The sequence below is a fragment of the Nocardia sp. CY15 genome (assembly GCF_009829295.1).
Taxonomy (GTDB): domain Bacteria; phylum Actinomycetota; class Actinomycetes; order Mycobacteriales; family Mycobacteriaceae; genus Nocardia; species Nocardia sputi.
The window spans coordinates 115,344-171,660 of record NZ_VUOT01000011.1; the positions used below are offsets into that span (position 1 = coordinate 115,344).

Consider the following 56,317-nt stretch of genomic DNA (forward strand, 5'->3'; position numbering starts at 1 on the left):
AACGACGTAGCGGTTGTTCGTCCCCGGCTCAGGTGACTCGGCGGGGACGGGCTCGGGCGTGCGGGACGGATCACGCATCGATCGATACCGCGTCAGCGCGTCCGGGCCTGCCTGCGCCGTGGACGAGTCGTCGCGCGCCAACGGCGGATCCAGCTCGGCGAGCAGGTCACCGTCCGTACGGTACCTGGCCAGCACTTCATCGAACCGCAGATGTCTCAGCTTCTTCCGGTTCTCGATCTCTTCCCACGTGCGCGGGGCGGCCACGTTCGGCTCTGTCCGCCCTCGCAACGAGTAGGGCGCGATGGTGGTCTTGGCGGAGTTGTTCTGACTCCAGTCGAGGAAGACCTTGCCGCCCCGAGCCGCCTTCGCCATCGTCGCCGTGACCAACTCCGGGTGCAGCCGTTGCAGATTCGTGGCCACCTGTTTGGCCACCGTCGACGCGCCGGCTGAACTCAACTCCCGATCCAACGGCACGTAGAGGTGTATTCCCTTGCTGCCGCTGGTGACCGGGAACGCGTGCAACCCGATGCCCTCGACCATCTCCCGCACCGCGAGCGCCACCTCGGCGCATTCGGCGAGACCGGCCCCCTTGCCCGGGTCCAGGTCGAACACCAGCCTGCTCGCCGGACCCATGTCGGCACCGGCGAAACGCCACTGCGGCACATGGATTTCCAGCGCGGCCTGCTGCGCGAGCCAGGCCAGCCCGGCTTCGGAATCGATCAGCGGGTACACGACCTTGCGATCGGAATGCCGCAGGGAGCGCCGCTCGATCCAGGACGGAGCATGCGACGGGAGATTCTTCTCGAAGAAGGACGGTTCCTCGACCCCGTTGGGCCAGCGCTTCCGGGTGACCGCCCGCCCGGCGAGATGCGGCAACATGGCAGGTGCGATGGCCGAATAGTAGGCGATGACCTCGCCTTTGGTGGTTCCGGTGGCCGGATACAGCACCTTGTCGAGGTTGCTCAGGTCAACCTCGATACCACCGAATTTTCGGCGGGCCGCCATATCGGAAGTGTAGCGGCGGAGACCGCAGCCCGGTCTCCGCCGCTGTCTCAGGCGTGCGGTCCGGACTGATCCGGCGGGACCACCTTCTTGGCGGCCTCTTTGCCTTTGGCGATCTTGTCCGAGTACTTGCCGTGCGTCTTCTGATCGATGAAGTCACCGGTCTTGTCGACCGCTTGGTTGATCTTGTCGGCGTTCTTGGCCGCCACATCCTTCCCCTTGCCGACCAGGCCTTTGACCGTATCCGCGAAACTCATCGCCGTGAATCCTTCCTGTCGTCAATTAGCCGGAGTCGTTCAACCAACATTCTCCCACCAGGAATCGCCAGGTGGGGCACTCGAGGGATCTACGCGTTGCCCGGGCATCGGCACCGCGACCGTCGTGCCCGCCGCGCGTGCCGCGGTCACCATCCGCTCGACCGGCTCCGACCAGCCGTGGAAGGCGAGATTGAACGTCGCCCAGTGAATGGGCACCAGCAGACCGTGGCCGGGATTCCCGCCGCAGAGATCGGCGTGTGCCCGGACCGCCTCCTCGGGATTCATGTGCACGTCCGGCCAGCGCTCGTCGTAGGCGCCGATCGGCAGCAGCGTCAGATCGAACGGGCCGAGCGCCGCGCCCGCCTCGGCGAACGCCTTGGTGTATCCGGTGTCGCCGCCGAAGTAGGCCCGCCGCGTCGGACCGACGATCGACCACGAGGCCCACAGGGTGGTGTTGCGCAGCAGGCCGCGTCCGGAGAAGTGCCGTGCCTCCGTACAGGTGATCACCAGATCCACGCCGTTGCGATCGAGGCCCAGATCGGCGAGTGATACCGAACCGCCCCAATCCAATTCGACGATCCGCTCCTCCGGGACGCCCCAGTGGCGCAGATGGGCGCCGATACCGATCGGAACGAGGAACGGCGCGCTCTGGCGAGCCACCAGCTCTCGGACGGTCTCCTTGTCCAGATGGTCGTAGTGGTCGTGGGAGATGATCACCGCGTCGATCGGAGGGAGGTCGGCCAGCGGCTGCGGCGCCGGGTGCATGCGCGCGGGCCCGACCAGCGGGGATGGCGAAACCCGCTCGCTCCACACCGGATCGGTGAGAATCCGGTACCCGTCGACTTCGAGCACCGTGGTGGCGTGGCCGTACCAGGTGACGGCGAGAGCGGCCGCCGCGGTGGGCTGCTTCGGGGTTTGCAGCGGGATGGGGGCTCTGGGCCTGCCCGCGTTGCGCCGGGTCAAGGCCGAGACCAGCAGCGAGGGCGCCGAACCCGCGACCACCTGGGTGCTGGGCTCGGTGTTGTGGAACTGGCGGTCGCGATAGGTCGCCGCACCCACCGCGTACGGCTGGATGGCCGAAATCGAAGCCCCCATTGCCGATGGGATGTCCCACACCGCCCGGACCAGCCAGGTGAGGCCGAGCGCGCCTGTTGCGGCGCCCGCCAAACGTCTGATGTCCATCATCGCCCCACGAACTTCGCGGGACGTTTTTCCTGCCTGGCCAATCGACCCTCCTTGGCATCCTCGCTCGTCCACGCGGCCTCCAGCGCCGCGCGCTGCTGGGCGGTTTCCGGATCACGCGTTCCGTCATCGTTGAGCACCAGCTTCATGTGCCGCAGGGACAACGGGGCCAACGCCGCGATCTGCTTGGCCCAGGCCTGCGCGTCGGCGAGACCGCCGATCCGGTTGGCGAACCCGAAGGCGTAGGCATCGTCGGCCGGTATCTGCTCGGCGCCCAGCAACATCGTCCGGGCGGGACCGCCGCCGATCAAGGCGACGAGCCTGCGCACAGTCCACCGGTCCACGGTGATACCCAATTTCGCGGCGGGCACCGCGATGTAGGCCTCCGGCGAGATCACCCGCAGATCCGAGGCGAGCGCCAGCTGCACGCCCGCCCCGATCGCGGCTCCGTTGATCGCCGAAATCACCGGGATCGGCGCGGATTCGATCGTGTGCAGCGTTTCCAGCAACCCGGACAGGAAATCGTCGGAGTACACCCCGGACAGGTCGGCGCCCGCACTGAACACCGGGCCGTGCCCGGTCAAAACGACGACCCGCGCCTGCTCGGCGACAGCGGCGAGCACGGCCTCGCGCAGCAGTGTCACGAGTTCGTAGTTGAGCGCGTTGCGGCGCTCTTCCCGCTGAAGTTCGATGGTGACCACGTCACCGTCCCGGCTCACCTCGAGCATGCGACCTCCCCGACTGAACAGTCCGTCTGGTCTCTTCACTCTGCCACAGCGACCGGCCCTTGCCGCGCCGGGCGATACGATCACCGACTGTGCCGACGGACTTCGACATCTTGGTGATCGGCGCTGGTCAGGCGGGGCTGTCGGCGGGTTACCACCTCCAGCGTCTCGGGCTGCGCCCGGAGCGGCATTTCCTGCTCGTCGACCGTTCTCCCGGCCCCGGCGGCGCATGGCAGTTCCGCTGGCCGTCGCTGACGCTGGAAACGGTCAACGGAGTGCACGATCTGCCCGGTATGTCGTTCGCCGAGACATTGCCGCCGGGTTCCTCGTCCGCGCCGGCGGCCTCCGCTGTGCCGCACTACTACGAGCTGTACGAGAAGCGGTTCGACCTGCGAGTTCATCGACAGGTGTCGGTCACCGTGGTCTGTGATCGCACCGAGGACGGCAACCCCGCCGACCGTGGTGCGGTGCTCAACGCGGAGACCGACGCGGCCGGTCCGATCCGGGTGCGCGGCCTGATCAACTGCACCGGCACCTGGGAGCATCCGTTCATCCCGCGCTACCCCGGAGCGGAGACCTTCGCAGGCCGCCAGCTGCACACCCGCGACTACCGGGCCGCCGACGAATTCGCGGGGCTGCACGTCGTCGTGGTCGGCGGCGGCATCTCGGCGGTACAGCTGCTCGACGAGATCTCTCAGGTCACCACGACGACCTGGGTGACGAGGACACCGCCGCGCTTCCGCGAAGGCGCCTTCACCGAGGAGGTCGGTCGCGCCGCGGTCGCGATGGTCGAAGACCGGGTGCGGCGCGGGTTGCCGCCGGGATCGGTGGTCTCGGTCACCGGGCTACGGCTCGACGACCGGTTACGAGCGGCGCGGGCCCGCGGCGCACTGACCCGCTTGCCGATGTTCGAGCGCATCGAACCCGGCGGGGTGCGCTGGGCAGACGGAACGTTTCAGCAGGCGGACGTGATCCTCTGGGCCACCGGGTTCCGCAGCGCTCTCGATCACCTCGCGCCACTTCGACTGCGCGAGCCCGGCGGCGGAATCACCATGTCGGGCCGCCTGGCCACTCGGGTAGCCGCCGACCCGCGCATCCACCTGATCGGCTACGGGCCCTCGGCCAGCACCGTCGGAGCCAACCGCGCGGGACGCGCGGCGGCCCTCGAACTCACCGAACATCTCCGACTGCGCTGACCGCGCGACGCCGATGGTCAGTCGATCAGACCGAGCGTGAACGTGTCCGGGTCCCCACCGATGCGCGAACCGGTGTCCAGCGCGGTGATCGCGTCCATCTGCTCCTGCGTGAGCTCGAAACCGAACACGTCGAAGTTCTCCGCGATACGCGACGGCGTGACCGACTTCGGGATGACGACGTTGCCCAGCTGCAGGTGCCAACGGATGATCACCTGCGCCGGAGTGCGACCGACCTCGGCGGCCACGGCGGCGATGACGCTGTCGTCGAGCAGCGTGCCCTGCCCGAGCGGGGCCCATGCCTCGGTGGCGATCGCGTTGGCGGCATGGAACTCGCGCAGCTCGCGCTGGGCCAACCTGGGGTGCAACTCGATCTGGTTAACCACCGGGATCTCCCCGGTCTCGGCGATGAGCTGTCGCAGGTGCGCGACCGTGAAGTTCGAGACGCCGATCGACCGCACCCGGCCCTGCGACTTCAGCGCCTGGAAGGCACGGAAGGTGTCCACGAAGCGGCCTGCCGCGGCCACCGGCCAGTGGATCAGGTAGAGGTCGAGGTAATCCAAACCGAGCCGCTGCATGCTGGCGTCGAACGCGCGCAGCGTGGAGTCGTAGCCCTGCTCGGAGTTCCACAGCTTGGTCGTGACGTAGATCTCGTCGCGGGGCAGGCCGAATTGCCGGATCGCGCGGCCGGTGCCCTCTTCGTTCTCGTAGATCGCGGCGGTATCGATGCTGCGGTAGCCCACCTCGAGCGCAGTGGTGACGGCCGAGAAAGCGTCCTCGGCAGGCACTTGGAACACGCCGAAGCCGAGCTGCGGGATCACGTTCCCGTCGTTCAGCACGATCGAGGGAACGGTGCTGGTCTCGCTTCTGAAGGTCACATTCCGACGGTAGAAGTGCGGCGGCGAGCCGTCAATCACGCCCTCGGGTGTGTTGGCCCGCAATTTGCTGGAAGACGGGTGCTTCGGATCGGCAGGGGTCGCGTTGCGCCGACTGGTCAGCTTGTCAGGCCGAGCCGCCGGTAACGCGCTCGGCGGGCCGCGAGCAGTTCCGATTCCGGCTGGGCGCGCAAGCTCGCCAGTTCGCGCGCGATCGCGGACACCATCCGGCGGGCGAAGTCCACCGGCTCGTCCGCGGCGTCGGGAAACTCGGGCACGATCCGGTCGACGACGCCGTCGGCAAGCAGATCGGCGGCGCTGATCCGTTGCGCCGCAGCGAGTTCCGGCGCATGGTCGATGTCACGGAAGACGATCGCGCTTGCGCCTTCTGGCGGCAGCGGGCCCAGCCACGCGTGCGTGGCGGCGAGCACCCGGTCGGCGGGCAGCAGCGCCAGCGCGCCACCGCCGGTGCCCTGGCCGAGCAGCACCGAGACGGTCGGGGTGTCCAGCGTCACCAGATCCGCGATGCAGCGGGCGATCTCGGGCGCCAGCCCGCGTTCCTCGGCCTCCTTCGAGAGCGCGGCGCCCACCGTATCGATGACCAGAACCAGCGGCAACCGCAACTCCCGGGCAAGCGCCATACTGCGCCGCGCCTCACGCAGGGCCGCAGGACCCATGGTGTTCTCACCTTGCTGGCCACGCCGGTCGTGCCCGAACACCACGCATGGCTGCCCACGGAAACGACCGAGCGCGAGCACGGCCGTGCGATCGGACTCCCCCTGCCCGGTGCCGCTGAGCGGAACACGTTGTGTGACATGGCGTAACAGCTCACGGAGGCCGGGCCGGTGGGGTCGGCGGGAGATGAGAACCGACTGCCACACCGAGTCACCCGCAGCGGGGCTCCGCTGGTCGTCGGACCGGATTCGTTCTTTTCCAGCCTCAGTCGTTTCCCCGACAGGGATCGGCGCTGTGGGCCTGGGCGTTCCAGGTGGCGAAGGCATCTCGGGATCCGAGTGGCTCCGGGTCGCAGCGGAATCGGGCAACGCGACTCCGCTGAACACACTCAACGCACGGTGGGCGATACGGCGGAACACCGGGATCGGCAGCACGCCGTCGATGACCCCGCGGCGATACAGGTTCTCCGCGGTCTGCACGCCTTCCGGAAACGCTTTGCCGTACAGGGCCTGATAGACCCGGGGGCCGAGGAACCCGATGAGCGCCCCGGGTTCGGCGAAAGTGATGTGGCCCAGCGAACCCCAGGAGGCGAAGACACCACCCATCGTAGGATTGCGCAGGTAGACGAGGTAGGGATGACCAGCCGACTTGTGCGCCGCGACCGCACCCGCGATCTTCACCATCTGCACGAAGGCGACAGTGCCCTCCTGCATCCTGGTGCCGCCGGAGGTCGGCGAAGCGACCAGCGGCAGCCCGAGTTCGGTGGCGCGCTCGACCGCCGAGACGATCCGTTCCGCCGCCGCGACTCCGATCGAACCCGCCAGAAATCCGAACTCACAGGCGATGACGGCCACGCGCCGACCTCGCAACAGCCCTTCCCCGGTGAGCACCGATTCGTCGACGCCCGCCGCGACCGCCGCCTTCCGCAAGGCATCGCGGTACTGCGGGGAAGCGGCCACCGTCACCGGCGGCCGGTCCCAGCTGACGAACGAGTTCGTGTCGAGCAATTGCTCGAGCAACTCTCGCGCCGAAGTACGCACCGGGCGAGCCTATCCGGCCCTACCCGGCGCGCAGGCAAGCCACGCGAACACTCAGTAGCCCTGCATCACCTTGCGTAGCGCGTACTCGGTGAGCGCGACCAGGGCCTGCTTGGCCGGCTCACGACGACGGGCATCGATGGACAGGATCGGCACATCGGCAGGCACCGCGAGCGCCTGCCGGATGTCCTCGATCGGGTATCGCGGCGCATCGTCGAATTCGTTGAGCGCCACCAGGAAAGGCAGGCCGCGCGCTTCGAAATAGTCGACGGCCGCGAAGCTGTCCTCCAGCCTGCGGGTGTCGACCAGCACCACGGCGCCGATGGCACCGCGGATCAGGTCGTCCCACATGAACCAGAATCGATACTGACCAGGCGTGCCGAACAGGTACAACACCAAATCGTCGGCGAGACTGATCCGGCCGAAGTCCATCGCCACGGTGGTGGTCGACTTCATCGGAATACCGGTCAGGTTGTCGATCCCGGCGCTCGCATTGGTCACCAATGCCTCGGTGCGCAGCGGAACAATCTCCGAGACAGCACCGACCAACGTGGTCTTACCGACACCGAAGCCACCCGCGACCACGATCTTCGCCGATGTTGGCTTGCTGGTACGAGTGTCGACCTGCGCCGTCGAATCAAATACGCCGGAGTCCACTGAGAACCCTTTCGATCAGCTCGCGACGCTCATCGTCGCTGGAATCGTCTTTCAAAGTCGCCGATACGCGCACGTGCCCGGCCTCGATCAAATCGGCCACGAGCACACGTGCCACCCCGATAGGGATACCCAATCGGGCTGCCACCTCGGCAACGGACGGCGATTCTCTGCACAACTCCACGATTGACGTCTCGATGTTGGTCAGTTCGAACTGCCGCTCCAGGGCGACCGGATGCGATGCGACGAGGGCCTCCAACGCCAACTCGACCGCGGGCCTGGTACGGCCTGCGGTCAGCGAGTATGGGCGGACGAGGCTCGGCTCGGCGCTCCCCACGCGGTGATCTTCTATGTCCATCCCACCATCAGGAACCCATCGTGACGCGTGGTGTGGCCTGAACAGGCTGGCCAACACGCTCGACCAACAGAGCCATCTCGTAACCGACCTGACCGATGTCACACGAAGTGTTGGTCAGCACCGCGAGATAGGAACCGTCGCCGACAGCCATGAGTAGCAGGTAACCGTGCTCCATCTCGACGACGGACTGCAGCACGGTGCCACCCTCGAACAGGTTCGACACTCCGACTGACAGGCTGGCCAGACCAGCCGTAACGGCCGACAGCTGCTCGGCGCGGTCGACGGGCAGCTGGGCACTCGCGGCCATGAGTAGGCCGTCAGCCGAGACCAGGACGGCATGGGCTACGCCAGGAACCTCGTTGGCAAAGTTCGAAACCAGCCAATCCAGCTGACGATTCGTACCACCTAGATCGGGGTTCATCGGTCTCCTTTATCTCCGGTTAGGTTCATTGCTCTCATTGCGCGGCCATCCCGGACGCCCTGCTGGTGACGACTCAAGCTGGACCTGATCGTTTCTGGGTCGCGGCGCGGCGCCCGGTCCGCCGCACCGGTCACGCCGCCGGGGACAAGCCTTCCGCCCGGATTGCGTTGCGGCAAGCCGGCCGCCGTTTTCGTCTCGGTCTGCGCCTCGCTGGCGCGGCGAGCCGCTTGCCACCCTTCGTCACCCGGCGATTCGAAGGAGGCGGCCACCTGCGACCGGTCCGCGTTGGGATCCGACAGCCACGCCGACATCATCTCGGCGAAGATCGGCGTTCCTCCCATAGACGCCCCCGGCTCGTCGGCGGGTTGCAGCCTGGTCTGGAAGAACGACGCCGTCTTGGCCGGGTTCGACCGGAAGCTGTGCTTGCCGGGATCACGGCCCGACGCGGTGGCGGGCTGATCTTCGCTCGCGGCGTGCTGGCCACCGCGGTCCCGTTGCGGCAGCGCGATACCCGGCGGCACCGGCTGGCGCTGCGGCGCCTGTGCGCCCGGCTGCCGCTGCGGCAGGCCGGTCAGTCCGCTCTCACGCTGCGGCGGGCCCGACGGCGCGGGCGGACGCTGCGGCAGGCCGTGCACCGCGCCCGGCTCACGCTGCGGCAGACCGCTCGGGGACGCGTCTCGTTGCGGGAGGCCGTTGACGGCGGGCAGTGCTCCTGAGCCCGGCTCCCGCTGCGGCAAGCCGTTGGCGGACTCGCGTTGCGGGAGACGGTGGGCACCGGAATCCCGCTGTGGCAGGCCGTTACTCGGTTCACGCTGCGGCAGACCGCCGGGCGCCGCGTCGCGCTGCGGTAGGTTCGGCGCCGGCTGACGCGGCGGCAGGCCGGTGACACCCGGCTCACGCTGCGGCAGACCACCAGAGGCGGACTCACGTCGCGGCAGATCACCCGCTGCCGACTCACGCTGCGGCACACCGTTCGAACCCGGCTGCCGCTGGGGTAGGCCGGTGGGACCGGGCTCACGCGGAGGTAGTCCCGTGGAACCGGGCTCACGCTGGGGCAGGCCCGTCATGCCCGGCTCCCGCTGGGGCAGGCCACCCGAGGCGGACTCACGCTGCGGCAGACCACTCGCGGAGTCCCGCTGCGGCAGACCGCTCAGACCGGTCTCCCGCTGCGGCAGACCACTCGCCGGATCACGCTGCGGCAGACCACCGGAAGCCGACTCACGCTGCGGCAGACCGCTCAGACCGGTGTCGCGCTGCGGCAGACCACTCGCCGGATCACGCTGCGGCAGACCACCGGAAGCCGACGAACGCTGCGGCAAACCACTCGCGGAGTCCCGCTGCGGCAAACCACTCGCCGGATCACGCTGCGGCAAACCACCGGAAGCCGACTCACGCTGAGGCAAACCGCTCGACGCGTCCCGCGACGGCGCGCCGTTCGCGCCCGGCTGGCGCTGCGGCAGGCCGGTGCTCGGCTGCGGCACCCCGTTGGCGCCCGGCTGACGCACCGGCAGTTCGCCGGATGTCGGCTCGCGCGGCGGCAGGCCCGCACCGGGCTGCTCCGCGGGGCCACCGGGCTGGCGCGGCGGCGGACCGCCGGGGTTCAGCGTGCGCTTGGGCAGGTTGGCCGCGGCGAGCTTGCCGCGCTGCGGACCGCTGGGCGCCTGCTGACCCGGCGCGGGCCGCAGACTCGCACTCTGCTGCTGGGCGTCCGAGCGCATGCCGGACGAAGGCATCGCCGAACCCGGCTGCCGTTGCGGCAGCCCGCCGGGACCGGTGGGGACCGGACCGCTGGGCGAGGCAGTGGGTGTGGCCGTGGGCGTGGAGCTCGCGGCCGGGATGGGGCCGCTCACCCCGGGATCGACGGTGACCATGACATTGCCCCCAGGAGTCCGCGTGACGGCCCGCATCTGCATGGAGGACGGCGCCGACGGACGCTGCGGTGCGGCGGCCTGCGGCGAAGGCTGCGGGGTGACGGGCTGCCCCGCGCTCGGCTTGCCCGCGACGATCAGTCCGACCGGCACGTGCACGGTCACCGTCACGCCGGGATCGCGCGCGGTGTCGAAGGTCGGGCGCAACCGCACGGTCAGACCGTGCCGCTCGGCGAGCCTGCCGACGACGAACAGACCCATGTGGCGGGCCGTGTCCGGACCCGGTTCGGCGGTCTGCTCCAACCGGCGGTTGATGTCGGCCATCTCGGCGGGCGGCATACCGATGCCGCGGTCGGCCACCTCGATGAGCAGGCCCTGGTCGTGCGCCTGCGCGAAAGTGAACTTGACGTCGGTCTCCGGCGGCGAGGCGCGCAGCGCGTTGTCCAGCAACTCGGCGAACAGATGCGCGAGGTCGGAGGCGGCGGGCTCCTTCAGCGAACCGCGCGGCGTGGCGCCGAGCTTCACGCGCTCGTAGTCCTCGACCTCGGAGATCGCGGCGCGCAGCACGTCGGCGATCTCGACCGGGGCGGACTTGGCGCGGCGCTGCCTGGTGCCCGCGAGAATCAGCAGGTTGTCGCCGTTACGGCGCATACGTGCGGCGAGATGGTCCAGCCGGAACAGGTTCTCCAGCAGGCGCGGGTCCTTCTCGTCGTACTCCATCGCCTCGATGAGGGTGAGCTGATGGTCGACGAGCGACTTGGACCGCCGCGCCAAGGTCTCGAACATGTCGTTGACCTGCGAACGCATCTTCGCCTGGTCGCTCGCCAGGCGCAGCGCCTGGCCGTGGATGTCGTCGACCGCGCGGGCCAGCTGGCCGATCTCCTCGGTGCTGCGCACCGGCATCGGCTCCAGCGGCACTTCCTCCGGCGAGGCGCCGTTGCGGAGCTGGGCGACCTCGTGCGGCAGATCGCTCTCGGCCACGCGCAGCGCGGCCAGACGCAGCCGGTGCAGCGGGACGATCATCGAGCGGGCGACGAAGACGGCGAGCAGGAGGGCGGCGAGGATGGTCGCGATGACGACCGCGGTGTAGGTCCACGCGTCGCGCTGGGCCGTGGACACCAGCGATTGCATCGCGGCGTCGATGTCCTTGGTCGACTTGCCGACGACGTGCTCGTAGACCGCAAGGCTGTCGGTCAGCGACTTTTTCAGGTCACCGATCGGGAGCTGGCCGGCCTGAACTTGCGGGCTGTTCAGTAGCGCGACCCTGGTATCGATGCCCGCCCGCAGATCGGCGATCGAGGTGTCGCCGTCGGGAAAGCGGTGCGCGACCACGTTGAGCAGCGCACGCTCTGTGCTGGACGCGATGAGGAAGCTCTGCACGCCGGCCTGCTGGGAGCGCAGCACCTCCGGGAAGGAGGCGACCACGTTGACCAGCGCGGCACGGGTGTTGAGCGAGTCGACCAGCCGCAGTTTGGCCGCGTCGACCCCGCTGTCGCTGACCTGGCCGACCGTGGTTTCGACGATATTCACGCTGTCGTTGCGGACGCGGTCGATCAACGCGAGGGTATCCGAGGCTGGACCGACGGAGGCGCCTTTCCCTTGGGCGCGGACGGCTTTGGCCTGATTGAGCATGCTCTCCAACGAGGCGCGCGCACCCGGCACGCTGCTCAACCTGTCGATCGACTTCTCCGCGTTGGCGATCGCCTTGTCCAGATCCGCCAGGTTCTGATCGGTCACGATGGACGTGTTCGGCGCGAGCGTGACCATCTGCGAACTCGCAGTGGTCGCGGTCTGCGCGCTGAGCCCGGTGACCACCGGGATGGCGGAGATGTTCTCGGCGATGTCGGCGAGCCGGTTCGATTCCGCGAACTCCGAGGAGATCCTGGACACGCCGAGCCCGACCGCGACCGCCAGAGGCACGGCGAGCACCGCCGTCACCTTCCAGCGCAGGTCCCAGTTGCCGAGCGCCCAGCGGCTACTGCCAGACCTAGCGGCGTCACGCATCTCCCACTCACTTTCCAAACTGGCCTCTACCACGCGCCATCAACCGAACCTCCACATCGCGTGCTTGGCTCGACAGGTGGAGCTGGCCGAGAGCTGCGGCTGGCCGAGAAATTGCGTCTACGACGGCCCAAATAAGTGACATCAGATTCTAACGGATCAATAACTTCTTGGGTGACGGGGCGTGATGTCGCGATCATTGACCTGCCGATTCCAGGCAAAACCAGAGGTCGCGGCACCCACCCGGGCGTCGCGTGAAGTCTGCCACAATCAACCAGATCTATCGAGGCGGGCATCGAGGCGAGGTTAGGGAGTCACGGGGTTGAACGTGCGGCAGGATTACCGACCGGCCTATCAGACCAGCTTGGTGGATCCCGCCGAGTTCTGGGCCGGCGCGGCCGAAGCGATCGACTGGGACGTGGCACCGACTCAGATCCTCGACACCGGCGCCCGCCCGGTGGCCAGGTGGTTTCCCGACGCCCGCCTCAACACCTCCTTCAACGCACTCGACCGGCACGTGCACCCGACCACCCCCGATGCCCCCAGCCGCGCCGATCAGCCCGCACTAATATACGACTCCGCTATGACCGGCGCCACTGTGGTCTACACCTACGCCGAGCTGCTCGAGGAGGTGTCCCGGTTCGCGGGGGCGATGGTCCGGCTGGGCGTCTCGGCGGGCGATCGCGTGGTGATCTACCTGCCGATGATCCCCGAAGCGGTGATCGCGATGCTGGCCTGCGCCCGCATCGGCGCGGTCCACTCGGTGGTGTTCGGCGGCTTCGCCGCGCCGGAGCTGGCCGCCCGCATCGATGACGCGGAGCCGGTGTTGATCATCACAGCCTCCGGCGGCCTGGAACCGGGCAAGACGATCGAATACCCGCCGATCGTGTTGCGGGCTCTGGACCTCGCCGAGACCACCGCGCCGCGCACGGTGATCGTCAAACAGCGACCCCAGTTCGACACCATCCATTTCCCGGCCCCGCAGCCGGCGACCGAATACCTGCCGAGTTCGGCCGCGACCGTGGCCGCGCAGTGGCTGGACTGGGAAGACGCGGTCCGGCACGCGCCACCGGCCGATCCGGTGTCGGTCGCCGCGACCGATCCGCTCTACATCCTCTATACCTCCGGCACCACCGGGAAGCCGAAGGGCGTGGTCCGGGACAACGGCGGCCACGCGGTCGCCCTCGCCTGGTCCATGCGCAACATCTACGACATCGACGCGGGCAACGTGATGTGGGCCGCTTCCGACGTGGGCTGGGTGGTCGGTCACTCCTACATCGTCTACGCGCCGCTGCTGGTGGGAGCCACCACGCTGCTGTACGAAGGCAAGCCGATCGGCACGCCGGACGCGAGCGCGTACTGGCGGGTCATCGACCGGCACAAGGTCGATGTGCTGTTCACCGCGCCGACCGCGCTGCGGGCCATCCGCAAGGCCGACCCGGACGCGGAGCTGGCCCACCGCCACGACCTGTCCTCGCTGCGCGCGTTGTTCTGCGCGGGCGAACGCCTGGACCCGGCCACCTACACCTGGGCCGAGGAGACCTTGCTCGCGGGCCGCTCGGACTGCCCGGTGGTCGATCACTGGTGGCAGACCGAGACCGGCTGGCCGATCTGCGCGAACCCGCTCGGCCTGCGGCAGTTGCCGATCAAGCCGGGCTCGGCCTCGGTGCCGGTGCCGGGCTATCGACTACGCGTGCTCGACTCCTCGGGCAACGCGGTCGCCCCGAACACCGAGGGCAATATCGTCATCGGCCTGCCGCTGCCGCCCGGCACGCTCACCGGGCTCTGGCGCGACGACGCCCGCTACGAGCGCTCCTACCTGTCCGCCTATCCCGGCCACTACCTCACCGGCGACTCCGGCTACTTCGACGAGGACGGCTACCTGTACGTCCTGGGCCGCAGCGACGACGTGATCAACATGGCCGGGCACCGGCTCTCGGCGGGCAGCATCGAGGCGGCCATCGCGGGGCACGAGGCGGTGGCCGAATGCGCGGTCATCGGGTTGCCCGACGAACTCAAGGGGCACCGCCCGCTGGCGTACGTGGTGCTCAAGTCCGGTGTCGACATCGATCCGGACCGGCTGCGCGACGAGCTGATCGAGCGCGTGCGCACCCAGGTCGGCGCGATCGCCACGCTCCACGACGCCATCATCGTGACGGCGCTGCCCAAGACCAGGTCCGGCAAGATCCTGCGCAAGACCATCCGGCAGATCACCTCCGGTGAGACGTTCGAGGTGCCTTCCACCATCGAGGATCCGGGGGTGCTCACGGCGCTGGAGCAGCAGATCCGCGCGGCGCGTCCGCAGGGGCGCGAACCGGGGCACGACAACAGCGAGAACACCGACCACGTCGTCGCACCCGACGTGGATCCGGTTGCGCCGTCCTGATTTCCGCACGGCCCGGTCACGGTCCTCAGAGTTTCCACAGAGGACGTTCATATCGCTGCCAGTTGTTCGAAATAGCCTCGAGACCGCCCCGAAACCCCTCGATGATCTGGAGGCAACACATCATGAATCGTTCCGCAGGCCGTCCCGCCGTAGCCGCTCTCGCAGCGGGTGGATTCGCCACGCTCGGCTTGTTCCTGAGCCCCGCGATCGCCACGGCGGGCCCGATGGAACTCGCCGAGCCGCTGCTGACCTCGAACTGCTCCTTCGCCCAGGTCGACGCGGCACTGCACGACAAGGCGCCGCAGTTGGCCGCGATGCTCGACGCCAACCCGAACCAGAAGGCCGAATTGCAGCGCAGGTTCGATCAGCCGGTCGAGCAGCGCCGAGCCGACTTGCAGCGGGCCATCGAGCAGAACCCCGAGGCCGCACGCCAGGCGGAGAACGACCCGCGGACCGCGCAGTTGCGCGACACCATCCGTATCGTGGCCGAGTCCTGCCACAACTACTAGGCAAAATGGATGACGTGACCGAGACACCGACCCCCACCGTCCTCGTCGTCGACGACGACGAGGACGTGCTCGCCTCGGTCGAGCGCGGGCTGCGGTTGTCCGGCTTTCACGTCCAGGTGGCCAGGGACGGCGCGCAGGCGCTGCGTAGCGTCACCGAGAGCGCGCCCGACGCCATCGTGCTGGACATGAACATGCCCGTGCTCGACGGCGCGGGCGTGGTCACCGCGTTGCGCGCGATGGGCAACGACGTGCCGATCTGTGTGCTCAGTGCCCGCGCGTCGGTGGACGACCGCATCTGGGGACTGGAGTCCGGCGCCGACGACTACCTGGTCAAACCGTTCGTGCTGAAGGAACTCGTGGCACGCATCCGGGCGCTGCTGCGCAGGCGGTCCGACGCGACGGCCCCCGCGACCCCGGGCGCGATCACCGTGGGCCCGCTCGAAGTGGACGTCGCGGGCTACCGCGCGCTGCTGCACGGTCGCGAGATCGACCTGACCAAGCGGGAATTCGAACTGCTGTCCATCCTGGCCCGCAACGTCGGCGTGGTGCTGAGCCGGGAGCGCCTGCTGGAACTGGTGTGGGGCTACGACTTCGCCGCCGACACCAACGTGGTGGACGTCTTCGTCGGCTACCTGCGCCGCAAACTGGAGGTGGACGACACGCCCAGGTTGCTGCACACGATCCGCGGCGTGGGGTTCGTGCTCCGAGCGCCGAAATGACCGTATTCGCACAGCCGCCGACAATTCGTCGGCGGCGGTCGTTTTCGCTGCGCACCCGGGTCGCGGGCGCGGCGGCCGCCGGCGCGATCGTCATCGTGACGTTGATCAGCCTGATCAGTATCCGTGCCATCGAGCGCAACAACTTGCAGCAGTCCGATCAGCAGCTCGCCGTCGCGGCGCGGATCGTCTTGATCGAGCCGCAGATCGCGGTCCAGTTCATCAACCTGACCGGACTCAACAACGACATGGCGGTCACGGTCCGGGACAACGGCGAGGTCGTCGCGAGCACGGCCACCGAACTCCCCGCGCTGGGGATCGGTTCGCGCACCGTCACGGTGGGCGGCACTCCGTATCGGATTCTGACCACTACCGAGAATCAACCCGCGGGCCGGGTGGTCTCCCTGGGCATTCCCGCCGCGGGCGCCGCCGAGGCAACCGCGGAGCAGCAACGGTGGGTGCTCGGCGGGGCTCTGCTGTCCATCGCCGCCGCCGCGGCGCTGGGCTGGCTGCTCGCGGGCGCGGCGGTGCGTCCGATCGTCCGCCTCACCCGGCAGGTCGGCGCACGCAGCGCGTTCCCCGATCCACGCAATCCGCAGGTGCCGGTGGAGGGGGCCGGTGTGCACGAGTCGGAGAGACTGGCCGAGGCGGTGAACACCATGTTGCAGCGGGTGGACCAGGCCCAAGCCCAGATCGCCGCCGCGCTGGAGACCGCACGCGACTTCGCCGCCGTGTCCGCCCACGAGCTGCGCACGCCGCTGACCGCGATGCGCACCGACCTCGAGGTGCTGCGCACCCTCGATCTCGACGAGGCGCAACGGGCGGAGATCCTCGATGACCTGCAGCGCAGCCAGGGCCGGGTGGAGAGCACGCTAGCGGCGCTGGAACGGCTCGCCACCGGCGACCTGACCAACGAGCGCGACCACGTCGCCACCGACGTCGGCGACCTGTGCGATCAGGCCGCGCACGACGCCATGCGGCATTTCCCGGGCCTCACCGTGCGCATCGACTCCGACGCCGAACTCGTCACCCGCGGCCTGCCCGCCGGGCTGCGGCTGGCGGTGGACAACGCGCTGGCCAACTCGGTCAAGCACGGCGGGGCCACCGAGGCTCTGGTCTGCGCGCACCGGCGGCCGGGTGGTCACATCGTGATCTCGATCGACGACAACGGCCGCGGCATTCCGCCCGAGGAGCGCGAGGCCGTCTTCGATCGCTTCTTCCGCGGCAGCCAGGCGAGCAAGGGCGGCTCCGGCCTCGGCCTCGCCTTGGTCGCCCAGCAGGCCCAACTACACGGTGGCCGCGCCTATTTCGACGCAGGCGAACTGGGCGGAATTCGCCTGGTCCTCGACCTGCCCGAGCGGTCGGCGAACTGAACGGCTCTCGCGCGATCCCGTATCGATCCGGCCGAAATCGTCCGCCGAGGGCCGATATACGGCGAGTGGCCCGTGTTCCGATCGGAACACGGGCCACTCGCCGCCGAAATCAGTTGGCGTTCAGCAGGTCGATCACGAAGACCAGCGTCTTGCCCGAGAGCTTGTGACCGGCGCCCGCGGGACCGTAGGCCAGCTCCGGCGGGATGGTCAGCTGACGGCGGCCGCCGACCTTCATGCCGGGGATGCCGTCCTGCCAGCCCTGGATCAGGCCGCGCAGCGGGAAGGTGATGGACTCGCCGCGGTTCCAGGAGGAATCGAACTCTTCGCCGGATTCGAATTCGACGCCCACGTAGTGCACCTCGACGGTGCCGCCGGGCACGGCTTCCTTGCCCGAACCTTCGATGATGTCCTTGATCACCAGCTCGGTGGGCGCGGGCCCTGCTTGGAACTCGATCTCCGGTTTGGTCATTCGGCTATTCCCTTCGGTAGGTGATGGATGGATTTCGTCAACGATTGTTGATCTCGCGGTAATCGCGGGCGCCGTAGCCGGTGTAGATCTGCCGGGGACGGCCGATCTTCAAGGGCTCGCTGTGCATTTCGCGCCAGTGCGCGATCCAGCCGGGGAGCCGGCCCATCGCGAACAGCACCGTGAACATGCGGGTCGGGAAGCCCATCGCCTTGTAGATGACGCCGGTGTAGAAGTCGACGTTCGGGTACAGGCGACGCTCGATGAAGTAGTCGTCGGTGAGGGCGGCCTCTTCCAGGGCCTGGGCGATGTCGAACAGCTCGTCGTGGCCGCCGAGCTTGCTCAGGATGGCGTCGGCGTGCTTCTTGGCGATCGAGGCGCGCGGATCGTAGTTGCGGTAGACGCGGTGACCGAAGCCCATGAGCTTCACCCCGTCTTCCTTGTTCTTGACCTTGCGGATGAATTCCTTGACGTCGCTGCCGCCTGCCTTGATGCCGTCGAGCATCTCCAGCACGGCCTGGTTCGCGCCGCCGTGCAGCGGGCCCCACAGCGCGTTGATGCCGCCGGAGACCGAGGTGAACAGGTTGGCGTCGGAGGAGCCGACCAGGCGCACGGTCGAGGTGGAGCAGTTCTGCTCGTGGTCGGCGTGCAGGATGAGCAGCATGTCCAGGGCCGCGGCGACCTCGGGGTCGACCTCGTAGGGCTCGGCCGGGAAGCCGAAGGTCATCCGCAGGAAGTTCTCCACCAGGCTCAGCGAGTTGTCCGGGTAGAGGAAGGGCTGGCCGACCGACTTCTTGTACGAGTAGGCCGCGATGGTGGGCAACTTGGCCAATAGTCGGATGGTGGACAGCTCGACCTGTTCGGGGTCGCGCGGGTCCAGCGAATCCTGGTAGTAGGCCGACAGCGCGTTCACGGCCGAGGACAGCACCGGCATCGGATGGGCGTTGCGCGGGAAGCCGTCGAAGAACCGCTTCAGGTCCTCGTGCAGCAGGGTGTGCCTGCGGATGCGGTCGGTGAAGTCCTCGAGTTGGGCCTGGGTGGGCAGCTCACCGTAGATCAGCAGGTAGCTGACCTCGATGAAGGTCGAGGCCGCCGCGAGCTGGTCGATCGGGTAACCGCGGTAGCGCAGGATGCCCGCCTCACCGTCGATGTAGGTGATCGCCGACTTGGTCGGGGCGGTGTTCATGAAGCCCGGGTCGTACGTCACGTACCCGGTGCTGGCCAGCAGCTTTCCCAGCTCGATCCCGTCGTTGCCCTCGGCGGCCCTGGTGACCGTCATCGGGAACTCGCCGCCGGGATAGGAAAGAACCGGCTTGGCGTCGTCGTCGACGTTGATGATGTTCTCAGCGGGCACGGAAGGATCCCTCTCAGGCTAGAACCACAGGCACCGGCGCGGTCGGCACACGATGCGCTTGCCTCAACGCTAGCCGTTCACCGACGCGGACAATACCGGAGGGTAGTCCTGCGGCGGCTCACAAACACATCGCGGCGCGGTGAGGTCCAGCGCCCCTGGTGGGACGCGGTCGCCGGGTGTTCGCGGTGCACGTCACACGGCAATTTCGGCGTGAGCGCGACCGACACGGTAGCGCGTGAAGGCCGGGAACGCGACCGCCGCGACGAGCACGCCCACCACCACGAGGGCGCCTCCTCCGGCGGCGGCCACAGCAGTACCCAGGCTTGCCGCCGCGAAACCGTGGGCAACATCACCGACCCGGGGGCCGCCAGCGACGACCACCGTGAAGACCCCTTGCAGCCGCCCGCGCAGATCGTCGGTGGCCACCGTCTGGAGCATCGTGACCCGCAGCGCCGCCGAGACCATGTCGACCGCGCCGCCGAAGGCCGAGCAGCCCAGCGCGATCCACAATCCCGCGCCGCGCCCGAGGCCGTGTCCGGTGAATCCGACCGCGAGGCCGAAACCGACCATCGCCAGACCCCACAGCGCGATGCAGACCAGCACGGCGAGGCCCTGCCTGCGGATGCGCGGGATCCAGCCGGAGAACACGCCACCGAGTACCGCGCCCGCCGACATCGAGGCGAACAGCAAGCCGAGCGCGACGCCGCCGGTGGCCGGGTCGCCGAAGGTCTCGTGCGCGATCTGCGGAAACAGCGCGCGCGTCATGCCGAACACCATGGCGATCACGTCCACCGCGAACGACGCCAGCAGCACCCGCTGCGTGGCGAGATAGCCGAAACCTTCCAGGACCGTGCGGAATCCGGCGCGGCGCACCGCTCCGGTGGGCGGCAGCGCGGGCAGCCGCCACACCGCCCACAGGGTGGCCAGTAGCGCGACGGCATCGATCAAGTAGAGCGTGGCGAGCCCGACGACAGGGATGAGCGCACCGGCCAGCACCGGTCCCGCGATCGCGCCGAACTGCATGACCGTCATGTTCAGCGAATTCGCGGCGGGCAGTTGGCCTTCCGGCAGCAGACGCGGGATGGCGGCGTTGCGGGTGGGCTGGTTCACCGCGAAGAACGCCTGCTGCACGGCGAACAGACCGAGCACGATCCACACGTTGTCCAGCCCGGCGGCCGCTTGCAGCCAGAAAACCAGCGCCGTGAGCCCGGTGCCGGAATTGGTGACCAGCAGGAGCTTGCGCCGATCCAGCACGTCGGCCAGCGCGCCGCCCCACAAACCGAACACGATCAGCGGCACCAACCCGAACAGCCCGGCCAGGCCGACGTAGCCGGAGCTGCCGGTGATCTGGAAGATCTGCTGCGGAACCGCGACGACGGACAGCTGCGCGCCGATCATGGTGACGATGCCCGAACTCCACAAGCGTCTGAAGTCCGGGTCGCGCAGCGGAGTGATGTCGGCGAGCAGTGTCACCGGCCGCAGCGTATCCAGTGGACTCGCCCGGTTCGACGCGAGAATTCTCACGCACGAACTGGGAATACCTCAGGGCTGTAAGCGCTCGACCGTGGACGTGTCGTCCGCGATCCGCACCCGGATCCGGTTGTGCAGCCTGCCGCGGCGCCCTTGCCAGAACTCGACCTCGTCGGGGCGGACCAGGAAACCGCCCCAGTGCGGCGGCACCGGAATCTCGTCGACGTCGGCGAACCGCGCGGTCGCCTCGGCCAGTGTGCGATCCAGTTCCGCCCGCGAACCGATCGGCTCGGACTGACGCGACGCCCAGGCGCCCAGTTGCGAATCCCGCGGCCGGGAACGCCAGTAGGCCGCCGTCGTCTCGGCGGGTACCCGCTCGACCGCGCCGCGCAGGTGCACCTGCCTGCCCAGCGCGGGCCAGACGAAGGTGACCGCCGCGTAGGGGACCGCGGTCAGCTGCGCGCCCTTGGCGGAGTCGTAGTTCGTGTAGAAGATCACACCGTCCGGCGAGAGCCCTTTACACAGCACGGTCCGCGCGACCGGCCGCGGCGTGCCGTCGGCCAGCGACACCGTGGCCAGCACCATGGCGTTGGGCTCGGCGATGCCTACCGCGGTGGCCTGCTCGATCCAATGCCGCAGCAGCGGCTCCCAGCCACCGGCCAGCCAGGTCTCGTCCAAGTCGATGTCGTCGTTGCCGCCGTGCGGCAGGCCGCCGTAGTCCACCCGCATGGCGGCGAGATCCGGTGAATTGTCCAGGTCACGCATGGGCCAGACGTTACTCCGCGGTAGCAGGGAGCTAAGGTTTTGATGATCGGCATGTACTCGTCAAATCCGACAACTTCCCATCGACGAGAACATGCGACCCAAGTCCAAGGAGAGTCGCAACATGACTACCAGCCCCGCGGTTTCCGGTCGGCAGGCCGCCGTACCCAGTGATTTCGTCAGCGGCCTGGAGGGCGTGGTGGCATTCACCACCGACATCGCCGAACCGGACAAGGACGGCGGCGCGCTGCGCTACCGCGGAGTCGACATCGAGGATCTGGTCGAGAGCCGGGTGACCTTCGGTGACGTGTGGGCGCTACTGGTCGACGGATCGTTCGGACGCGGCCTCCCGCCCGCCGAACCGTTCCCGCTGCCCGTCCACACCGGCGACGTGCGCGTCGACGTGCAGGCCGGGCTGGCCATGCTCGCGCCGATCTGGGGTTACCAGCCGCTGCTGGACATCGACGACGAGACCGCGCGGGAGAACCTCGCCCGCGCCTCGGTCATGGCGCTGTCCTACGTGGCGCAATCGGCGCGCGGCATCTACCAGCCCGCGGTCCCGCAGAAGAAGATCGATGAGTGCACCACCGTCACCCAGCGCTTCATGACCCGATGGAAGGGTGACCCGGACCCCCGCCACACCGAGGCCATCGACGCTTACTGGGTCTCCGCCGCCGAGCACGGCATGAACGCCTCCACCTTCACCGCCCGGGTGATCGCCTCGACCGGAGCCGACGTGGCAGCCTCGCTGTCCGGCGCGATCGGGGCCATGTCGGGTCCGTTGCACGGCGGCGCGCCCGCGCGCGTGCTGCCGATGATCGAAGAGGTCGAGAAGACCGGCGACGCGCGCGCTCTGGTCAAGGGAATCCTGGACCGCAAAGAGAAGCTGATGGGCTTCGGTCACCGCGTCTACCGGGCCGAGGACCCGCGCGCCCGCGTCTTGCGCGCCACCGCGAAGCGCCTGGCCGCTCCGCGCTACGAAGTCGCCGCCGCACTGGAGCAGGCCGCGTTGGCGGAACTGCGCGAGCGTCGCCCGGACCGCGCCATCGAGACCAACGTGGAGTTCTGGGCCGCGGTGATCCTGGACTTCGCCGAGGTGCCCGCGCACATGATGCCCGCCATGTTCACCTGCGGCCGCACCGCGGGCTGGTGCGCGCACATCCTGGAACAGAAGCAACTGGGCAAGCTGGTCCGCCCGGCCGCCATCTACACCGGCCCCAGCCCCCGCAAGCCCGAAGAGGTCGCGGGCTGGGCGACCATCGCGCACACGTAATCGGCCACGGCCCAAGGATCACGAGCCGGGGCGTGACGGCGGAGATCTCCTCGTGCCGTCACCTCCTGCTCACGTGGCATTCCCGGGAACCCGGAAAGACGTGATGGGGTTCCTGATCAAGCCGCGAGAGGTCTGGCTGTAACCCGCTGTCCGTCGAGGGTGGTCACGGTGATACGCGGCTGTTCGCTGCTGGTGGCGCGGATGACCGCGAACGCCAAACCGTCCGCTCCTATGGGTGCACTGTGCTCCTCCAGCGTGGAAGCCACCGATAGGGAAACCGCGTCCAGTGCGGCGCGGCCGATCACGGCAAACCAGCCTTCGCCGGTCCGGTCGGCGGTCTGAGACCGAAACCGGGTTCCGAGTCGCTGTAACGGCTCCCAAGCCATGGTGCGGTCGCGCCGAGGCCCGGCAGGCCGGGGTGCGCCGAAAATCGTTCCGCGCGTCCTCCACTGGTCGCCGTCGGGGTGGACGAACACGATGTACCGGCCCTGGGCGCCGTCGATGACGACAGCGGCGATCTCGGCCCGGACAACGGCGCTGACCGGGATGAGGCCCTGGTCAGCGGCCGTCAGGGCGTCGATGGCTACGGAGACAGCTGGATGGTCCAGACTGTCCATTGGCTGCGCCCTTCCTGTCGAGTCAGCAGATCGCCGAAATGGTGGCGCTGTTGTCACCGCCGTCGTCCCAGTAGCCGTTAATCGCGGTCACGGCAACCTCGGTGTGAGATCTGTAGAGGATTCCCGCTGACGAGCACGACGCGGAGTACAGCGCTTCCACATCGGGGTCAGGGCTGGTGTCGATGCGTTCGGCGTGCTTATACCACTTTCCGTGGGCAGTATCGTAACGCCAGAGCTTTGTGGTGATGCTGCGCAGCGCGGGCCGTCCGGTGCAGTGCACCTTGAATCCGTAGTTGATCGGGGCCATCGAACCGTGGTCGGTCTTCCACGGTTCGATGGCGTGGACGAAGCAGACAATCTCATCCTCGGCGACGCGTTCGGCGTGCGCGATTGTGGCTGTGCCGAGCACCAGTGTGCTGGTGAGCAGGGCAGCACGGATCGCAGTGGCGATGGTCATTGGTCTCCCGTTCCGGCGGTGTATCACCACTCATTTCTGGACTGTTCGTACTGGTAGCGGACCTGCACCCACAGTTCGCGCGGTATCAGGTCGATGCACTCGGCCAGCGTCGGTGGAACCCTGAAAGTGGTGCTCGCACCGTCGGCTCGTCGCACCCCCAGCACGCGGACCACACCCACCTCCACCCGCCAAACCACCACAACGCCATCGAGTTCCGTGACGCGATGCGCACCCATCGACTACCGCCCCGGCCCCGGCCGCAGCCGCACACACACCCGGATGGCTTCCACAACCTTCAGCCCCGACGGCCGGTAGGAGTCACGCGGCGCCTGCGCCCACACCCGAAACCGGCGACACCCAACGTCATCCGCAGGAGAGGGAAGGGCAATCTGGGCGCCATAGGGCGCCAGGGTGGCATTGAGCCGGAACAGTTCGGAGAACAGCGACATATCGTTCGGGATGTCCGGGGCGATAAGGAAGGTCCACCGCTTGGAACGCGGGTGCGAGATGATCGGCCCGGCCGGTGCGCCGCTGTTCCGCATCCGGTTCTTCACTTGCGCACCGAGTTGAGCGGGCACAGTGATCGCGCCGACACTGCCGGATGGCAGCGAGATTCGGCCCATCGACGGCTCGATGCAGGCGGGCAGCCCGCACACCTGGCGGTAGAACCGGCACCGCGCCGTCGGAGTCTCCAGGACCATCGTGACGTCATCAGCGCGGTTCGTCTCACTCATCCCGGCCACCGCATCCGGTCGATACCGGTCACGGCGCCGAGCGTGATCAAGTATTTCGACGGGATGTCGTGGCGGTCATCGATGACCTCGGCCCCCACCCACCCGCACCAGCCCGGGATATTGCGGACGTGCGGCCCAATCCGCCCATGCTCATATGGGGCTAGCCGTAGGCAGTGCTGGGCTTGCGGGCAGCGGACCCGCGACAGCGGCCCATAGGGTGTGCTGTCTGTGGTTTCCCACTGCCCCACTCGCGACAGCCGGAACTTGCGTATCTCTCCCATCCTGCGCGCCTTCCATCCTCGATGATTGGAAGGCCGCCCGGCCAAAGGTATTTCATCAGTCAGTTGGTTGACAGATGCCGATGGTGTGCCCGGATAAGTAACGGGCTCACCCCGTGCCGGGGGCCGTTATCACCTTCGCGGCGAGGCGGGTGGCGCTTCGGTGGCGTTTTGGTGGACCAGTGGGGGCGGTGTCGTGCACTCTGGGCCTCACCACTTCGCCCCAGGAGACCGCATGGTTAACGTCAGAGAGTGGACGGGCAAGGAGAGCCGTGCCCTGCGCGAAGCATTCCGATTGAGCCAGGCAGATTGGGCAGCCAAGCTTGGTGCGCATGAGCGCACGGTCAAGCACTGGGAAGCCGGGCGATCTATCCGTCCGGCATATCAGGCGGTGCTCGATACCACGCTGTCCCTTGCACCGGCGGAGGTCGTCGCGGCGTTCCGCGCGCGGCTGCGCCCGAATAAGGAGGACGACGTGGATCGGCGGCAGTTGTTCAAGGTAGGTGCGCTCGGCGCCGGTGGGCTGGCGGTGCTCGGCATCACCGATGCCGACCAAGGCCGCTGGTTGATGTCCGGCGCCGGCCAACCAGACGCTGCGGCAGTCGAAGTGGTGCGGAACACTCTCTACTCGGCGATGCAGCTCGACGACACACTCGGATCACCTGCGGCGCAGGGGCTCGTGATCGCTCAACAGCAACTCACTGAGGCGATGTTGCGCGAGTGCCCCACTCCGCTGCGGCCCGCCGTCCTCTCGTTGTACGCCGAATGGTCCGGGTTCGCCGGGTGCCTGGCATGGGACTCCGGCGAGTACGACACCGCCGCGCGGCTGTACCAGCTGGCGCGCGAGACAGCGCACGAGGCTGAGGATGCGGACCTCGGCGCATACATGCTGTGCCACCTGTCTCAGCTCGCCATCTGGCAGCGCCGCCCACGTGTCGCCGTCGACTATGCCGTCGCCGCGCGCAGTTGGGTCGCCCAGAGCGAGGATGCTCCCTTGCGCGCATATGTCGCGATGCGCGCGGCCGAGGCCGCGGCGGTTGCCGGGCAGCGGCAGGCGTGCCTCATCGCTCTGGACGAAGCCGACCGAGCTATTGCCGGATTGGAACCGTGCCACCCTGCACAGTCGCGCGCCTACTTCGTGTCGGAGGCGATGATGCATTCCTATCGCGGCAACTGCCTCTCACTGCTCGGCGAGGCCAGCGCCGCCGCTGCAGCGACGCAACAGGCGCTGACCCTTATGCAGCCGCAGTACGTGCGCGATCGCGCGATCTCCCTCCTCGAACTGGAGCGGTCCCTTATCCGGCTCGGCGGGGTGGAAGAGGCCGCGAGCGCAGTCGGCGAAGCTGCCGATCTCACCGCGCAATGCCGGTCACCTCGCTTGGCTGCCGCGATACGGGACGGCCGCCGCGTCTTGTCGCCGTGGGCGGGGTCACGGCCGATCCGTGAGTTGGACGCGCGGCTCGCGGCTCGCGATATCGTGATGGTATGAGCGTGGAGCAGGAAGCAGAGGTGTTGGCGCGGATGCAACGCGCCAAGGCTGCGCTTCTCGATACCGGCGAGCTCTTCACGCGTGGCGAAGCAGGCCGAACTCCGTCCCGGTCTGATCGGTTCAAGCAGGCCCGTGAAGAGGTCCATAAGGCCGAGCAGGCACGTAACCGGCTGCTCGTGGAGATCGTCGGCGACGCCCACGTGGTGCCGGTGGAGCTGGCGCAGCGTCTGGGACTGACCGCCCGCGAGGCCGTGAACATCGTGGACACGGCTCGAATCGGCTCGCTGAAGATGAAGGAATACCTACTCGGTCAGTAGCGGAAACTTGTGCCGTCGGACGCGGCGCGCACTCCCGCCTGTCCCGGGCGCGGCAGGTCACACAGCGGGCCGCAGGTACATCCAGCGGCTACCAGCTGTGGGAGCGAGCCGCCGCCCACCGGCTTCCTACTCCAACGCGCTTGTAGAGCGCTCCACCCAGTCCGCGCTTCTCGGTACCGGCGAGGTATTCGCGCGCAGCGCGGGCGGCCGTTCCCCGTTGCGGTCGGACCGGTTCAAGCAGGCCCGCGACGAGGTACACGCGGCCGAGCAGACACGTAACCGGCTGCTCGTGGAGATAGTCGGCGATGCCGACGTGGTTCCGGTCGAGCTGGCGCAACGGCAAGGGCTGACCGGGCGCGAAGCGGCGAACATTGTGGACACGGCGCGGACCGGCTCACCGAGGCTGAAGGAATATCTGCTCGGTCATTAGTGGGATCTGCGTCCGCCAGCTGCGGCGTGTACTCTCACCATCCGCCACAGCTCCAGCCCACCCAGAATCCGCGACAGCGTAGGGAGCGAATAGGACCATGGTGCGGATCGGCGTGACCGGGCACATGAACATCACCGAGGACACTCAGTCTCTGGTGTACACCGCGATCCGGGATCTGCTCGCCGCGACTCCGGATGGCGGAGCGGTGGTCGGGGTGAGCTGCATCGCCCGCGGTGCAGATTCGGTGTTCGCTCGAGCTGTCCTCGACGCTGGTGGGCAGCTCGAGGTGGTGTTGCCGTCGCGGAACTACCGGGAAGCAAAGGTGAAGCCCGATCACGCCGAACTGTTCGATGACCTCGTACAGCGGGCGGTCTCGGTGCGAGTGATGGACTTCGATGAGGCGGGCCGTGAAGCGTATGAGGCGGCGAACGCGGCGGTCGTCGGTTCAGTAGACCGGCTGGTCGCGGTGTGGGATGCGGAGGACGGACAGCAGGGCGGGACCGGCTCCGTGGTAGCACTCGCCCGCGAGGCACGCGTGCCAGTGGATGTGGTGTGGCCCGCTGGCGCGGCCCGAGGCTGATGACCGGTAGTGCGAATCCATGTCCGCCGCCGGCGGGGCAGAGTCGCCCGCGATGCCACACCCATCGCCGCATGAGCCGCCGCGCAAGTTCCTATTCCAGCGCGCTTGTAGAGCGCTCCACCCAGTCCGCGTAATCGTCGGAGCACCATTCGATGGGCTGGCCGGTCAGCTCCGGGTTGTCCCACGGATGCAGTTCCTTGATTCTGGCGGCGAGCTTGTCCCGGGTCGCGGTCAAGGTGCGCAACTCGACGCGCCACTCCTGGCCTTCACCCAACTCGCCGAGATGTCGGAACACCGACCTGATCGGCCCGGTAATGAACGCACCCGCCGCCAACTTCTCCGATACCGCGGCGCGGGCGATGGATTGGGCAGCGTCTTCGGTGGGTGTGGTTGTCGTCACGGACCACACACTCGAGGTTGCCATCCCGACAGCCTAGGGAACCCGCCCGCCGCCGACGCGCGGGCGCGTCCGGCTCGCACACCATCCGGCGGGCGTGATCGCGGCGCTGCGCGAGCTGCGCGCCATGGGTTTCACCTTCGCGCACCGACAGGCGCTCGCGTTCGCTGACGGTTCACTCCTCGAGCGAGGCGGTCCAGTCGACGGCGACCGTCTCGCCGCGGTCGACCTCGAAGAAGGCGACCTCCAAGTGCCGGCCCAGGTCCACGAGGCTGAGGGCGTGCAGCGGCACCGGCTGGACCAGCCGGACCCGCCACGGCTTGGCTTCGTCCCAGGCGCGCAGTTCGAGGTCCAGGCGCAGCACCGGGTCGTCGCGACCGGAGTAGTCGGCCGCGACCGGTGCGGCGGCGAGCACGGTGGCGTCGGCGCGGCGGCCGTCGGCGAGGATCTTGGCGATGCTCGCCCGGCCGGATTCGTCGAGATCGGGCACGTACAGCACCAGGCGATCGCGGTCGTCGGGGTCCACCCGGCAGCACACGACGTCGCCCGGCCCCATCCATTCCAGGTCGGTGTCGGCCACCCGCTGCCGCACCCGGCTCTCGTAAGGGAACTCACCGGGCAGTTGCACCCGGACCCAGAACACGTGCCCGGGTTCGGTACGCCGCGGACGCACGCCGAGGATCGTCGCGGTCCCCGCTTCCCCGCGGATCAGCAGTTCCCGCCGCGTCACGTCGGAGACCGTCGCGCCGCGCAGCCGGAAATTCCGTGCCCGCTCGCGCAGACGCCACCCCGAGTTAGCTGACCGCATGCCCATGGGCGCTTACGTTAGCCGGAGTGTGGGCGCTGCCACAGTCACACCACCGACTACCCTGTTCGCCATGACCTCTGCGTTTCCGACCATTCCCGACGATCTCAAGCCCGCCGACGGACGGTTCGGTTGCGGCCCCTCGAAGGTGCGCCCGGAGCAGCTGCAGTCGCTGGTGAACGTCGGCGCCTCGGTGTTCGGAACCTCGCATCGGCAGAAGCCGGTCAAGGATGTGGTGGCGCGTGTGCGCTCCGGTCTGCGCGATCTGTTCGGCCTGCCGGACGGCTACGAGGTGGTGCTCGGCAACGGCGGCACCACCGCGTTCTGGGACGCCGCGGCGTTCGGCCTGGTGCGGAAACGTTCGCTGCACCTGACCAACGGTGAGTTCAGCTCGAAGTTCGCCGCCGTGACCAAGGGCAACCCGTTCATCGGCGACCCGATCGTGGTCTCGGCTGAACCGGGCAGCGCGCCGGAGCCGGTGTCGGACCCGTCGGCGGACCTGATCGGCTGGGCGCACAACGAGACCTCCACCGGCGTCGCCATCCCGGTGCAGCGTCCGGCGGGGTCGGAGCACGCGCTCGTCGCCATCGACGCCACCTCCGGCGCGGGCGGCCTCCCGGTGACCATCACCGACGCCGACGTCTACTACTTCGCGCCGCAGAAGTGCTTCGCCTCCGACGGTGGCCTGTGGGTAGCGCTGATGAGCCCGGCCGCGCTGGCCCGGGTCGAGGAGATCAAGGCCTCGGGTCGCTGGACGCCCGATTTCCTGTCGCTGCCGATCGCGATCGACAACAGCACCAAGGACCAGACCTACAACACCCCGGCGCTGGGCACCCTGCTGCTGTTCGCCGACCAGATCGAGTGGCTCAACGGCAACGGCGGTCTGGATTGGGCGGTCAAGCGGACGCTGGACTCCTCGTCGCGGCTGTACTCGTGGGCCGAGTCCAGCGAGTACGCCATCCCGTACGTCGCGGACCCGGCGCACCGCTCGCAGGTGGTCGGCACCATCGACTTCGCCGACTCGGTCGACGCGGCCGCGGTGGCGAAGATCCTGCGCGCCAACGGCATCGTTGACACCGAGCCGTACCGCAAACTGGGCCGTAATCAGCTGCGCATCGGCATGTTCCCGGCGATCGATCCCGACGACGTGAGTCAGCTGACCCGCTCCATCGACTGGGTCGTGCAGAATCTCGGCTGACCGCCGCGCATTTCGGCCCTCGACGGCGGCAACACGCCCGGGATCGACACGCCGCTGAATTAGGTTCAGCGGATCGAACAGAGCAGATTAGCGGGGCGCGGAGATCTCTTCGGAGATTTCCGTGCCGCGTGTCCTGCCCCATGAATCTCAGATGTGCACTACTGTTTCGTAAAGTGGGCGGTGTCGCGAGTCGACGCGATAAGGAGGTAACGGTGCGTGAACTTCGAGTGATCGGGGTGACGCCCGACTCCACGCACATCGTGTGTATCGACACCGAGTCCGGTCAGAAGTTCCGGCTGCCCGCCGACGACAAACTACGAGCCGCCGCGCGCGGAGACCTTGCCCGATTCGGCCAGATAGAGATCGAAATGGAAGCAACTATGCGTCCCCGAGATATCCAGGCCCGTATTCGCGCTGGAGCCTCCGTGGAACAGGTCACCGAGGAATCCGGAATGCCGGCCAGTCGTGTCGAGCGTTTCGCCTATCCGGTGTTGCTGGAGCGAGCCCGCGCCGCCGAACTCGCCCAGAAAGCCCACCCGGTCCGCCCCGACGGTCCGGCCGTCGACACCCTCATCGATGTGGTCACCGCCGCGTTCACCGCGCGCGGGCACAACATCGAGGGCGCCGAATGGGACGCCTGGAAAGACGAGAAGGGTTTCTGGGTCGCCCAGTTGCAGTGGCAGAACGGGCGATCCGAGATCGCCGCGCACTGGCGCTACCAGCCGGACGCGCACGGCGGCTCGGTCTCCCCGCTCGACGATCCGGCCTCCGATCTCATCGATCCGGATTTCGGGCGCGCACTGCGCGGTCTGGCGACGATCCAGCCTCCCGAACCAGAGCCGGTCGCGCCGCAGCCGGAGCCGGTGGCCGAGCCGCGTCCCGCCCCGGCCGCGCCGCCCGCACGCACCGCCGGCCGGCAGAGCCAGCCCACGCTGGACGAGTACTACGAGCAGCGCGCCGTCGCTGCCGGTGGCAGCGCCGCGGCGATCCCGGCGGCCAACGGCGCGACGCCCGCCAACGGCAACGCGGCTCCGACCGCGGCCAACGCGGTGCCCGCCAACGGCGCCGCGACAGCCACCACCCCCGTCGCCGAGACCAGTGCGCCCGTGCCCGCCGCACAGGCTCCCGCCACCACCGAGGAGCCCGCGAAGCCCGCGGCCAAAGCTCCGGCGAAGCCCAGTCGCAGCAAGCGCGGTAAGGCCCCGATGCCGTCCTGGGAGGACGTGTTGCTCGGGGTGCGCAGCTCGGGTCACTAGCGCGCTCGTCGCATCTGGGTGCTTCACCCTACGAAGTGAGGGCGCGGGATTCGCGTACAGGTCCTGCGTCAGGTGCCGCCTCAGGTTTGAGGGTTCCCGGTGAATTACTTATGTGCTCGGGAATCAGTTGTCGCGATCGATCGCCCATGCGCGATGGAACCATTCCCTACACCGGCGCGGAAACCGGTGGGCGCGTCGCGTATTCGCGGTGCGAAGCCGTACCGAGGCCGGTGCGGGGCGAGTAAGTTTTCGGTGTGGTCGACGACGTGCGTCGGCGCCGAGCAGGTCACCTCACCGGTGCGCCGGTCGGCGCCACCGTGCGTCGCTCGAAGTTCGCGGAGTCGATTCGTGCAACTGTCGGGAGGTGCCGGAATGCTGTCCAAGGCTTCGTCGCTCTGGTACGTCGACGCACCCGACCCCGTGGCGGTACTGCGCGCGAACCACGATCCGGATCCCGCGGCCGCACTGGCGCTGGCGAAACAACTGCACGAAGACCGTGACGTGCAGCCGCTCATGATCGGTACGCTGGCCGGATGCGCGGGCCCGGACACCGCCGCGGTGTCCATCGGCTGCTTTCCCGGTGTGACGGTGCTGTGCTCGGCTCAGGCCACCCGCATCCACCCGACCGAACTCCCGGAATTGCTGGTGCGCCCGCTGGCCTCCGAGCACACCTATCTGGTGTCGTTCGACACCGAGCACGGCTGGGGAGCGTTCGCCCACTGGGAGCGCGGCGAGTTCCGTAGATCGTTCAGCTCCACCCGGGTGAACATCCTGGAGGACGAGGGACTTCCGCTGGTGTGGGAGCGGCCGTACTGGGCGGGCGAGCATCCGGTGCGCTGGCGCGCGGGCGAACTGCCCGACCCCCAGTCGCTGCCCTTCGATCCGCCCGACTTCGCCGACGCCGCCAACGACGAATGGCTCGGCTTCCACTACCGCGCGGCGGCGACGCCGGGCGCGATCGGGCCGGGTGACATCCCGATCTGCGGATTCGCGCTGCACCCGAAGGGGAAGATGCCCGACTCGATGATTCGCGGCCCAGCCGAGGGCGGGCCGCATTCGGCCCGGCGCAGGCGCGGCTTGCTCGGCTGGCTGCGCGGGCACGACCCCGTCTCCTAGGCGCGTCGCAGTGAGCCTGGGCGGCCAGGCTAGGCGGCGAATCCGCCGAGCAACAGCACGACCCATCCCAGCAGCACGCCCGCCGCGCCGCCGCCGATGATCCACCGCGTCACCGGGGCGAAACGCCAGCGCCACGCGGTGGGCGCGGCGCCGCCGACCGCGATCAGATTCACCGCCACCGCGAGCAGTGGATGTACTTCGGCCAGCGCGGCCCCGAAGGAATACACCGCCATCGCGGCCAACAGCGCCACCATGGTCGCCACGGTGAGGCCCGCGCCCCACGGAGTCGGGTCCTGGTAGGACGGATACGGTCGAAACGGTCCGGTCACGCGGTCCTCACCCGCTCGTAGAACGCCATCGCCGCCGCGGTAGCGACATTGAGCGAATCGGTGCCGGGCGTCATGGGAATGCGAGCGCGGACGTCGGTGGCTCGCATCGCCTCCTCGGTCAGCCCTGGCCCTTCGGCCCCGAGCAACAATGCCACCCGCTCCCCCGTCATCGCCGCGGCCAGATTCGCCGCCGCCGGGTCGGGAGTGAGCGCGATGATCTGGAAACCCTTGCGCCGCAGTATATCCAGACCGCCCGGCCAATCCGGCACGGACGCGAACGGAACCCGCAGCACATGTCCCATCGATACCCGGACGGCGCGGCGGTACAACGGGTCGGCGCAGCGATCGCCGAACAGGATCGCGTCGGCCCCCAGTCCGGCCGCGTTGCGGAACATGGCACCGAGATTCTCGTGGTCGTTGACGCCTTCGAGCACCGCGACGGTGCGCGCCCGCTCGATCACCTCGTGCATGCCGAGTTCGGTGGGACGGGTAGCGATGGCCAGCACGCCGCGGTTGAGGTGGAAACCGACCACCTCGGCCATCACCTCGGCCGTCGCGCGGTAGTACGGCACGTCGACGCCCAGCAAGTCGTCGGCGAGCTCGACGCGCCTGCGCTCCACGCCGAGCAGCGCGGCAGGCGCGAAACGGGAATCGAGCATCCGCTGGACCACCACGACGCCCTCGGCGATCACCAGCCCCTTGCGCCCGGGGAGATCGGGCCTGCGGTCGGCCGACTTGAGATCGCGGAAGTCGTCGACCCTGGGGTCGGAGGGGTCATCGATATCGATCACTTCGGCCACCGCTCCATCCTGCCGGGCGGTCGCGACCGGGTCCGAATCGGTGGTTCGCCAGGCAGTCGCGGGCGCCGGAAAATCCGGTGCGGACAGGCGGGTGAACGTGGAATGGTCGAAGCATGACGCTGCCTGGAATCACGATCCGGTCGGCCACCGAGGACGACGGGCCCGCGATCATGACGCTGGTGGAGACCTCGTTCGGCACCCGCTACGATCCCGCCGAGCTGGAGCGGATACCGCTGCTGTTCCCTCCCGAGAACTCGATCGTGGCGGTCGAGGGCGGGCAGGTCGTCGGGCACTCGCAAGCCACCACCCTCACGGTGACGGTGCCCGGCGAGCGGACCGTGCAGGTGTGCGGCATCGCGGGCGTCGGTGTGGCGCCGACGCACCGGCGGCGCGGCATTCTGCGCGCCATGTACACCGAGCAGCACCGGCGCGTCGAGGCCGCCGGATTGCCCCTGACCATGTTCACCGCGAGCGAGGGCGGTATCTACGGCCGGTTCGGCTACGGGCCCGCGACGCGGGAGAACGCCGTCGGCATCGATCGTCGATTCGCCGCATTCCTTCCGTCGGCGCCGGATCCCGGCGGCGTCACGCTGCGTGCGCCGGGCGACCTGCGCGCGGCGGCGGAGACGATTTACGACCGCTGGCGCAGGCTGGTGCCCGGCGCGCAGGTACGTCCGGCGGCGGCCTGGGACATCGTGTTCGACGATCCGGAGCGTTTCCGGGAGGGTGGCAGCACCCTGTTCGGATTCCTGCACGCCGACGGCTACGCCCTCTACCGATTCCACGCGGACGGCAGAGCGCGAACGGTCGAGGTCGTCGAACTGCGGACGGTCACCGCCGAGGCGCACGCGGCGCTGTGGCGAGCCCTGCTCGGGCTCGATCTGGTCGAGCGGGTGGACGCCGTGCTCACCGACCACGACCCACTGCCCTATCTGCTGACCGATCCCCGGTTGGTGCGCACCACCGCCCGCTACGACGGACTGTGGCTTCGCCTGATGGACGTTCCCGCCGCCCTGACCGCCCGGGCTTACGCGAGCGACCTGGACGTGGTGCTCGAGGTGACCGACCCTTTCCGCGACGCGGGCGGCACGTTCGCCCTGCGTGTGCGCGACGGACAGGCGGAGTGCGCACCCACCGACCGTGCCGCTGATATCGAACTGGGCATCGACGTGCTCGGCAGCATGTATCTCGGCGCGTATCCCGCGCGGGTGTTCGCCGCGGCGAACCGGCTGCGGGGCAAGGATTCGGCGCACATGCGTGCGCTCGACGACGCCTTCCGCGCGGAGCGGGACCCGATGCTCGGCTGGTTCTTCTGACCCGCGCGCATCGCGTCCCGCCGCCGGGAAAGAAGGAATGCCCGAATCGGCGGGCGGCTGGCATGCTGGAGTCATGAAGCCGATTCAGTTGGTTCTCAACATCCTGTGGCTGGTCTTCGCCGGGTTCTGGCTGGCACTCGGCTACATCGCCGCCGGGATCATCTGCTTCATCCTCATCATCACGATCCCCTTCGGTATCGCGTCGTTCCGGATCGCCGCCTACGTGCTGTGGCCGTTCGGGCGGACCACGGTGGAGAAGCCGGGGGCGGGCGCGGGCTCGCTGATCGGCAACATCATCTGGTTCATCGTGGCGGGCTGGTGGCTGGCGCTGGGCCACCTGCTCACCAGCATCCCGCTGTTCGTCTCGATCATCGGCATCCCGTTCGGCTGGGCCAACTTGAAGTTCATTCCGATTTCCCTGTTCCCACTGGGGCGGGACATCGTGGACAGCGATCAACCGTTCGGTGCGCGGTAGGCGGACTTCGGCCCGGCCGGATGGGCCTGCGTGGCTTCGGGGCTCGTTTCGCGATTCTCATGTGATCTGCATCACAGACTGTTAACGAAATCACATCTCCGTGCGAAAGTTAGCTAGAAGGTAACTGATAGATCCAGTGCCCTGCGCGCCCCGATCGGGCGCCGAGCCGACCGCACAGGAGGGCTCCACCATGACCGACCGCACCGCCCGCCGGGCCGACTCGGACACCGCGCCGCTCGCGCCGATCGCGGTGGTTCTGGGACTGCTGGGGCTCGTCGCCGCAGGCACTCAGCTCACCAATCTGCCGAGGTGGGCCGAGGATTATGGCGTACTGGTCTATCCGGCTTTCGTCCTCTGCCTGATGATCGCGGGCCGCCTGCTGTGGTGGGGTGCCGGGATCATCGCCCGGCTCGACCGGCCACACCGCTGATCCGTGCGCCGTCGGCGGCGTGGACGCCGAATTCCACTGCGCTACTCGGACTCCGCGACGATCTGCTTCATGATCGCCACCGCGCGGGTGAGCACGACGAGCTGCTCCTCGGTGAGCGTGGACAGCTGCTCGGTCATCCACGCCTCACGGGCGCTGGCTTCGTCGGCGATGAGCGCTCGGCCCGCCGGGGACAGCGAGACGATGATCTGACGGCCGTCGGTCGGATGCGGATTGCGCTCCACCAGATCGAGGTCGGTGAGCGAAGCGATGACCCGCGTCATCGAGGGGGGCTGGACACGTTCCTTCGCCGCGAGCGCGCCCGGGGTCATCGCGCCCTCCCGCGCGAGGGTGGCGAGGGCCGAAAGCTGGGTCAGCGAGATCTGCGAGTCGGCACGACGGCCGCGCAGGTGCCGCGTCAGTCGAACGACCGCCAGCGAGAGCTCACCAGCAAGGGCTCTGACATCCGATGGCGTTGTCACAGTGGCAAACGATACGGGACCACGCGCCGCAGGTCGCGGGTTCGGGCCGCTGCGCGGCCACCTCGCGTCGGCTCCCACCGGCTTGCTCCGGCGGGGCCGATTAGGCTGAGCCCGTGACGCAGAATGTCCCGCAGCTTCCGCCGCGCCTGACCGATCCGCGCCCCGTGCTCGCGGTCGGCAGCGCGCTGTGGCTGATCGCCACCGTGGTGGTGTGGGCGGGTGGCGACCGGTGGGCGTCGGCTCGACCGATTTGCCTGATGGGGCTGGTGGTCGGACTGATCGCCCTCGTGATCTATCTGGTTCAGCGCCGCGGCGCACGACGCGGGGACAAGGGCGCGCAGACCGGTTTGTAGCCGACCGGGTTACGGGGGGCCTACTTCGAATTCGTCGGTCGTGCCGGTGAACGGGTGCAGCGAGCCGTCGGAATCCAGACGACTCGCGTAGTGCCGGAAGCGATAGTGTCCCGGCTCGGCGTCGAGCGGGATATCCCAGGTGAATCGGGCCACCGACTCGGCGAGCCCGCGCTTGCTCCAGTGGAACCGCACCGCCCACTCGCCCTCGTTGGCCACCCGCACCCATTCGCCGGAGGCATTCCCGCGCTGCACCTCGAGGAACGTCCCGTTGCGGCGGGTGTCGTGTTTCGGATGCGCCGAGACGAATTCGGCCACCACCCGCCCACCACGGTCGTATGACGGATGCGGCTGCACCAGCACGTCGCCGAAGCCGCGCGCCGGCGGCGCCGCGTCCGGACCGGCGCCCGACTGCAAGTTCGGCTGTAGATGGGACACATCGCGGGGTGCGGGGCCGCGCGGCACCTGTCTGCGGTGGGCGAACTCCGTGGCCAGACGGGTGAACTCCTGCTGATAGGCGCACAGCGTGTAGCGGCCGAACAGCGTCGACGCGCCCTCGTACTGCTGCGAGTCGTATTCCTCTGGAGTGGTGACGTACTCGTGATAAGCGTTCGCGTAGCCCTGCATGAGCACCTGCTCCAGCGGGACGTTCAGCGCCGCGGCGACCGCGCGGCGTACGCGTAACCCGGCCGTGATGGTGAATTCGCCTCCGGCGGCAGCCAAATAGAGCTCGCCGACGCGAACGAGCTGGATCGGCAGGACGTTCGGCACCCACGCCACCGGAGGCAGCAGACCGAGCGGCACCGCGATCGCTTTCGGCGCCTGCGCGTCCGCCAGCCAAGTCGGCGCGGGCTGGGCCGGGTCGCCGAGCGCCGCGAGAAGTGGATTGCGCACACCCTCCGGAATCGGGCCGCCGGGCAGGCCCGGACCGTCCTCGACGCTGCCCGCGATCAGCGAAACGCCTGCCGCGGCCGGCGCGGTGCGACGGGGCAGGCCATCCGGCGTGAAACGGCCGTCCACGGCGATATCGGCCAGGTCGATGTAACAGAGCATCCCGTCGACCGGTCCGGAGATCGATCGCGCGCCGGCCGCGGCGTCTTTCGACGCCGCGTACTGCCGCTCACCCAGGATGCGAGTGTTGTCGAACTCGTCCTCGGTGGGGCCGGAGCCCGGACGCAGGTTCAGGTTCGGGGACATGTCACCGGCGTTGGTCTGCGCGAAGGCCGCGACGAACGCTGGTTCACCGTCCAGGTAGCGCACGCCGTGCTCGATGTGCTCGGCGGAGAACGAGGCGTAACCCTTGTTGTCCGAGCTGATCAGCCGGTTCGTGTTGGTCATGGAGGTGTTGTGGGTGGCGAACCAGGTGATGGTGCCGACCATCCGCCCGCCCTTGCGCAGGACGAGCGTGGTCACGGCGGGATCTATGGCATCCGGGAAATGCTGTTTGTCCGCAGGGGGATTGAGTTCCCAGGCCACCCGCGAGCGGTTCACGCTCGCGTCGTGCAGCTCGGTGCGGCCGAGCGCGAGCGAGCCGGGGCCGAGATCGGCGTGCGCGGCGACGATCGCCTCGACGATCCCGTTCACCTCGGCGTCGTACACCTGCTGCTGAAAACCGAGGATGGACAGGTTGTAGGCGTAGTCGTGGCTGGAGCCGCCGCAGGTCGCGTGCGAATGCGTGGAGGTGAGCAGGACGTTCTGCTCGGTGTACAGATCGCCGAAGCGCCGCGCCAATTCGGCCAGCACGCCGCGGTGCACGGACTGGAAGATCATCCCGTTCTCGGCGACCGCGAAGACGATCCGCCGCCCCGCGAAGCCGATGACGAACGCCCTCGCCCGCGGGCGCAGATGGATGCCCGCGGTCTGCTGCTCCAGCTGGGAGTAGCCCATCATCCCGCATTCGGCGGCCGGGCCGGTGATGTCGGAGAGCCCGACGCCGATCTCATAACCGCCGGTACCCGGATCAGCGACCGCCGCGGGTACGCCGAGCGCGCCGCTCATTCCGGGCACCGTCGCGGCCGCGAGTGTTGCGGAACCGATCGCGGTCCGGGCCAGAACAGTTCTGCGCGACACCGGCATACCCGTCTCCCTTCGTCCCGTTGCAGGGAACCACACAGCTGGTCACTCGTCCAGTCCAAATTTTTCCGCCCTGCGAATTGACTGCGCGGGCCGTGAGCGCTTAACTCCCTTGGGTGTCCTCCCGATTGAGCGTCGAAGAACGACGGGCCCACCTTATCGAGGCCGCGATCGGCCTTGCCGAGAAAAAGGGCGTTGCGGGCGTGACCACGCGCGATGTCGCCCAGGCGGCCGGTGTCTCGCTCGGTGTGGTGCATTACTGTTTCGAAAACAAGGACGCGCTGATGACCGAGCTGGTCAAAGCGTTGTCGATGGAATTACGCGATTCCGTCGACGCGAACGAAACGGTATGGCAGGACGTCGGAAGTGGAAAAGAAGCCCTTCAAAAATTGATCCGCGCCGGGTTGGAACTCATGTGGCTGAACATTGAAGCCACTCCGGAACGGCAGCTGCTCACTTACGAAACGACTACTTACGCGCTGCGCGAAGGCGAACAAACTCCGGCGAAACTCGCGATCGCGCGCGAGCAGTACAACTTCAACGACTCCACCGTCGCCGACATCCTGGAGCACGCGCGCGACGCGACCGGCACCAGCTGGTCGGTCCCGGTGCAGGCACTGAGCCGGTTCACACTCAACGTCATCGACGGTGTGGTGCTGCGCTGGCTGGTGGACGACGACAGCGAGAGCGTGCGCGGGCAGCTGGATCTGCTCAGCGAAATGCTCACCGGATACGCGGCGCAGTAGCCCCGCTCAGCGGCGCGGGTGCGGGGCCTGCACGTGCAGAGCCGAGCCGGTCCGCCACCAGGGCACCGCCACCGTGGCCTCGATCGCGCCGCTCAGGCGCACCGTCAGGTCGTGGTGCACCACCAGCTCGCCCGCATACGGGGGCAAGTCGAACATCAGGCGCAACACGATACCCAGTGGTTCCGCCGCCCACGTGGTGCGGCGACCCGTTTCCATCACCTCGGCGGTGACGGACTCGGATACCAGCGGCAGGTCGAGCAAAGCCGCTAGGGCCGAAGCTGTTTCGGTGTCGCCCGCCACCAATCGGTCGGGCGGTATCGCCAAGCCGAACCACGGGTGGTCGAGAACGAACGCGTCACCAGGATCGACCACGGCGCCGGTGAGGGCTCGCGCGCGATCGGGTGGTTCCAGGTCGGCGAGATCGAGCAGACCCCCGGAGACGGCCGCCGCCAGGCGAGCGTGCGTGCGCGAAACGATTTTCGGCGAGGGTGTTCTCGACGGGTCCGCGAGCGCGTCCAGCAGCGCGGCGGCCAGCTCTTCGGTGATCGTCTCGGGGTCGGCGAGCAGTGCCCGACAAGCGTCGGGGTCGACGCCGGGCACCGTGAACGCCGGTAACAGCTCCTCGAACTCGATGTCGGCGGGATGGCGGAACAGTCCCAGCGCGGTGCTGTCGACCCTGGCGTATCTGCGCAGCCACCACGCGGTGTAGCCATCGGCGTCGGCGAGCAGGCGGCGGGTGCGTGGCGTCGCGGCCAACTGCCGCAACGCTTCCGGCCAGGCGGCGTCATCGATCAGGTCGAGGTCGCGGACGGCGACCAGCTCCGGCGGATCGTCCGGCAGCGTGGCCCACCAGTGTTCCTCGTCGTCCAGGTCGTGGTCCGGACCGGTCGGATCGGCCTCGGCGATCACACCGAAATCCCAACCGACGCCGACGGCGCGCAACGCGTCCACGCCGTAGCGCTCCACCAATTCCGGGTCGAGGGTGCCGAACGGCGCGTCGGGCACGAGCAGGTCGCGCAGCGGCGCCCCGGGCAGCAGCAGTTCGTCGGCGGACCGCGATCCGCCCTCGCTGTCGGGCAATTCGAGCAGCCCGAGCCAGGAAGGCAGCGCCTCCGGCGCGGCATGCGCGGCGAGACGCAGGATGGCATCGGCGGTGTCGGGGTCGCCCGGGTGGTCCTCCAGCTCGGCGTGCAAGCCGGGGTCGGTCAACAGGTCCTCGGCGGTGGCCGACCGCGCGCCCAGCCGAGCCAGCAGGGGATGCGCGGCTTCCGGATGCACCAGCCTGGCCCAGTGCACCGGGATGGCGACCTCGAGCTGATCGTCCAGCACCACGGTGCGCGGACCGGTGACGAGTCTGCCGTCTGCCAGCGGAACGGCCAGCGCGCCCAGCTCTTCGGCTGCGAGCGGATCCTCCACGAACGGCTCCAGCGCGGCGTAGAACGACCGCCACCAACTCGGCGGCCGCTCCAGCCCGCCGGACAATTCCGCGAGCCGGGCCAACCCGAGCCGGTGCACATCCAGCACGCCCATGGCCTCGGTGTGCGCCCGGCCGGAGAGATCCGGAAGAACCAATGGGCCGACTACATCCGCGAGCAGGGCGGCCAATTCCGCAGTCAAACCGGTGAAGGCGTACGCGCGGGTGGGGACGGCGACGCCCAGGGGCGCAGACGATGCGCCGGCGTGATCGAAATCGCTGAGCGGTTCGTCCGGCAATGCACCGGATTCGCTGCCCGACACCGAAACCGGTGTGCTGCTGTAGGCGTCGGCTTGCGCGGTGGCCCAGACCGCATTCGACTCGGTGCCGATACCGGCGGTCGGCGCCTCGTGTGGCTCGGCGTCTGCCGAACCCCGCTGGGAAGCGTGCCGGTGGTCTGCGATGACGGGAAGCCAAGGACGCGATCGCAGCTCGCGCACGAGCGCTTCACGCAGCAGACCGTCGGCCTCGCTTCTGGCGAACCCGGGCGTGGGAACGAGCACGAGCCGGTCGCGCGGCGGAAGGGCGCGAGCGAAATCCGCGTAGCCGTCCGCCAGCTCGGCGAGCCGGGCGCCGGGCAGCAACCTGCGGCGATCCGGCTGCATGGTGATATCGGCGATGAGCAGCGCGGGCAGGGACAGTTCCTCGTCCGACCTGGTCGGCGCCCGCAGCACGTCCGGAGCGGCCGCCACCGGCCTGCCGTCGCGGACCGGCAGCAGCCAGCGGGCACGCGGCGTGCGGTATTGCCACCAGGTGCGCTTTTGACTGCCTGGGCCGTCGACATAGACCTCGTGCATGCCGTCGCCCATGTCCTCCGCACTGCTGACGAATTCGTCCGAGCCGATGCGGATGCGGTGCAGGGCGGGCAGTTCCAACAGCAGGTCTACGGCTTCGGCGCGCATCGCGGTCAGCAGCGCGTCGGCGTCGATGTCCGGGTGTAGGCGCAGCACCACCTCGGTGTCGAGCCCGGCGGCCGGTCGTGTCTCGATCGGCCAGGCCAACCGCAGAACGGGAGGGACGAATTCACCCGTGTCGACGGCAGGAGGCCGGATCTCGATCCGGCTCAGCGCTTCCCTGGTTCTGGCGCGGGAGAAGCTCAGCGATCCGGTGACCGACCGCAGTTGGATGTCCTCGCTCACCGCGAGCACCGCGGTGAATCCGACGCCGAACCGGCCGACGGCGCCGTCGCCGGATTTCCCGGACGCGCGCAGGGCGGTGAGGGCGTGCACGCCGGAGACGTCCAGCGGCGCACCGGTATTGCCGATGTGCAGATCTCGACCGTCGAGCCGGACGACGAGGTCGCCCGCCACGCCCGCCTTGCGCGCGGCGTCGGCGGCGTTCTGCGCCAGCTCGGTCAGCAACCGATCGCGGTAGCCGGCGCGCACCAAGTCGTGCTCGGTGGCGGCATCCTCACGCAACCGCGTCGGCGAATCACGCCATGCCGCGAGCACCGCCGCACGCAGCGCCGAAGTGCCGAACGGATCGGCGGCCTCGGTCAATTCCGCGGCGATGACTGGAACTCCGGCCGCGCCTCGGGGTCCGGCTCGCCGTCACCGGGGCCCGGGAGAGTCGGGTCCTGTGCCTCGTTCGCGTTCGCCCCGGTCACGTCTGAGGCGGCTGCGGGCGACTCGGCGGGGTGTGACACCGACGAATCCGATACCGCCGCTGCGGGCTCAGCCGATTTCGACTGCGCGCCGGGCTCGGCCGCGCCAACCGCCGGAGTGCCCTGCGTCTGGCCTGCCGCGTGTATCGAATCCGCTTCGGCCTCCGACTGGGCGGAGTCGCTTGCTGCGGAGACCTCCGGAGCATCGGCAGTGTCACGCTCCGGGACGGTGTGGGCCTCGTCCTCAGCCACGCTCGGGGCGCTCTGGGCGGAACCTACGGACCCGGCCTCGGCTGCCATCTTCTCGACGCTCTTCGGTTCAGCGAGGGAGCCCGCGGGCGGCGTCTCGCGCACGGCAGCGGTATCACTCGATGCGGTGACGACGGCGGCGGAATCGAGTTCGCCTACCTCGGCGGTGGGTACGGCGTCGATTGCCCGCCCGGGTCCATCCACTTCAGCGGCCGAAGTGTCCGCGCCGCCGGCATGCTGGGCGGCATCGGTCGCGTTCGGAACCTCGCCGGTGTTCTCCGTCGCCACGTCACCTTCGACAGCCGCGGTCCCGATAAGGGCAGCGTCCTCGATGCTTCCCGAGTCCTCGGCAGCCGCGACTTCCGGGGCGACAGCAGCATCTTCGACACCAGCAACGTCCCCGGTGACCGCACCGCCTTCAGCGATCCCCCCGTTCTCGACAGCCGCGACGTCTCGGGCGATGGAAGCATCCTGTGCAACAGCAGCATTCTCGGTAACCGCACCGCCTTCAGCGATACCCCTGTCCTCGACAGCCGCGACGTTTCGGACGATGGCAGCGTCCTCGGCAACAGCAGCATTTTCGGCAACCGCAGAGTCCTCAGCGATACCCGCACCCGCGACATCCGAGGTGGCAGCAGCGCCCTCAACGCCGCCCTCCGCGATCCCCGTGCCTTCGGCAGCCGCGACATCCGGGGCGATCACGGCGTCCTCGGCACCGGCAACGCCTCCGCCCTCGGCAATCCCGGCGTTCTCGGCAGCGGCGACATCCGGGGCGGCAGCGCCCTCGGCGCCAACGACATCCTCAGCGGCCACGGCGTCCACGCGGACCTCTGCGGTTTCCGACTTCTCGACGGTCGCGGGCGTATCAACCGCTTCGATCGGACTCCGATCCGGGCCCGTGGACGTCGACGACCCGGCGGAATCCCGCGCGTCGGCGCGTTTCCCGCCGGTGCCGAGCGAGATCACCTCGATGGCCGCGTCGTCGTATGCCTCGTGCAACGGGGAGCCACCGCCGGTGGGGACCTCGGTGTCCGAATGCGCGCCACAGCCGTAGGCGACGTGGACGACGTGCCCGTCGGCGCCCATCGCGTTGCCGCAGACGCCGAACGCGGCCCGCAGCGATCCGGCCAGCGGCAGGTAGAACCCGCAGCTACCGCAGGTGGCCGGGGCGGCCTTGGCCATCTCCGAATCGGGGCCGTATTCGGCGTACCAGCGCTCGGCGGCCTCTTGGCGGCCTTCCCTGCTCATCACCTTGGTGCGGCCCAGGCCGACCTGGTAGGCGACTTCGTCCACCACCGGATCGCCGGTCGCGACATAGCCCGGCACCAGGCGCGGGTCGTCGGCGGGCGGGGCGAGCAGGTCGCCGGGGGCGAGGTCGCCGGGGCGAACTCGCTGCTCCCATGGCACGAACTCGGGGGCGACCAAGGCGTCGGGCCCGGGCAGCAACGCGGACTCGCTGACCGTCGCCCGGTCGGCGCCGGGCGGGGCGGCCACCACGACAGCCCACTGCCACCCGCGATAGCCGGGCAGCGTGGCCTCGAACCGGTGGGTCGCCGCGCTCTCGTCCTCGGGCGTCACGCCGAGGTGCGCGCCGACGCCCGATGGTTCCAACTCCACGAGCGCACGGCGGGCCAAATCGACGGCATCGGCCAGAATCGGCCGCACGCCGGACTCCGAAACAGAAACTGCGCTCACGGCCTACATTTTGCCGTATGGAGCGCAATCGGCGTTCGTTGGCCATCGGTGTGCTGGTCGGTCTGCTCCTCTCGAGCGGATGTGGCAGCCCCGAGGACACGACACCCAGGATGAACATCGAGGTGGTCAGCACCAGGCCGCACGATCCGACGGCGTTCACCCAGGGCTTGGAAATCGACGGCGACGTCCTCTACGAGGGCACCGGTCTGGCGGGCGCGTCACGCGTGCGCGCCTCCCGGCTGGCGACGGGTGAGGAACTGGCCGAGGCCGCGTTGCCCGCGCCGTACTTCGGCGAGGGCATCACCGTCGCCGGGGCGACGCTCTGGCAGCTGACCTGGCACGACGGCGTCGCCATCGCCCGAGATCCGGCTACCTTGGCCGAGCGCGGCCGGGTGAGCTACGACGGCGAAGGCTGGGGCCTGTGCGCCATGGGTGGACGACTGGTCATGAGCGACGGCACCGACCGGCTCACCTTCCGCGATCCGGTCACCTTCGCACCGACCGGCTCGGTCGAGCTGACCAGCCGCAACGGTGCGCGCCTCAACGAACTCGAATGCGCGTCGGACGGAACGGTCTACGCCAACGACTGGCCCACCGACACAATCCTGCGGATAGAACCGGACTCCGGCACGGTGCTCGCGGCCGCCGACGCCGCCGGTCTGCTCCCGGCGACCGCGCGGGCAGGCGCCGACGCCCTCAACGGCATCGCCCAACTGCCCGGCACCGACCGATTCCTCATCACGGGCAAGAACTGGCCGACCATATTCGAGGTCCGCTTCACACCCGCCTGAGCGCGATCCCCGAGCGCGACCACGGTCGCTTCCCGCCGCCCCGGAGCGCGAGTGAACGCCCAGCACGGGAGTACGCCAGAATTGGAGTCGTGACTACTCCCCGCGAACCTTCCGGTCCCGACCGTGATCGGTGGGCAGGCGAGGAGTCCCCGCCGTTCGATCGGCACCCCGGTTTCGACCGATACCCGCCACCCAACGCGCCCCGACGCCGCAGGCCGCTGCCACCGCTGGGTCCGGAACCCGGCCACACCTCCGAGCGCCGCGACCAGCCGGGATCGCCACCGCCGAGTCCGCGGCAGGAAGCACCACGGCCTCCAGAACCCCCGCAGACCGCACGGCTTCCACACGGACGCGCTTCCGAGCAACAGAAGCCCCCCGGCCGCACGGCTCGGCATATCTTCCCGCACCGTCCGCAGCCGCCACGTCACTCGGAACCACCGGGTCGCACCGAACCCGACTACCCCGACACCGCCGTCGAAGAACAGGTTCAACCACCGGAGAGCCCGGCTCCCTCCGACGCTCAGCGAATGCCTCGCAAGTTGACGGTCACGCGCGTGGCCGCCATGCGAGGCAGACAGCTCACCGAGAAAGGCATCGCGACCTTCCAGCGCGCGGCCAAGGCCGACGGCGCGGACGAGTCCGGTCTCACGGCGCTGACCTACGCGACCATGGCGAACTTCGCCCTCGACGCCGCCATCGCGGTGGCGCTGGCCAACACGCTGTTCTTCGCCAGCGCCACCGCGGAGAGCAAAACCAACGTCGCGCTGTACCTGCTGATCACGATCGCGCCGTTCGCGGTGATCGCTCCCCTGATCGGCCCGATGCTCGATCGTTTGCAGCGCGGCCGCCGCCTGGCGCTGGCGACGTCGTTCGCGGTGCGCGCGGTGGTCGCGCTGGTGCTGATCCTCCAGTTCGACACCTGGGCGCTGTATCCGCTCGCGCTGTGCATGATGGTCGGCAGCAAATCGTTCTCCGTGCTCAAGAGCGCGGTGACGCCTCGCGTGCTGCCCCCGGACATCGATCTGGTCCGCACCAACTCCCGTCTCACGGTGTTCGGGCTGGTCGGCGGCACCATCGGCGCGGGAGCGCTGGCCGCGCTGGCCGCGGCGATCGCGGGGTCCACCGGCGCGCTGGTGTTCGCGGCGCTGATCGCCTGCGCGGGCACGTACCTGAGCCTGCGCATCCCTTCCTGGGTCGAAGTGACCGAAGGCGAGGTGCCCGCGACGCTGAGCTATCACGGCCCCGACGCGCACACCGAGGTGCTGTCGTCGGACAGGGAGTCGTCGGTGCCGCCGCGCAAACGCAGGCAGCCGCTCGGCCGTGCCGTGGTGACCGGGCTCTGGGGCAACAGCGCCATCCGCGTACTGACCGGATTCCTCACCTTCTACGTCGCGTTCGTCGCCAAGGCCACCGAGCACCGGCCGGTGCAGCAGGCTCTCATGCTCGGCGTCGTCGGTGCGGCCGCGGCCATCGGCAACTTCGCGGGCAACGCGACGGGCGCCCGGCTCGAGCTCGGCAGGCCCGCGCTGATCGTGCTCGGCTGCACGGCGGCCTGCGCGCTGGTGGCGCTGTTCGCGACGTTCGCCGACAATCTGCTCGGCGCGGCGGCCGCCGCACTGGTCGCGGCCGCGATGAGCGCGCTGGCCAAGGTGTCGCTGGACGCCTCGATCCAGGACGACCTGCCGCCGGAGTCGATCGCCTCCGGCTTCGGGCGATCGGAGACCGTGCTGCAGCTGAGCTGGGTCGTCGGCGGCGCGGCGGGGGTGCTGCTGCCGACCGACTATTGGAAGGGTTTCGCGGTGGTCAGCGCGATACTCGTGCTCGGCTTGGTGCAGACTTTCCTCAGCTTCCGTGGCCACTCGCTGCTGCCCGGCCTCGGCGGCAACCGTCCACAGCACGCGGAGCAAGAGGTGCCGACCGCCCGGCCGCACGGGTACCCCGCCGACGCACCCCGAGCGCAGGAGCCGGGGCCGCGCGGCGGTGACACCAAACGGATGCAACGAGGGCAAGGAGACCCGATCTGGTGAGCAAGCTCAACACACGCACGATTGCCGCGCTGGTCGCGGCCGCCCTGCTCGTGCTCACCGTCGCCTTCGCGGGCGTGCTGGCGGTGCTGATCCGCGACGCCGACGAACCCGATGTCACCCTCACCGCCTACGCGCACGGCAAGACGATCACCGTACGACCGTTCAGCTACTGCGCGGTGACCATGCGAGACTGCAGCATCCTGCCCGCGGAGAACGTGGCGGGCACGGTGTTCGCCACACTGAGCTGCGCCCCCGACACCCCGGACTGCCACCGCGGCCGCACCGTCGAGCTGGAAGTCCCCGCCGGTTACCCCCTGCAGCTGTCGCTGCCGAAGCAGGTCGCGGACGCTCCTTGGCTCGCCCAGCTCGTCTACCTCTTGCCGAACGGCGAGAAAGTCGACCGGGTGATCAGTCGCAACGACTACCCGGACCGCGCCCTCGCCCTGACCATCGATTCGAAACCGGAACCCGATCTTCGCCTCATCGGCGTGGAGTTCCAGCTGCCGATCCTCGCCCGCGACGAGACGGGCCGGGAGTTCTACGTGCCACACGCGACCTGGTCGATCAGCACCGCGTAGTAGTCGACGCGACGCGCGCCTCGAGGATCGGCCGCCACTTCCCGCGTGGCGCCCCCGCGCCGGTCGTTCAGGTCGGTCGTTTCAGCGTGAGCGCGGCGCGCACCAAGCGTCCGACGGCGTCGACTCGCTCCGAGGACCCGCTGCCGCCCACTTGCACCACGGTGATGACCACCGCGGTGAAGATGGCCTCCAACGCTATCGCGGTATCCCGGGGATCGAGCTCTTCGGCGATGTCCCCGGCCTGCTGACCGGCCCGCAGCGCCGCTTCGAGCACTTGCCGGATGCGATGCGGCACAACGCCGTCGACCAGCCGAACGAGCAGTCCCGGTTCCTGTCCCGCGAGGACTCGATGCACCAGCGGATACGAGTCGAGTCTGGTCACGAACCGGCTGACCACCTGCTGCCAGTACGCGGCGTCCATCGACCCCGACAGCGCCAGCGCGTCATCGCACAGCCGGGCGGCGTCGCGATCGAACGCGGCGACGAAAAGAGCCTCTTTGTCCGCGAAGTGGAAGTACACCGCCGACGGCGCCAACCCCACCTCCCGGGCCACCGCCGCCACCGAGGTCGCGCGGAAACCTTGGTCGGCGAATCGGCGAGTGGCGACATCGAGGATCGAATGCCGCGTCTGTTCGCCGCGCGCCGTGGCGGAGGTCGTCTCGGGTCGTGACACCCGTGCACAGTATCGCGGCCGTCTCCACCAGCAGAAAAGTCTAATTGAATGATTTCATCAATTCATCAGTTACAGTGGGGGCGTCCGTCCAACCCGAATCAGGAAGGTGCGTCCGTGTCCGATTCCGCTCAGTCTTCGACCGGCCTCCAGGGTCCGAGCCGACGTCGAGTTCTCGCGATGATGGCCGCCTCGGCGCCCGTCCTGAGCGGCGCCCTCGCCGGTAGGACGGCCGCGGCTCCGGCGGCCCGGCCGAACATCCTGGTGATCATGACCGACCAGGAGCGCGCGGACGTGGTCCTGCCCGCGGGCTTCACGCTGCCCGCGCGCGCCGCGGTGGCGGCCGCGGGCGTCCGATTCGCCATGCACCACACACCGACGGCGCCGTGCTCGCCCGCGCGATCGGCGTTCTTCTCCGGATCGCACGCGCCGGTCACGGGCATGACCGACAACGTTCGCGGCAACGACCTCATGGGCGCGGTCCTCGGGCCGCTGCATGCCTGGAGCCCGAACCTGGACACTACGATCCCCACCATCGGAACCGTGCTGAAGAAGGCCGGCTACCGAACCGCCTACATCGGCAAATGGCACCTCTCCGAGCCGGTCGGCGCCGACAGCACGGCGCTGTCGGCGTACGGATTCGACGAGGCCTACGACATCCTGTCCGGCGGGGGGCCCAACGAGGGCGCCCGCGAAGACCCCGGCGTCGTGGAGAACGCCGTCGGCTGGCTGCGGCGGCACGGCAACGACCGCCAACCGTGGCTGTGCGTGGTCAGCATGGTCAACCCGCACGACATGATGTACTGCCCGCGCTTCTATCGGCTGGAGGACGTGCCCGATCACGGCGCCGACGTCCCGCCGAACTTCGAGTCCGACCTCTCGACCAAACCGCGCGTGCAAACGGTGTGGCGCACCATGAACGAAGCCGTCGGCGGCCTGATGCCGAACGAGGTCGACTCGCCACTGGGGCGCACGCAGTGGCGGCAGTGGGGCAACTGGTATCTGGAGTTGCTGCGCCGCACCGATCACCTGATGGCCCAGGTCCTCGACGCCTTGGCCAGCAGTGGCGGCGCGGGCGATACCGTCGTGGTCCAGGTCGCCGACCACGGTGAACTGGGCGGCGCGCACGGGCTGCGACAGAAGGGCGCGATGATCTACCGCGAGAACAACCGCGTGCCCTTGGTCATCGCCGACCCACGCCACCCCGCCACACACGGAACCAGCACGGCCGCACTCACTTCACACATCGATCTGGTGCCGACCCTGGCGGCGCTGGCGGGTGTCGACGCCGTCCCCCCGTGCCCGCTCGTCGGTAAGGACCTCACACCCGTGCTGACCGACCCGGCAGGCGCCGTCCGCGACGCGCTGCTGCTCACTTCCGACGCCAAGTCCAGTGGCGGTCAAGCACCCGGCCTCAAATATTGCCTGCGAGGCACGATCACACCCCGCTACAGTTTCGCCCGCTACTCGACGCCACAGCAGATCGCGGGCCCGCGCGGCGAATTCGAGTACGAACTCTACGACCGCCAGGAAGATCCGCTCGAGCTGCACAATCTCGCCCACGACGGCGGGGCGGCGGAATTGGTCGAACAGATGAACGATCTCGTCGACACCCTCATCGCTCGAGAACTACGCCGTATGTGATGTCCGGCGCCCGCGGACCAATTCGCAGGCGCGACATCGACCTATCGGTCCAGTTCGCGCGCGACCGCGCGGACGACCTCCGAGATGCGTTGCGCCGTCTTGCGATCCGGGTACTTGCCCTTGCGCAGATCGGGCTGCACCTTCGCCTCGAGCAAGGTGATCATGTCCTCGACCATGCCGTGCAACTCGTCCGGCGTGTGCCTGCGCGCGGGAGGTTCCTTGCGCGCGTTGCGTTCCTGGCCCTGCCGGACCGAGGGCGGCGCCTCCAGCAACTTGAGGCTCAGCGCCTGGGGGCCGCGGCGGCCCGCCGCCATGCCGAACTCGACGCGCTGGCCCGGCTTCAAGCCCTCGACACCGTCGGGCAGCGCGGACGAGCGGACGTAGACGTCCTCACCCTCGTCCTGGGAAAGGAAGCCGAAGCCCTTTTCGACGTCGTACCACTTCACCCTGCCGGTCGGCACTGCGCTCACCCGTTCGTCATCGAAAACTCGGACCCCTACGGCCCGAGCACATCTGTCCACCAGGCCGATCACGCGACCGGCCCTTTTCTTGTGCGAAAAGAACGCGCCCAGCAGGATTGCAGGACGCGATTGCCATCGAGTCTACCCCGGTGCGAATAACACAAGCACATCAGTTTTACCGTCGAGCCGTGACGAACCCTTCTGCTCCGACTCCGTCCGGCGGCGCCCCCCGCCGGCGCGGCGACTGGTTGCTACAACTCGCGCTCTGCCTGTTCGCGCTGGGATTGCTGGCAATCGTCGCCATCTTCGCGATCCCCGTGCTGACCGACGGCGAACCGGGTCTGTGGCTCTATCTCGGCGCGATGCTCGCGCCGCTGGGGTTCGTCCTCGCCCTCGTGTTCGCGCTGCGCTCGGGTCGCAGAGCCCGCTGAACGAGAGCGCCCGCGCCGACAGCGCCCGCCTCCGAACCGGCGCAAACCGGTTACCCGGCACGATCGTTACCCACTCCCACGTGTGATCCTCATCACATAACGAGAGAGTCACGGGCGGGTCACGGCGGACGGTGAGACCGGGCGCGGCCCATCTAGCTGCGCGAAGGCTTCTCCCCTCATCGAGATCGCGTTGAGACCCGTTGGTACACGCCGGTTACCAAATAGTGATTTTTCCCGCGGTTCGTCGTACGGTCTATCCCAGCCGGGACACCCGGCACCACCGGCCCGCCGCACCGAGCCTCGCCCCGCGGGTACCGGAACCCCGACGGAAACGTAGGGGCGAGGGCGGAACGGACGACCTCTCAGTCCGAACCAGAACCGTAGACGTCGCAGGTGCGTCGAGAGGAAGACGAACCCGATATGAGTGGACGCCATCGCAAGCCAAGCTCGACCGGCCGCACGGTAGCCAAGGTTGCCGTCACCGGCGCCATCATCGGCACCGCCGGTGTGGCCCTCGCAGGCAACGCCAGCGCGGCACCCGACTCCGACTGGGATCGACTCGCTCAGTGCGAGGCCGGCGGCAACTGGGGCATCAACACCGGCAACGGTTTCCAGGGCGGGCTGCAGTTCTCGCCCAGCACCTGGCGCGCCCACGGCGGCCAGGAGTACGCCGCCGCCGCCAACCAGGCCACCCGCGAACAGCAGATCGCGGTCGCCGAGAAGGTGCTCGCCTCGCAGGGCTGGGGCGCTTGGCCCTCCTGCTCGTCGAAGCTGGGCCTCAGCAGCAAGCCCACCCCGCGCTCCGCGCCGGCCGCCACCGAGACCCCGAGCTGGAACCCCGCGCCGCAGGCCGCCCCGGCCGCGCCGGCGGACAGCTCGAAGCAGATCTTCTCCGCCGTCGACCGCGCTCTCGAGGTCGTGCAGAGCCAGGGCGTGGTTGTGCCGAAGGAAGCTCTCGACTTCTTCAACGCCGCCAAGTCCAGCGGAGTCACCCTCGACCCCGCGGTGGTGAACTTCTACGAGGCGAACAAGGGCCTGCTGCCCTCCTGATCGCCACCTATCGTCAAAACGGGCCCCGCATCCTCGAGGATGCGGGGCCCGTCTTCGTTGCCGAGAACGTTCCGGTCGCGGGCTCAGCGGTTGATCACCGTGTTCGGGTGCATGTAGGGCAACTGCTCCGCGGGGACCGGAAACTCGGTGTCCTCGCCATAGGGCGAGAGGCCACCGGAACGGGCCGACGAGAGCTCGGTGACCGCGTGGTCACCGTCGGCAATCTTCGGCCAGCCGTTGTCGACGTAGGATTTCTTCGATTTGTTCACCACGGCCCCATGCTAACCCGCCCGCTTCCCCCACCTCTGGGGGCATCGAGGCCGTACCCCGACCATGGGCTGTCGCGTGACGGATCGGATCGCCGGGCGTTGTCATCGTAGGCTGGACAGGATGACCGTGACCGATTCCCTGGCCGGATGGCTCGGCGCCCGCAGTGATGCCCAGCTCGTGACGCTGCTGCAGCTTCGGCCGGACCTGGCCGTGCCGCTGCCCTCCTCGATGGCGGTGCTCGCCGCGCGTATCGAGCAGCGCGCGTCGGTGCTGCGCGCCACGGAGGACCTGAACACCCTCGAATTCGCCCTGGTGGAAACGCTTGCGGTGCACGGGGTGACGCGCACGGACACCGGCCCGCTCAGCCGCACCGAACTGCATGTGCAATTGAGCGAACGGGCGACGTCGGCCGCCATCGATGACGCGCTGGAACGGCTCACCGCTCGTGCGCTGGTCTGGCTCGACGCCGAGCAGGGGCTGCATCTGATCCCGGCGGCCGCCGAGGCGTTGCCGTGGCCGATCGGCACCGCGACCGAGATGCCCGACGCTCTCACCGAACCCGAGGTGATCGCGGCGCTGCCCGAGCTCGCGCCCGCCGAGCGGGCCCTGCTGGACAAGCTGGCCGCGACGGGCCCGCGCGGCCGCACCAAGGACGCCGCACCCGGCACTCCGGCCGATCGACCGATCCAGCGGCTGCTGGCGCGCAGGCTGCTGCACTGGATCGATGACGAGACCGTCGAACTTCCCGTCACCGTCGGCCAGGTGCTGCGCCGGGAACCGGTCACCCACCCGCATGCGCTGACACCGCCGCAACCGGAGGCCGCCAAACAGACCCCCGCCGACGTGAACGCGGTCGCGGCGGGCGAGGTCGGCGAGCTGCTGCGGCACTGCGCCGCCGTGCTCGAGGTGCTCGGCCAAGCGCCCGCTCCGGCCTTGCGCGCGGGTGGTCTGGGCGTGCGGGAGCTGCGCCGCATCGCCAAGCAGGCCGGTGTCGACGAGCCGCGTGCGGGTTTGCTGGTCGAACTGCTGGCGGCCGCGAAATTGCTCGAGAAAGGTTTGCCGGAACCTCCACCGGACTTCGATTCGGCCGATGACTTCTGGGCGCCGACTCCCCTCGTCGACTCCTGGCTGGAATCGCCGCCCGCGCGGCGCTGGGCCACGCTCGCGCTGACCTGGCTGGATCTGGATCGGATGCCGTGGATGATCGGCATGCGCGACGCCAACGACAAGCCGCTGGCGGCGTTGTCGCTGGAGCTGCGCACCCCGCACGCGCCACGCGACCGGCGCGCGATCCTCGGCGTGCTCGCGGAATATCCGTCCGGCACGGCGCTGGACCCGGCGGACATCGGCCGGGTGCTGGCCTGGCGGCAGCCGCGCAGGCGCAGGAGCTTCCGGCCGGAGGTGGTCGAGCAGACCCTGGCCGAGGCGGCGGCGCTCGGGTTCGTCGGCCGCGGCGCGCTCGGCTCGGCGGCGCGGGCGCTGCTGCACGCGGCGCCGACCAGCGTGGCCGACGCCGAAGCGGCGATGGAGGCGGCACTGCCCGCACCGGTGGATCACGTGCTGGTCCAAGCGGATCTGACGGTGATCGCCCCCGGTCCCCTGACAGCGGATCTCCAGCGCCGCATCGCCTTGGTCGCCGACGTCGAATCCGCGGGCGCGGCAACGGTGTACCGGATCGGCGAGTCCTCGGTGCGGCGCGCCTTGGACGCCGGTTCGACCGCCGCCGAACTACACGCGCTGTTCGCCGGGCATTCCCGGACGCCGATTCCGCAGGCGCTGACCTATCTGATCGATGATGTGGCTCGGCGGCACGGTCAGTTGCGCGCGGGCATGGCGCAGTCGTTCATCCGCAGCGACGACCCGGCACTGCTGGCACAGGTGCTGTCCGCACCGGTGGCGAGCACCTTGGCGCTGCGGTCGATCGCACCGACTGTCGCGATCGCCCAGGCGCCGCTGGCCGAACTGCTCGAGCAGTTGCGCGCGGCCGGTTTCGCGCCCGCGGGTGAGGACTCGGCCGGCGCGATCGTCGATCTGCGTCCGCGTGGCGCGCGAATCTCGGTACGGCCCGCGGCGCGGCAGCCGTATCGGCCGACACCGCCGAGCACCGAACAGCTCGAATCGCTCGTCACCGAGCTTCGCGCGGGCGAACGTGCCGCCAGCGCCCGCTCCGCGCACGCGGTGCGCCCGGACGGCACGCGGACCAATACCGCCGCCACACTCGCCCTGCTCCAGCTGGCGGCGCGAGTGCGGCGATCGGTGAACATCGGCTACGTCGACGCCCAAGGGGTCGCCACGCAGCGGGTAGTGGAGCCGTTGAAGGTGGGCAACGGGCAACTGGACGCGCTGGATCCGGTCACCGGCGCGGTCCGGCACTTCACGCTGCACCGGATCGCGTCGGTCGCCCTGCTGGAATGATCAGCTCTTCGGCTTGCCCGTGCAGAAGGTGACCTTGGGGTCGGTTTCGATGAGGCGGAAGCCGTCGGCGTCGGTGCCGCACAGCAATTCGTCGGCCTGGCCGTCGATCCGCTTCAGCACCTTGAACGTGGCGTCAGCGGAGCCACAGTCGACGTGCTTGTATCCGGTCGTGCTGCTCTCGTTGTAGCAGCTGCCTTCCTTGAAGTTCGGCGCCAGGCACAGGAACGCGGTGGTACCGCCGCCCAGAGTCTCCTCGTAGGAGGTGTAGTCGGCGGCGCAATCGGTCTTCGTGTCGTAGGACTGCGCGACCTTGTAGACGGCCTTGTCCGACGAGCAGTCGACCGGCTCGGTCTTGGAATCGACCGACGAGCCCTCGATGACGTTGATGCAGTCGCCGACCTTTGCCTTGGCGGTGTCCGACTTCCCCGCGTCTCCGATCAACGAACAGCCGGCCACCGTGACCACCACGGCGGCCACCGCGACGAGGGCGAGCACAATTCGTGCCAGCAGCCTCGCTCCTGGAACCTTCACCTGAAAACCTCTCTACCGAACACGTCCACGGGGTCGTGAACGCGGTGAGGATACCCGCCCGACCAGAGCGGCCGCATCAGACCGCCGAGTGACCCGAGCGGCCGCGTACTACATGTGCGTTCCGTAGAGCCCCATGAGCGTGAAACCGAGAATGCTGGGAAGCAGACGACCGAGCAACAGGAACGCAGAGTAATTCACTAGCAACGCCTTTCGCATCTTCTGTGCAACTGGACTCATGTCCGGTATGCGGAGTGTGTCGTCGTCCGAGACCGGGTCGTTACGCTTGATCGATATGACGGTCGAGGACGTCGCACACGACCTGTACGGGCTGACGCCCGCGCAGTTCGTCGCGGCGCGCACCGCCCGGGCGGCCGAGGCTCAGCAGGCGGGCGACAAGCAACTCGCCGCCGCGATCGGCAAGCTGCGCAAACCCACCCTGACCGCGTGGGCGGCGAACCTGCTGGCCCGCGTGGCGCCCGAGGACGTGGCGGCCTTGCTGCGGCTCGGCGCGGCCTTGGCCGCCGCTCAGCGGGAACTCTCGGCCGAACAGCTGCGCGACCTGACCGCGCAGCGGCAGCAGCTGGTCAACGCGCTGGCCAAGAAGGCGGGCGCGCTGGCCGCCGAACACGGGCATCCGGTCGGCGAGGGCGTCGTGCGGGAGGTCGGCCAGACGTTGACGGCGGCGCTCGCCGACCCCGAGGCGGCCGAGCGACTGCGCACGGGAACGCTCGCCACGGCGGCGAGCTACGAAGGCTTCGGACCGAGCGGGCCTGGTCTGCTCGCGGTCCCCGAACCGGCCGCGCCGCGCGGGCGAGCGGCGTCCCGGCGGAAGCCGGACGACAGCGCGCGCCGCGAGCTGGCGGACGCCCGGGACGCGCTCGAATCAGCCCGCGCGGCGAGAGACTCGGCACAGTCCGCGCTCGAGGAGGCGACCGAGGAGCTGTCCGGCGCCGAAGAGCGCGTCGCCGCGCTGCGCGACGAACTCGCGCACGCCGAACAACAGCGGCAGTTCCGCAAGTCGGCCGAGCGGTCGGCCAAGGACGAACTGCACGCCGCGCAACGCCAGCTGGAGCGAGCCGAACGCAGGGTGGCGAAGGCCGGAGAGCACGTAGAGGACGACTGACGATTCAGCTCCGCAGGACGCCCGGGAACAGGTACTCCTCCGGCGGCGGCGCGGTGGTGTTCAGCCACGCGTGGAA

General features: G+C 68.9%; 58 protein-coding genes (2 of these 58 only partly in view). 26 read left to right on the forward strand and 32 right to left on the reverse strand.

What is annotated here, in order from left to right:
• The 4 genes in view from GVY39_RS15650 to GVY39_RS15665 are tightly spaced (at most 47 nt apart) and all read right to left on the reverse strand, a layout consistent with a single transcriptional unit that may run on beyond the window.
• Positions 1–1,005, reverse strand: the beginning of a protein-coding gene (locus tag GVY39_RS15650) for an ATP-dependent DNA ligase (protein WP_159925000.1). The gene continues 1,317 nt to the left of window position 1, outside the view; only the first 1,005 of its 2,322 coding nucleotides appear in the window; the start codon lies at positions 1,003–1,005; the stop codon falls past the left edge of the window.
• 47 nt (positions 1,006–1,052) lie between these two features.
• Positions 1,053–1,259, reverse strand: a complete 207-nt coding sequence (locus GVY39_RS15655; protein WP_159925002.1) for an antitoxin — start codon at positions 1,257–1,259, stop codon at positions 1,053–1,055.
• A 39-nt stretch (positions 1,260–1,298) separates the two neighbouring features.
• Entirely contained in the window at positions 1,299–2,441 is a 1,143-nt protein-coding gene (locus GVY39_RS15660) for an MBL fold metallo-hydrolase (RefSeq protein WP_159925177.1), read from the reverse strand.
• On the reverse strand, positions 2,441–3,169 hold the full coding sequence (locus tag GVY39_RS15665) for an enoyl-CoA hydratase (protein ID WP_159925004.1): 729 nt from the start codon (positions 3,167–3,169) through the stop codon (positions 2,441–2,443). The genes GVY39_RS15660 and GVY39_RS15665 overlap by 1 nt, the downstream gene beginning before the upstream one ends.
• An 89-nt stretch (positions 3,170–3,258) precedes the next feature.
• Here GVY39_RS15665 and GVY39_RS15670 point away from each other — a divergent pair, with 89 nt between their 5' ends.
• Entirely contained in the window at positions 3,259–4,362 is a 1,104-nt protein-coding gene (locus GVY39_RS15670) for an NAD(P)-binding domain-containing protein (protein WP_159925005.1), read from the forward strand.
• Between the two features lie 17 nt (positions 4,363–4,379).
• On the opposite strand, the gene GVY39_RS15675 is transcribed toward GVY39_RS15670, so the two are convergent.
• The 6 genes from GVY39_RS15675 to GVY39_RS15700 all read right to left on the reverse strand — a co-directional run bounded on the left by GVY39_RS15675 (position 4,380) and on the right by GVY39_RS15700 (position 12,251).
• Positions 4,380–5,237 carry an aldo/keto reductase gene (locus tag GVY39_RS15675; protein WP_159925007.1) on the reverse strand — a complete coding sequence of 286 codons (858 nt, stop codon included), beginning with the start codon at positions 5,235–5,237 and terminating at the stop codon, positions 4,380–4,382.
• Between the two features lie 116 nt (positions 5,238–5,353).
• Positions 5,354–6,949 (reverse strand): carboxyl transferase domain-containing protein, encoded by a 1,596-nt coding sequence (locus GVY39_RS15680; protein WP_159925009.1) that lies wholly within the window; start codon positions 6,947–6,949, stop codon positions 5,354–5,356.
• 51 nt (positions 6,950–7,000) lie between these two features.
• Positions 7,001–7,603 carry an ATP/GTP-binding protein gene (locus GVY39_RS15685; RefSeq protein ID WP_174186021.1) on the reverse strand — a complete coding sequence of 201 codons (603 nt, stop codon included), beginning with the start codon at positions 7,601–7,603 and terminating at the stop codon, positions 7,001–7,003.
• Entirely contained in the window at positions 7,584–7,958 is a 375-nt protein-coding gene (locus GVY39_RS15690; RefSeq protein WP_014981573.1) for a DUF742 domain-containing protein, read from the reverse strand. The genes GVY39_RS15685 and GVY39_RS15690 overlap by 20 nt, the downstream gene beginning before the upstream one ends.
• A 7-nt stretch (positions 7,959–7,965) precedes the next feature.
• Positions 7,966–8,379 (reverse strand): roadblock/LC7 domain-containing protein, encoded by a 414-nt coding sequence (locus GVY39_RS15695; protein WP_159925011.1) that lies wholly within the window; start codon positions 8,377–8,379, stop codon positions 7,966–7,968.
• The gene (locus tag GVY39_RS15700; RefSeq protein WP_159925013.1) at positions 8,376–12,251 is read right to left on the reverse strand and encodes a sensor histidine kinase; all 3,876 of its coding nucleotides are present in this window, start codon (positions 12,249–12,251) and stop codon (positions 8,376–8,378) included. The genes GVY39_RS15695 and GVY39_RS15700 overlap by 4 nt, the downstream gene beginning before the upstream one ends.
• A 319-nt stretch (positions 12,252–12,570) precedes the next feature.
• On the opposite strand from GVY39_RS15700, the gene GVY39_RS15705 reads away from it, so the two are divergent.
• From GVY39_RS15705 to GVY39_RS15720, 4 genes are all read left to right on the forward strand, one after another.
• Positions 12,571–14,634: an AMP-binding protein gene (locus tag GVY39_RS15705; protein WP_159925015.1), complete on the forward strand. Its 2,064-nt coding sequence runs from the start codon at positions 12,571–12,573 to the stop codon at positions 14,632–14,634.
• A 122-nt stretch (positions 14,635–14,756) separates the two neighbouring features.
• A complete protein-coding gene (locus GVY39_RS15710; protein ID WP_159925016.1) occupies positions 14,757–15,143 on the forward strand; it encodes a hemophore-related protein in 387 nt (128 codons plus the stop codon).
• A gap of 5 nt (positions 15,144–15,148) precedes the next feature.
• Positions 15,149–15,862: a response regulator transcription factor gene (locus GVY39_RS15715; protein WP_159925018.1), complete on the forward strand. Its 714-nt coding sequence runs from the start codon at positions 15,149–15,151 to the stop codon at positions 15,860–15,862.
• Positions 15,859–17,232, forward strand: a complete 1,374-nt coding sequence (locus GVY39_RS15720; protein WP_159925020.1) for a sensor histidine kinase KdpD — start codon at positions 15,859–15,861, stop codon at positions 17,230–17,232. The genes GVY39_RS15715 and GVY39_RS15720 overlap by 4 nt, the downstream gene beginning before the upstream one ends.
• Positions 17,233–17,341: 109 nt before the next feature.
• Here GVY39_RS15720 and GVY39_RS15725 read toward each other — a convergent pair whose 3' ends face one another.
• The 4 genes from GVY39_RS15725 to pdxH form a co-directional block, all read right to left on the reverse strand.
• Positions 17,342–17,701, reverse strand: coding sequence for an FKBP-type peptidyl-prolyl cis-trans isomerase (locus GVY39_RS15725; RefSeq protein WP_159989324.1), 360 nt, complete (start codon positions 17,699–17,701; stop codon positions 17,342–17,344).
• 37 nt (positions 17,702–17,738) lie between these two features.
• The gene (locus tag GVY39_RS15730; protein WP_159925033.1) at positions 17,739–19,052 is read right to left on the reverse strand and encodes a citrate synthase; all 1,314 of its coding nucleotides are present in this window, start codon (positions 19,050–19,052) and stop codon (positions 17,739–17,741) included.
• A 192-nt stretch (positions 19,053–19,244) separates the two neighbouring features.
• Entirely contained in the window at positions 19,245–20,525 is a 1,281-nt protein-coding gene (locus tag GVY39_RS15735; protein WP_159925035.1) for an MFS transporter, read from the reverse strand.
• Positions 20,526–20,594: 69 nt separating this feature from the next.
• On the reverse strand, positions 20,595–21,287 hold the full coding sequence (pdxH, locus tag GVY39_RS15740) for a pyridoxamine 5'-phosphate oxidase (RefSeq protein WP_159925037.1): 693 nt from the start codon (positions 21,285–21,287) through the stop codon (positions 20,595–20,597).
• 121 nt (positions 21,288–21,408) lie between these two features.
• Here pdxH and GVY39_RS15745 point away from each other — a divergent pair, with 121 nt between their 5' ends.
• The gene (locus GVY39_RS15745) at positions 21,409–22,557 is read left to right on the forward strand and encodes a citrate synthase 2 (RefSeq protein ID WP_159925039.1); all 1,149 of its coding nucleotides are present in this window, start codon (positions 21,409–21,411) and stop codon (positions 22,555–22,557) included.
• 116 nt (positions 22,558–22,673) lie between these two features.
• Here the strand turns inward: GVY39_RS15745 and GVY39_RS15750 are convergent, their stop codons facing one another.
• The 5 genes from GVY39_RS15750 to GVY39_RS15770 are packed head-to-tail and all read right to left on the reverse strand — an operon-like array spanning position 22,674 to position 24,646.
• Positions 22,674–23,174: a hypothetical protein gene (locus GVY39_RS15750; protein ID WP_159925041.1), complete on the reverse strand. Its 501-nt coding sequence runs from the start codon at positions 23,172–23,174 to the stop codon at positions 22,674–22,676.
• A gap of 22 nt (positions 23,175–23,196) precedes the next feature.
• Positions 23,197–23,631 carry a hypothetical protein gene (locus GVY39_RS15755; protein ID WP_159925043.1) on the reverse strand — a complete coding sequence of 145 codons (435 nt, stop codon included), beginning with the start codon at positions 23,629–23,631 and terminating at the stop codon, positions 23,197–23,199.
• Between the two features lie 23 nt (positions 23,632–23,654).
• Positions 23,655–23,867, reverse strand: coding sequence for a hypothetical protein (locus GVY39_RS15760; RefSeq protein ID WP_159925045.1), 213 nt, complete (start codon positions 23,865–23,867; stop codon positions 23,655–23,657).
• Between the two features lie 3 nt (positions 23,868–23,870).
• A complete protein-coding gene (locus tag GVY39_RS15765) occupies positions 23,871–24,365 on the reverse strand; it encodes a DNA-directed RNA polymerase subunit beta (RefSeq protein ID WP_223520440.1) in 495 nt (164 codons plus the stop codon).
• A complete protein-coding gene (locus tag GVY39_RS15770; RefSeq protein WP_159925047.1) occupies positions 24,362–24,646 on the reverse strand; it encodes a hypothetical protein in 285 nt (94 codons plus the stop codon). The genes GVY39_RS15765 and GVY39_RS15770 overlap by 4 nt, the downstream gene beginning before the upstream one ends.
• Positions 24,647–24,938: 292 nt before the next feature.
• Here GVY39_RS15770 and GVY39_RS15775 point away from each other — a divergent pair, with 292 nt between their 5' ends.
• From GVY39_RS15775 to GVY39_RS15790, 4 genes are all read left to right on the forward strand, one after another.
• Positions 24,939–26,132 (forward strand): hypothetical protein, encoded by a 1,194-nt coding sequence (locus GVY39_RS15775; protein ID WP_159925048.1) that lies wholly within the window; start codon positions 24,939–24,941, stop codon positions 26,130–26,132.
• Positions 26,129–26,449 carry a hypothetical protein gene (locus GVY39_RS15780; RefSeq protein ID WP_159925050.1) on the forward strand — a complete coding sequence of 107 codons (321 nt, stop codon included), beginning with the start codon at positions 26,129–26,131 and terminating at the stop codon, positions 26,447–26,449. Before GVY39_RS15775 ends, GVY39_RS15780 begins: the two co-directional genes overlap by 4 nt.
• A 97-nt stretch (positions 26,450–26,546) precedes the next feature.
• Positions 26,547–26,879 (forward strand): hypothetical protein, encoded by a 333-nt coding sequence (locus tag GVY39_RS15785; RefSeq protein ID WP_159925052.1) that lies wholly within the window; start codon positions 26,547–26,549, stop codon positions 26,877–26,879.
• A gap of 97 nt (positions 26,880–26,976) precedes the next feature.
• Positions 26,977–27,459 (forward strand): hypothetical protein, encoded by a 483-nt coding sequence (locus tag GVY39_RS15790; RefSeq protein WP_201295230.1) that lies wholly within the window; start codon positions 26,977–26,979, stop codon positions 27,457–27,459.
• A 91-nt stretch (positions 27,460–27,550) separates the two neighbouring features.
• Here the strand turns inward: GVY39_RS15790 and cutA are convergent, their stop codons facing one another.
• Complete coding sequence (gene cutA, locus GVY39_RS15795) at positions 27,551–27,883, reverse strand: divalent-cation tolerance protein CutA (protein WP_159925054.1); 333 nt, start codon at positions 27,881–27,883, stop codon at positions 27,551–27,553.
• A 148-nt stretch (positions 27,884–28,031) separates the two neighbouring features.
• Entirely contained in the window at positions 28,032–28,664 is a 633-nt protein-coding gene (locus GVY39_RS15800; protein WP_236565476.1) for a hypothetical protein, read from the reverse strand.
• A gap of 70 nt (positions 28,665–28,734) precedes the next feature.
• On the opposite strand from GVY39_RS15800, the gene serC reads away from it, so the two are divergent.
• The 3 genes from serC to GVY39_RS15815 all read left to right on the forward strand — a co-directional run bounded on the left by serC (position 28,735) and on the right by GVY39_RS15815 (position 32,231).
• Positions 28,735–29,859 carry a phosphoserine transaminase gene (gene serC / locus GVY39_RS15805; protein WP_159925058.1) on the forward strand — a complete coding sequence of 375 codons (1,125 nt, stop codon included), beginning with the start codon at positions 28,735–28,737 and terminating at the stop codon, positions 29,857–29,859.
• A gap of 212 nt (positions 29,860–30,071) precedes the next feature.
• A complete protein-coding gene (gene sepH / locus GVY39_RS15810; protein WP_159925060.1) occupies positions 30,072–31,115 on the forward strand; it encodes a septation protein SepH in 1,044 nt (347 codons plus the stop codon).
• 372 nt (positions 31,116–31,487) lie between these two features.
• Positions 31,488–32,231: a hypothetical protein gene (locus GVY39_RS15815; RefSeq protein WP_159925062.1), complete on the forward strand. Its 744-nt coding sequence runs from the start codon at positions 31,488–31,490 to the stop codon at positions 32,229–32,231.
• Between the two features lie 29 nt (positions 32,232–32,260).
• Here GVY39_RS15815 and GVY39_RS15820 read toward each other — a convergent pair whose 3' ends face one another.
• Both GVY39_RS15820 and GVY39_RS15825 read right to left on the reverse strand, forming a co-directional pair.
• On the reverse strand, positions 32,261–32,560 hold the full coding sequence (locus GVY39_RS15820) for a DUF2537 domain-containing protein (RefSeq protein ID WP_255466171.1): 300 nt from the start codon (positions 32,558–32,560) through the stop codon (positions 32,261–32,263).
• The gene (locus GVY39_RS15825) at positions 32,557–33,360 is read right to left on the reverse strand and encodes an RNA methyltransferase (protein ID WP_159925064.1); all 804 of its coding nucleotides are present in this window, start codon (positions 33,358–33,360) and stop codon (positions 32,557–32,559) included. Before GVY39_RS15825 ends, GVY39_RS15820 begins: the two co-directional genes overlap by 4 nt.
• Positions 33,361–33,473: 113 nt before the next feature.
• On the opposite strand from GVY39_RS15825, the gene GVY39_RS15830 reads away from it, so the two are divergent.
• The 3 genes from GVY39_RS15830 (at position 33,474) to GVY39_RS15840 (ending at position 35,581) form a co-directional block, all read left to right on the forward strand.
• A complete protein-coding gene (locus GVY39_RS15830) occupies positions 33,474–34,676 on the forward strand; it encodes a GNAT family N-acetyltransferase (protein WP_159925066.1) in 1,203 nt (400 codons plus the stop codon).
• Between the two features lie 73 nt (positions 34,677–34,749).
• A complete protein-coding gene (locus tag GVY39_RS15835) occupies positions 34,750–35,151 on the forward strand; it encodes a YccF domain-containing protein (protein ID WP_159925068.1) in 402 nt (133 codons plus the stop codon).
• A 190-nt stretch (positions 35,152–35,341) separates the two neighbouring features.
• Positions 35,342–35,581, forward strand: a complete 240-nt coding sequence (locus GVY39_RS15840; protein WP_159925070.1) for a hypothetical protein — start codon at positions 35,342–35,344, stop codon at positions 35,579–35,581.
• 41 nt (positions 35,582–35,622) lie between these two features.
• Here GVY39_RS15840 and GVY39_RS15845 read toward each other — a convergent pair whose 3' ends face one another.
• A complete protein-coding gene (locus GVY39_RS15845; RefSeq protein WP_043686798.1) occupies positions 35,623–36,060 on the reverse strand; it encodes a MarR family winged helix-turn-helix transcriptional regulator in 438 nt (145 codons plus the stop codon).
• A gap of 113 nt (positions 36,061–36,173) precedes the next feature.
• Here GVY39_RS15845 and GVY39_RS15850 point away from each other — a divergent pair, with 113 nt between their 5' ends.
• A complete protein-coding gene (locus tag GVY39_RS15850) occupies positions 36,174–36,413 on the forward strand; it encodes a DUF2530 domain-containing protein (RefSeq protein ID WP_159925072.1) in 240 nt (79 codons plus the stop codon).
• 9 nt (positions 36,414–36,422) lie between these two features.
• On the opposite strand, the gene GVY39_RS15855 is transcribed toward GVY39_RS15850, so the two are convergent.
• Positions 36,423–38,486, reverse strand: a complete 2,064-nt coding sequence (locus GVY39_RS15855; protein ID WP_159925074.1) for a neutral/alkaline ceramidase — start codon at positions 38,484–38,486, stop codon at positions 36,423–36,425.
• A gap of 113 nt (positions 38,487–38,599) precedes the next feature.
• Between GVY39_RS15855 and GVY39_RS15860 the strand changes: the two genes are divergently transcribed.
• Positions 38,600–39,229: a TetR/AcrR family transcriptional regulator gene (locus GVY39_RS15860; RefSeq protein ID WP_223520420.1), complete on the forward strand. Its 630-nt coding sequence runs from the start codon at positions 38,600–38,602 to the stop codon at positions 39,227–39,229.
• A 6-nt stretch (positions 39,230–39,235) separates the two neighbouring features.
• On the opposite strand, the gene GVY39_RS15865 is transcribed toward GVY39_RS15860, so the two are convergent.
• Together GVY39_RS15865 and GVY39_RS35265 are read right to left on the reverse strand one after the other, a co-directional pair.
• Entirely contained in the window at positions 39,236–42,202 is a 2,967-nt protein-coding gene (locus GVY39_RS15865) for a sacsin N-terminal ATP-binding-like domain-containing protein (protein ID WP_236565478.1), read from the reverse strand.
• The gene (locus tag GVY39_RS35265; RefSeq protein WP_370523796.1) at positions 42,199–44,250 is read right to left on the reverse strand and encodes a DUF3027 domain-containing protein; all 2,052 of its coding nucleotides are present in this window, start codon (positions 44,248–44,250) and stop codon (positions 42,199–42,201) included. The genes GVY39_RS15865 and GVY39_RS35265 overlap by 4 nt, the downstream gene beginning before the upstream one ends.
• A gap of 17 nt (positions 44,251–44,267) precedes the next feature.
• Here GVY39_RS35265 and GVY39_RS15875 point away from each other — a divergent pair, with 17 nt between their 5' ends.
• The 3 genes from GVY39_RS15875 (at position 44,268) to GVY39_RS15885 (ending at position 47,646) form a co-directional block, all read left to right on the forward strand.
• Positions 44,268–45,041: a glutaminyl-peptide cyclotransferase gene (locus tag GVY39_RS15875; RefSeq protein ID WP_159925076.1), complete on the forward strand. Its 774-nt coding sequence runs from the start codon at positions 44,268–44,270 to the stop codon at positions 45,039–45,041.
• 89 nt (positions 45,042–45,130) lie between these two features.
• Positions 45,131–47,068 carry an MFS transporter gene (locus GVY39_RS15880; protein ID WP_201295231.1) on the forward strand — a complete coding sequence of 646 codons (1,938 nt, stop codon included), beginning with the start codon at positions 45,131–45,133 and terminating at the stop codon, positions 47,066–47,068.
• Positions 47,065–47,646: a DUF2771 domain-containing protein gene (locus tag GVY39_RS15885; RefSeq protein WP_159925078.1), complete on the forward strand. Its 582-nt coding sequence runs from the start codon at positions 47,065–47,067 to the stop codon at positions 47,644–47,646. Before GVY39_RS15880 ends, GVY39_RS15885 begins: the two co-directional genes overlap by 4 nt.
• Positions 47,647–47,713: 67 nt before the next feature.
• Here the strand turns inward: GVY39_RS15885 and GVY39_RS15890 are convergent, their stop codons facing one another.
• Positions 47,714–48,319: a TetR/AcrR family transcriptional regulator gene (locus tag GVY39_RS15890; RefSeq protein WP_159925080.1), complete on the reverse strand. Its 606-nt coding sequence runs from the start codon at positions 48,317–48,319 to the stop codon at positions 47,714–47,716.
• Between the two features lie 114 nt (positions 48,320–48,433).
• On the opposite strand from GVY39_RS15890, the gene GVY39_RS15895 reads away from it, so the two are divergent.
• Positions 48,434–49,960 carry a sulfatase-like hydrolase/transferase gene (locus tag GVY39_RS15895; RefSeq protein ID WP_159925082.1) on the forward strand — a complete coding sequence of 509 codons (1,527 nt, stop codon included), beginning with the start codon at positions 48,434–48,436 and terminating at the stop codon, positions 49,958–49,960.
• Positions 49,961–50,001: 41 nt separating this feature from the next.
• Here the strand turns inward: GVY39_RS15895 and GVY39_RS15900 are convergent, their stop codons facing one another.
• A complete protein-coding gene (locus GVY39_RS15900; RefSeq protein WP_195070398.1) occupies positions 50,002–50,421 on the reverse strand; it encodes a cold-shock protein in 420 nt (139 codons plus the stop codon).
• A 188-nt stretch (positions 50,422–50,609) separates the two neighbouring features.
• Here GVY39_RS15900 and GVY39_RS15905 point away from each other — a divergent pair, with 188 nt between their 5' ends.
• Together GVY39_RS15905 and GVY39_RS15910 are read left to right on the forward strand one after the other, a co-directional pair.
• Entirely contained in the window at positions 50,610–50,852 is a 243-nt protein-coding gene (locus GVY39_RS15905; protein ID WP_159925086.1) for a hypothetical protein, read from the forward strand.
• 420 nt (positions 50,853–51,272) lie between these two features.
• On the forward strand, positions 51,273–51,902 hold the full coding sequence (locus tag GVY39_RS15910; RefSeq protein ID WP_159925088.1) for a resuscitation-promoting factor Rpf1 domain-containing protein: 630 nt from the start codon (positions 51,273–51,275) through the stop codon (positions 51,900–51,902).
• Positions 51,903–51,985: 83 nt separating this feature from the next.
• Here the strand turns inward: GVY39_RS15910 and GVY39_RS15915 are convergent, their stop codons facing one another.
• Positions 51,986–52,174, reverse strand: coding sequence for a hypothetical protein (locus GVY39_RS15915; protein WP_159925090.1), 189 nt, complete (start codon positions 52,172–52,174; stop codon positions 51,986–51,988).
• Positions 52,175–52,292: 118 nt separating this feature from the next.
• On the opposite strand from GVY39_RS15915, the gene GVY39_RS15920 reads away from it, so the two are divergent.
• Positions 52,293–54,587, forward strand: a complete 2,295-nt coding sequence (locus GVY39_RS15920; RefSeq protein WP_159925092.1) for a helicase-associated domain-containing protein — start codon at positions 52,293–52,295, stop codon at positions 54,585–54,587.
• On the opposite strand, the gene GVY39_RS15925 is transcribed toward GVY39_RS15920, so the two are convergent.
• Positions 54,588–55,118, reverse strand: a complete 531-nt coding sequence (locus GVY39_RS15925) for a hypothetical protein (protein ID WP_195070319.1) — start codon at positions 55,116–55,118, stop codon at positions 54,588–54,590.
• A gap of 292 nt (positions 55,119–55,410) precedes the next feature.
• On the opposite strand from GVY39_RS15925, the gene GVY39_RS15930 reads away from it, so the two are divergent.
• Complete coding sequence (locus tag GVY39_RS15930; RefSeq protein ID WP_159925094.1) at positions 55,411–56,241, forward strand: hypothetical protein; 831 nt, start codon at positions 55,411–55,413, stop codon at positions 56,239–56,241.
• A gap of 4 nt (positions 56,242–56,245) precedes the next feature.
• Here GVY39_RS15930 and GVY39_RS15935 read toward each other — a convergent pair whose 3' ends face one another.
• On the reverse strand, positions 56,246–56,317 hold the end of the coding sequence (locus tag GVY39_RS15935) for a M1 family metallopeptidase (RefSeq protein WP_308221206.1). The gene runs 1,341 nt beyond the window's last position; 72 of the gene's 1,413 nt are visible here — the last part of the coding sequence; the start codon falls outside the window, past its right edge — the gene reads right to left on this strand; it ends in the stop codon at positions 56,246–56,248.

What these genes read in the sequence shown, in the direction of transcription:
- GVY39_RS15655 (WP_159925002.1), bottom strand. Translation starts at nt 1,259, where the DNA reads ATGAGTTTCGCGGATACGGTCAAAGGCCTGGTCGGCAAGGGGAAGGAT.
- GVY39_RS15660 (WP_159925177.1), bottom strand. Translation starts at nt 2,441, where the DNA reads ATGGACATCAGACGTTTGGCGGGCGCCGCAACAGGCGCGCTCGGCCTC.
- GVY39_RS15665 (WP_159925004.1), bottom strand. Translation starts at nt 3,169, where the DNA reads ATGCTCGAGGTGAGCCGGGACGGTGACGTGGTCACCATCGAACTTCAG.
- GVY39_RS15690 (WP_014981573.1), bottom strand. Translation starts at nt 7,958, where the DNA reads ATGGACATAGAAGATCACCGCGTGGGGAGCGCCGAGCCGAGCCTCGTC.
- GVY39_RS15695 (WP_159925011.1), bottom strand. Translation starts at nt 8,379, where the DNA reads ATGAACCCCGATCTAGGTGGTACGAATCGTCAGCTGGATTGGCTGGTT.
- GVY39_RS15700 (WP_159925013.1), bottom strand. Translation starts at nt 12,251, where the DNA reads ATGCGTGACGCCGCTAGGTCTGGCAGTAGCCGCTGGGCGCTCGGCAAC.
- GVY39_RS15710 (WP_159925016.1), top strand. Translation starts at nt 14,757, where the DNA reads ATGAATCGTTCCGCAGGCCGTCCCGCCGTAGCCGCTCTCGCAGCGGGT.
- GVY39_RS15715 (WP_159925018.1), top strand. Translation starts at nt 15,149, where the DNA reads ATGGATGACGTGACCGAGACACCGACCCCCACCGTCCTCGTCGTCGAC.
- GVY39_RS15720 (WP_159925020.1), top strand. Translation starts at nt 15,859, where the DNA reads ATGACCGTATTCGCACAGCCGCCGACAATTCGTCGGCGGCGGTCGTTT.
- GVY39_RS15725 (WP_159989324.1), bottom strand. Translation starts at nt 17,701, where the DNA reads ATGACCAAACCGGAGATCGAGTTCCAAGCAGGGCCCGCGCCCACCGAG.
- pdxH (WP_159925037.1), bottom strand. Translation starts at nt 21,287, where the DNA reads ATGCGTGACCTGGACAATTCACCGGATCTCGCCGCCATGCGGGTGGAC.
- GVY39_RS15745 (WP_159925039.1), top strand. Translation starts at nt 21,409, where the DNA reads ATGACTACCAGCCCCGCGGTTTCCGGTCGGCAGGCCGCCGTACCCAGT.
- GVY39_RS15750 (WP_159925041.1), bottom strand. Translation starts at nt 23,174, where the DNA reads ATGGACAGTCTGGACCATCCAGCTGTCTCCGTAGCCATCGACGCCCTG.
- GVY39_RS15755 (WP_159925043.1), bottom strand. Translation starts at nt 23,631, where the DNA reads ATGACCATCGCCACTGCGATCCGTGCTGCCCTGCTCACCAGCACACTG.
- GVY39_RS15760 (WP_159925045.1), bottom strand. Translation starts at nt 23,867, where the DNA reads ATGGGTGCGCATCGCGTCACGGAACTCGATGGCGTTGTGGTGGTTTGG.
- GVY39_RS15765 (WP_223520440.1), bottom strand. Translation starts at nt 24,365, where the DNA reads ATGAGTGAGACGAACCGCGCTGATGACGTCACGATGGTCCTGGAGACT.
- GVY39_RS15770 (WP_159925047.1), bottom strand. Translation starts at nt 24,646, where the DNA reads ATGGGAGAGATACGCAAGTTCCGGCTGTCGCGAGTGGGGCAGTGGGAA.
- GVY39_RS15780 (WP_159925050.1), top strand. Translation starts at nt 26,129, where the DNA reads ATGAGCGTGGAGCAGGAAGCAGAGGTGTTGGCGCGGATGCAACGCGCC.
- GVY39_RS15790 (WP_201295230.1), top strand. Translation starts at nt 26,977, where the DNA reads ATGGTGCGGATCGGCGTGACCGGGCACATGAACATCACCGAGGACACT.
- cutA (WP_159925054.1), bottom strand. Translation starts at nt 27,883, where the DNA reads ATGGCAACCTCGAGTGTGTGGTCCGTGACGACAACCACACCCACCGAA.
- GVY39_RS15800 (WP_236565476.1), bottom strand. Translation starts at nt 28,664, where the DNA reads ATGCGGTCAGCTAACTCGGGGTGGCGTCTGCGCGAGCGGGCACGGAAT.
- serC (WP_159925058.1), top strand. Translation starts at nt 28,735, where the DNA reads ATGACCTCTGCGTTTCCGACCATTCCCGACGATCTCAAGCCCGCCGAC.
- GVY39_RS15815 (WP_159925062.1), top strand. Translation starts at nt 31,488, where the DNA reads ATGCTGTCCAAGGCTTCGTCGCTCTGGTACGTCGACGCACCCGACCCC.
- GVY39_RS15830 (WP_159925066.1), top strand. Translation starts at nt 33,474, where the DNA reads ATGACGCTGCCTGGAATCACGATCCGGTCGGCCACCGAGGACGACGGG.
- GVY39_RS15835 (WP_159925068.1), top strand. Translation starts at nt 34,750, where the DNA reads ATGAAGCCGATTCAGTTGGTTCTCAACATCCTGTGGCTGGTCTTCGCC.
- GVY39_RS15840 (WP_159925070.1), top strand. Translation starts at nt 35,342, where the DNA reads ATGACCGACCGCACCGCCCGCCGGGCCGACTCGGACACCGCGCCGCTC.
- GVY39_RS15855 (WP_159925074.1), bottom strand. Translation starts at nt 38,486, where the DNA reads ATGCCGGTGTCGCGCAGAACTGTTCTGGCCCGGACCGCGATCGGTTCC.
- GVY39_RS15875 (WP_159925076.1), top strand. Translation starts at nt 44,268, where the DNA reads ATGGAGCGCAATCGGCGTTCGTTGGCCATCGGTGTGCTGGTCGGTCTG.
- GVY39_RS15910 (WP_159925088.1), top strand. Translation starts at nt 51,273, where the DNA reads ATGAGTGGACGCCATCGCAAGCCAAGCTCGACCGGCCGCACGGTAGCC.
- GVY39_RS15920 (WP_159925092.1), top strand. Translation starts at nt 52,293, where the DNA reads ATGACCGTGACCGATTCCCTGGCCGGATGGCTCGGCGCCCGCAGTGAT.
- GVY39_RS15930 (WP_159925094.1), top strand. Translation starts at nt 55,411, where the DNA reads ATGACGGTCGAGGACGTCGCACACGACCTGTACGGGCTGACGCCCGCG.